Source organism: Sphingomonas taxi, assembly GCF_000764535.1.
GTDB lineage: Bacteria > Pseudomonadota > Alphaproteobacteria > Sphingomonadales > Sphingomonadaceae > Sphingomonas > Sphingomonas taxi.
Window position 1 is genome coordinate 3,323,960 of sequence record NZ_CP009571.1, and the last position, 55,993, is coordinate 3,379,952.

The 55,993-nt window shown below is 69.9% G+C and carries 56 protein-coding genes (1 of these 56 only partly in view); 23 read left to right on the plus strand and 33 right to left on the minus strand.

The features are described from left to right. The 4 genes from MC45_RS15180 to MC45_RS15195 all read right to left on the minus strand — a co-directional run. On the minus strand, positions 1–2,726 hold the 5' portion of the coding sequence (locus MC45_RS15180; protein WP_038664915.1) for a chromosome segregation SMC family protein. 661 nt of this gene lie to the left of the window's left edge; the window shows 2,726 of its 3,387 coding nt (coding positions 1–2,726); it begins with the start codon at positions 2,724–2,726; its stop codon lies off the left edge, out of view. Between the two features lie 296 nt (positions 2,727–3,022). Continuing rightward, positions 3,023–3,751 carry a thioredoxin domain-containing protein gene (locus MC45_RS15185; RefSeq protein ID WP_038664919.1) on the minus strand — a complete coding sequence of 243 codons (729 nt, stop codon included), beginning with the start codon at positions 3,749–3,751 and terminating at the stop codon, positions 3,023–3,025. A 27-nt stretch (positions 3,752–3,778) separates the two neighbouring features. Further along, positions 3,779–4,444, minus strand: a complete 666-nt coding sequence (locus MC45_RS15190) for a DsbA family protein (protein ID WP_038664922.1) — start codon at positions 4,442–4,444, stop codon at positions 3,779–3,781. A gap of 8 nt (positions 4,445–4,452) precedes the next feature. After that, positions 4,453–4,977, minus strand: coding sequence for a DUF721 domain-containing protein (locus tag MC45_RS15195; RefSeq protein WP_038664925.1), 525 nt, complete (start codon positions 4,975–4,977; stop codon positions 4,453–4,455). Positions 4,978–4,991: 14 nt separating this feature from the next. On the opposite strand from MC45_RS15195, the gene MC45_RS15200 reads away from it, so the two are divergent. The 3 genes from MC45_RS15200 to nudC are packed head-to-tail and all read left to right on the plus strand — an operon-like array spanning position 4,992 to position 8,235. After that, complete coding sequence (locus MC45_RS15200) at positions 4,992–6,044, plus strand: A/G-specific adenine glycosylase (RefSeq protein WP_052075702.1); 1,053 nt, start codon at positions 4,992–4,994, stop codon at positions 6,042–6,044. Then, positions 6,041–7,366, plus strand: coding sequence for a serine hydrolase domain-containing protein (locus tag MC45_RS15205; protein WP_038664928.1), 1,326 nt, complete (start codon positions 6,041–6,043; stop codon positions 7,364–7,366). Before MC45_RS15200 ends, MC45_RS15205 begins: the two co-directional genes overlap by 4 nt. Then, positions 7,363–8,235 (plus strand): NAD(+) diphosphatase, encoded by an 873-nt coding sequence (gene nudC / locus MC45_RS15210; RefSeq protein ID WP_038664931.1) that lies wholly within the window; start codon positions 7,363–7,365, stop codon positions 8,233–8,235. The genes MC45_RS15205 and nudC overlap by 4 nt, the downstream gene beginning before the upstream one ends. Positions 8,236–8,383: 148 nt before the next feature. Here nudC and MC45_RS15215 read toward each other — a convergent pair whose 3' ends face one another. Further along, positions 8,384–9,694 carry a glycoside hydrolase family 130 protein gene (locus tag MC45_RS15215; protein WP_038664934.1) on the minus strand — a complete coding sequence of 437 codons (1,311 nt, stop codon included), beginning with the start codon at positions 9,692–9,694 and terminating at the stop codon, positions 8,384–8,386. A 98-nt stretch (positions 9,695–9,792) separates the two neighbouring features. After that, positions 9,793–11,241 carry a mannitol dehydrogenase family protein gene (locus tag MC45_RS15220; RefSeq protein WP_038664937.1) on the minus strand — a complete coding sequence of 483 codons (1,449 nt, stop codon included), beginning with the start codon at positions 11,239–11,241 and terminating at the stop codon, positions 9,793–9,795. Positions 11,242–11,354: 113 nt separating this feature from the next. Between MC45_RS15220 and MC45_RS15225 the strand changes: the two genes are divergently transcribed. The 3 genes from MC45_RS15225 (at position 11,355) to MC45_RS15235 (ending at position 14,933) form a co-directional block, all read left to right on the plus strand. Beyond that, entirely contained in the window at positions 11,355–12,404 is a 1,050-nt protein-coding gene (locus tag MC45_RS15225) for a LacI family DNA-binding transcriptional regulator (protein ID WP_052075703.1), read from the plus strand. Positions 12,405–12,496: 92 nt separating this feature from the next. Beyond that, positions 12,497–13,915, plus strand: a complete 1,419-nt coding sequence (uxaC, locus tag MC45_RS15230; RefSeq protein WP_038664940.1) for a glucuronate isomerase — start codon at positions 12,497–12,499, stop codon at positions 13,913–13,915. A gap of 10 nt (positions 13,916–13,925) precedes the next feature. After that, on the plus strand, positions 13,926–14,933 hold the full coding sequence (locus MC45_RS15235; RefSeq protein ID WP_038664943.1) for a sugar kinase: 1,008 nt from the start codon (positions 13,926–13,928) through the stop codon (positions 14,931–14,933). Here the strand turns inward: MC45_RS15235 and rarD are convergent. Then, positions 14,930–15,817 (minus strand): EamA family transporter RarD, encoded by an 888-nt coding sequence (rarD, locus tag MC45_RS15240; RefSeq protein WP_038664946.1) that lies wholly within the window; start codon positions 15,815–15,817, stop codon positions 14,930–14,932. The two genes, MC45_RS15235 and rarD, sit on opposite strands and share 4 nt — an antisense overlap. A gap of 116 nt (positions 15,818–15,933) precedes the next feature. On the opposite strand from rarD, the gene MC45_RS15245 reads away from it, so the two are divergent. Next, positions 15,934–16,164, plus strand: a complete 231-nt coding sequence (locus MC45_RS15245) for a hypothetical protein (protein ID WP_038664949.1) — start codon at positions 15,934–15,936, stop codon at positions 16,162–16,164. Between the two features lie 223 nt (positions 16,165–16,387). Here the strand turns inward: MC45_RS15245 and MC45_RS15250 are convergent, their stop codons facing one another. Continuing rightward, complete coding sequence (locus tag MC45_RS15250; protein WP_245640743.1) at positions 16,388–16,855, minus strand: helix-turn-helix domain-containing protein; 468 nt, start codon at positions 16,853–16,855, stop codon at positions 16,388–16,390. A gap of 239 nt (positions 16,856–17,094) precedes the next feature. Between MC45_RS15250 and MC45_RS15255 the strand changes: the two genes are divergently transcribed. Next, a complete protein-coding gene (locus tag MC45_RS15255; protein WP_038664952.1) occupies positions 17,095–17,616 on the plus strand; it encodes a gamma carbonic anhydrase family protein in 522 nt (173 codons plus the stop codon). 395 nt (positions 17,617–18,011) lie between these two features. On the opposite strand, the gene MC45_RS15260 is transcribed toward MC45_RS15255, so the two are convergent. From MC45_RS15260 to hppD, 5 genes are read right to left on the minus strand one after another with little or no spacing between them, the layout of a single operon-like run. Continuing rightward, complete coding sequence (locus MC45_RS15260; protein ID WP_038664955.1) at positions 18,012–18,974, minus strand: alpha/beta fold hydrolase; 963 nt, start codon at positions 18,972–18,974, stop codon at positions 18,012–18,014. A 58-nt stretch (positions 18,975–19,032) separates the two neighbouring features. After that, complete coding sequence (locus MC45_RS15265; RefSeq protein ID WP_038664958.1) at positions 19,033–19,389, minus strand: Rieske (2Fe-2S) protein; 357 nt, start codon at positions 19,387–19,389, stop codon at positions 19,033–19,035. Then, a complete protein-coding gene (gene maiA / locus MC45_RS15270) occupies positions 19,386–20,015 on the minus strand; it encodes a maleylacetoacetate isomerase (protein WP_038664962.1) in 630 nt (209 codons plus the stop codon). The genes MC45_RS15265 and maiA overlap by 4 nt, the downstream gene beginning before the upstream one ends. After that, positions 20,012–21,328, minus strand: a complete 1,317-nt coding sequence (hmgA, locus tag MC45_RS15275; RefSeq protein WP_038664966.1) for a homogentisate 1,2-dioxygenase — start codon at positions 21,326–21,328, stop codon at positions 20,012–20,014. Before hmgA ends, maiA begins: the two co-directional genes overlap by 4 nt. 42 nt (positions 21,329–21,370) lie before the next feature. Further along, a complete protein-coding gene (gene hppD / locus MC45_RS15280; RefSeq protein ID WP_038664969.1) occupies positions 21,371–22,450 on the minus strand; it encodes a 4-hydroxyphenylpyruvate dioxygenase in 1,080 nt (359 codons plus the stop codon). A gap of 80 nt (positions 22,451–22,530) precedes the next feature. On the opposite strand from hppD, the gene MC45_RS15285 reads away from it, so the two are divergent. Both MC45_RS15285 and MC45_RS15290 read left to right on the plus strand, forming a co-directional pair. Then, the gene (locus tag MC45_RS15285) at positions 22,531–22,986 is read left to right on the plus strand and encodes a MarR family winged helix-turn-helix transcriptional regulator (RefSeq protein WP_038664971.1); all 456 of its coding nucleotides are present in this window, start codon (positions 22,531–22,533) and stop codon (positions 22,984–22,986) included. A gap of 81 nt (positions 22,987–23,067) precedes the next feature. Then, positions 23,068–25,704, plus strand: a complete 2,637-nt coding sequence (locus MC45_RS15290; protein ID WP_038664974.1) for a TonB-dependent receptor — start codon at positions 23,068–23,070, stop codon at positions 25,702–25,704. Positions 25,705–25,708: 4 nt separating this feature from the next. On the opposite strand, the gene MC45_RS15295 is transcribed toward MC45_RS15290, so the two are convergent. Together MC45_RS15295 and MC45_RS15300 are read right to left on the minus strand one after the other, a co-directional pair. Beyond that, the gene (locus tag MC45_RS15295) at positions 25,709–27,244 is read right to left on the minus strand and encodes an ABC transporter permease/substrate-binding protein (RefSeq protein WP_038664976.1); all 1,536 of its coding nucleotides are present in this window, start codon (positions 27,242–27,244) and stop codon (positions 25,709–25,711) included. Further along, positions 27,241–28,005, minus strand: a complete 765-nt coding sequence (locus tag MC45_RS15300) for an ATP-binding cassette domain-containing protein (RefSeq protein ID WP_038664979.1) — start codon at positions 28,003–28,005, stop codon at positions 27,241–27,243. Before MC45_RS15300 ends, MC45_RS15295 begins: the two co-directional genes overlap by 4 nt. Before the next feature lie 61 nt (positions 28,006–28,066). Between MC45_RS15300 and MC45_RS15305 the strand changes: the two genes are divergently transcribed. Then, positions 28,067–28,855: an SDR family oxidoreductase gene (locus tag MC45_RS15305; protein ID WP_038664981.1), complete on the plus strand. Its 789-nt coding sequence runs from the start codon at positions 28,067–28,069 to the stop codon at positions 28,853–28,855. Between the two features lie 98 nt (positions 28,856–28,953). Here MC45_RS15305 and MC45_RS15310 read toward each other — a convergent pair whose 3' ends face one another. Then, a complete protein-coding gene (locus tag MC45_RS15310; protein WP_038664984.1) occupies positions 28,954–29,247 on the minus strand; it encodes a 4a-hydroxytetrahydrobiopterin dehydratase in 294 nt (97 codons plus the stop codon). A gap of 49 nt (positions 29,248–29,296) precedes the next feature. Between MC45_RS15310 and MC45_RS15315 the strand changes: the two genes are divergently transcribed. From MC45_RS15315 to MC45_RS15325, 3 genes are read left to right on the plus strand one after another with little or no spacing between them, the layout of a single operon-like run. Continuing rightward, positions 29,297–29,707 carry a metallopeptidase family protein gene (locus tag MC45_RS15315; RefSeq protein WP_038664987.1) on the plus strand — a complete coding sequence of 137 codons (411 nt, stop codon included), beginning with the start codon at positions 29,297–29,299 and terminating at the stop codon, positions 29,705–29,707. Next, complete coding sequence (gene ccmA, locus MC45_RS15320) at positions 29,704–30,258, plus strand: heme ABC exporter ATP-binding protein CcmA (protein ID WP_038664989.1); 555 nt, start codon at positions 29,704–29,706, stop codon at positions 30,256–30,258. Before MC45_RS15315 ends, ccmA begins: the two co-directional genes overlap by 4 nt. After that, complete coding sequence (locus tag MC45_RS15325; RefSeq protein WP_038664992.1) at positions 30,258–30,905, plus strand: heme exporter protein CcmB; 648 nt, start codon at positions 30,258–30,260, stop codon at positions 30,903–30,905. Before ccmA ends, MC45_RS15325 begins: the two co-directional genes overlap by 1 nt. Positions 30,906–30,911: 6 nt before the next feature. Here MC45_RS15325 and MC45_RS19860 read toward each other — a convergent pair whose 3' ends face one another. The 9 genes from MC45_RS19860 to MC45_RS15365 form a co-directional block, all read right to left on the minus strand. Continuing rightward, positions 30,912–31,232, minus strand: a complete 321-nt coding sequence (locus MC45_RS19860; protein ID WP_245640744.1) for a hypothetical protein — start codon at positions 31,230–31,232, stop codon at positions 30,912–30,914. Continuing rightward, on the minus strand, positions 31,220–32,089 hold the full coding sequence (locus MC45_RS15335) for a class I SAM-dependent methyltransferase (RefSeq protein ID WP_038664994.1): 870 nt from the start codon (positions 32,087–32,089) through the stop codon (positions 31,220–31,222). Before MC45_RS15335 ends, MC45_RS19860 begins: the two co-directional genes overlap by 13 nt. Beyond that, positions 32,086–33,477 (minus strand): threonine synthase, encoded by a 1,392-nt coding sequence (thrC, locus tag MC45_RS15340; protein ID WP_038664997.1) that lies wholly within the window; start codon positions 33,475–33,477, stop codon positions 32,086–32,088. Before thrC ends, MC45_RS15335 begins: the two co-directional genes overlap by 4 nt. Positions 33,478–33,694: 217 nt before the next feature. Then, on the minus strand, positions 33,695–34,282 hold the full coding sequence (locus MC45_RS15345) for an SURF1 family cytochrome oxidase biogenesis protein (protein ID WP_038665000.1): 588 nt from the start codon (positions 34,280–34,282) through the stop codon (positions 33,695–33,697). Then, positions 34,279–34,674 (minus strand): DUF983 domain-containing protein, encoded by a 396-nt coding sequence (locus tag MC45_RS15350; protein WP_038665003.1) that lies wholly within the window; start codon positions 34,672–34,674, stop codon positions 34,279–34,281. The genes MC45_RS15345 and MC45_RS15350 overlap by 4 nt, the downstream gene beginning before the upstream one ends. Positions 34,675–34,694: 20 nt before the next feature. Further along, positions 34,695–35,627: a cytochrome c oxidase subunit 3 gene (locus tag MC45_RS15355; protein ID WP_038665006.1), complete on the minus strand. Its 933-nt coding sequence runs from the start codon at positions 35,625–35,627 to the stop codon at positions 34,695–34,697. Positions 35,628–35,665: 38 nt separating this feature from the next. Next, positions 35,666–36,232, minus strand: a complete 567-nt coding sequence (locus MC45_RS15360; RefSeq protein WP_038665009.1) for a cytochrome c oxidase assembly protein — start codon at positions 36,230–36,232, stop codon at positions 35,666–35,668. Next, complete coding sequence (locus MC45_RS19955) at positions 36,229–36,363, minus strand: hypothetical protein (protein ID WP_281177470.1); 135 nt, start codon at positions 36,361–36,363, stop codon at positions 36,229–36,231. Before MC45_RS19955 ends, MC45_RS15360 begins: the two co-directional genes overlap by 4 nt. Further along, a complete protein-coding gene (locus tag MC45_RS15365) occupies positions 36,360–37,262 on the minus strand; it encodes a heme o synthase (protein ID WP_137899795.1) in 903 nt (300 codons plus the stop codon). The genes MC45_RS19955 and MC45_RS15365 overlap by 4 nt, the downstream gene beginning before the upstream one ends. A 145-nt stretch (positions 37,263–37,407) precedes the next feature. On the opposite strand from MC45_RS15365, the gene MC45_RS15370 reads away from it, so the two are divergent. Then, on the plus strand, positions 37,408–38,301 hold the full coding sequence (locus tag MC45_RS15370; protein ID WP_038665014.1) for an iron-containing redox enzyme family protein: 894 nt from the start codon (positions 37,408–37,410) through the stop codon (positions 38,299–38,301). 166 nt (positions 38,302–38,467) lie between these two features. Here MC45_RS15370 and MC45_RS15375 read toward each other — a convergent pair whose 3' ends face one another. The 4 genes from MC45_RS15375 to coxB all read right to left on the minus strand — a co-directional run bounded on the left by MC45_RS15375 (position 38,468) and on the right by coxB (position 44,517). Then, complete coding sequence (locus MC45_RS15375) at positions 38,468–39,850, minus strand: DUF1501 domain-containing protein (RefSeq protein WP_038665016.1); 1,383 nt, start codon at positions 39,848–39,850, stop codon at positions 38,468–38,470. A gap of 5 nt (positions 39,851–39,855) precedes the next feature. Continuing rightward, complete coding sequence (locus MC45_RS15380) at positions 39,856–41,565, minus strand: DUF1800 domain-containing protein (RefSeq protein WP_245640745.1); 1,710 nt, start codon at positions 41,563–41,565, stop codon at positions 39,856–39,858. Positions 41,566–41,714: 149 nt separating this feature from the next. After that, complete coding sequence (ctaD, locus tag MC45_RS15385; protein WP_038665022.1) at positions 41,715–43,376, minus strand: cytochrome c oxidase subunit I; 1,662 nt, start codon at positions 43,374–43,376, stop codon at positions 41,715–41,717. Between the two features lies 1 nt (position 43,377). Then, on the minus strand, positions 43,378–44,517 hold the full coding sequence (gene coxB, locus MC45_RS15390; protein ID WP_038667615.1) for a cytochrome c oxidase subunit II: 1,140 nt from the start codon (positions 44,515–44,517) through the stop codon (positions 43,378–43,380). Between the two features lie 207 nt (positions 44,518–44,724). Here coxB and pyrE point away from each other — a divergent pair, with 207 nt between their 5' ends. From pyrE to MC45_RS15415, 5 genes are all read left to right on the plus strand, one after another. Next, positions 44,725–45,306 (plus strand): orotate phosphoribosyltransferase, encoded by a 582-nt coding sequence (gene pyrE, locus MC45_RS15395; protein ID WP_038667618.1) that lies wholly within the window; start codon positions 44,725–44,727, stop codon positions 45,304–45,306. Further along, positions 45,303–46,034, plus strand: coding sequence for a pyridoxine 5'-phosphate synthase (locus tag MC45_RS15400; protein WP_038665024.1), 732 nt, complete (start codon positions 45,303–45,305; stop codon positions 46,032–46,034). Before pyrE ends, MC45_RS15400 begins: the two co-directional genes overlap by 4 nt. A 165-nt stretch (positions 46,035–46,199) precedes the next feature. Then, on the plus strand, positions 46,200–46,610 hold the full coding sequence (acpS, locus tag MC45_RS15405) for a holo-ACP synthase (protein WP_038665027.1): 411 nt from the start codon (positions 46,200–46,202) through the stop codon (positions 46,608–46,610). Beyond that, positions 46,607–47,554 (plus strand): signal peptidase I, encoded by a 948-nt coding sequence (lepB, locus tag MC45_RS15410; RefSeq protein ID WP_038665030.1) that lies wholly within the window; start codon positions 46,607–46,609, stop codon positions 47,552–47,554. Before acpS ends, lepB begins: the two co-directional genes overlap by 4 nt. Position 47,555: 1 nt before the next feature. Continuing rightward, the gene (locus MC45_RS15415) at positions 47,556–48,632 is read left to right on the plus strand and encodes an AI-2E family transporter (protein WP_038665033.1); all 1,077 of its coding nucleotides are present in this window, start codon (positions 47,556–47,558) and stop codon (positions 48,630–48,632) included. Here MC45_RS15415 and MC45_RS15420 read toward each other — a convergent pair. Beyond that, positions 48,606–49,661: a glycosyltransferase gene (locus MC45_RS15420; RefSeq protein WP_038667621.1), complete on the minus strand. Its 1,056-nt coding sequence runs from the start codon at positions 49,659–49,661 to the stop codon at positions 48,606–48,608. The two genes, MC45_RS15415 and MC45_RS15420, sit on opposite strands and share 27 nt — an antisense overlap. A gap of 193 nt (positions 49,662–49,854) precedes the next feature. On the opposite strand from MC45_RS15420, the gene MC45_RS15425 reads away from it, so the two are divergent. The 3 genes from MC45_RS15425 to MC45_RS15435 are packed head-to-tail and all read left to right on the plus strand — an operon-like array spanning position 49,855 to position 52,438. Then, positions 49,855–50,718, plus strand: a complete 864-nt coding sequence (locus tag MC45_RS15425) for a hypothetical protein (RefSeq protein WP_245640746.1) — start codon at positions 49,855–49,857, stop codon at positions 50,716–50,718. After that, complete coding sequence (locus tag MC45_RS15430; protein WP_038665039.1) at positions 50,715–51,242, plus strand: DUF2141 domain-containing protein; 528 nt, start codon at positions 50,715–50,717, stop codon at positions 51,240–51,242. Before MC45_RS15425 ends, MC45_RS15430 begins: the two co-directional genes overlap by 4 nt. Next, entirely contained in the window at positions 51,242–52,438 is a 1,197-nt protein-coding gene (locus tag MC45_RS15435; protein ID WP_038665042.1) for a glycosyltransferase, read from the plus strand. Before MC45_RS15430 ends, MC45_RS15435 begins: the two co-directional genes overlap by 1 nt. A gap of 428 nt (positions 52,439–52,866) precedes the next feature. Here MC45_RS15435 and MC45_RS15440 read toward each other — a convergent pair whose 3' ends face one another. The 3 genes from MC45_RS15440 to ubiG form a co-directional block, all read right to left on the minus strand. Beyond that, complete coding sequence (locus tag MC45_RS15440; RefSeq protein WP_038665045.1) at positions 52,867–53,586, minus strand: polysaccharide deacetylase family protein; 720 nt, start codon at positions 53,584–53,586, stop codon at positions 52,867–52,869. Beyond that, positions 53,583–55,013, minus strand: a complete 1,431-nt coding sequence (locus tag MC45_RS15445; RefSeq protein ID WP_038665051.1) for a hypothetical protein — start codon at positions 55,011–55,013, stop codon at positions 53,583–53,585. Before MC45_RS15445 ends, MC45_RS15440 begins: the two co-directional genes overlap by 4 nt. Before the next feature lie 217 nt (positions 55,014–55,230). After that, entirely contained in the window at positions 55,231–55,956 is a 726-nt protein-coding gene (gene ubiG / locus MC45_RS15450; protein WP_038665054.1) for a bifunctional 2-polyprenyl-6-hydroxyphenol methylase/3-demethylubiquinol 3-O-methyltransferase UbiG, read from the minus strand. Positions 55,957–55,993: the final 37 nt, after the last annotated feature.

A 55,993-nucleotide genomic window follows, 5' to 3' on the forward strand; every position in this document is an offset into this window, starting at 1 on the left:
GCGGCTTCCTCGGCGGGGCCGCGGACCTCGGTGACCGCGAAGCCGAGCCGCTCGGGCAACACCGGCGCCGGACATTCGAACCGTTCGCCCGCCAGCCGGCCGAGCTCGACCCGCCGCTGCGCGTGATTCTCCAGCCGCACGGTGGTGCCGGCGCGCGCCTCGCGCGCCTGGCTGAGCGTCTCGATCGCGCGACGTTGCGCCTCTTCGGCACGGCGCAGCACCGTCTCGGCGTCGCGCTCCGCGGCGGCCGCGGTTTCGGCGGCGGCGCGCGCGGCGCCGTGATCCGCCTCCTGCGCATCGATCGCCGCGGCGAGCGCGGCGGGCCGGTCCGCCACCTCGGCCGCGGTGGCAGCGAGCGTGGCATCGCGCTTGTCCATCTCGGCGATCCGCTTGGCCGCCTCGCCGGCACGCGCGCGCCAGCTCCGCCCGTCCGCCTGCGCCGCGACGAGTCGCTCGCGGTTCGCCTGCACCGCGCGGTCGAGCGTCGCACGGCGTTCGCGCGCCTGCGCCACCGCGCCGCGCCGCTGGTCGGCGGTGCGGGCAAGCGCCGCGACCGCCGCGTCACTCTCCCGCCCATCCGGCAGCGCATCGCGCGTCGCCTGCGCGCGCGTGCGGTCGGCGACCGCCTCGGCCAGTTCGTCGGCGATCCGTGCGGCGCGGGCGTCAAGATCAGCACGCTGGCCGGCGAGCCGTTCGAGCGCACTCGCGGCACGGTCCTCGGCGCGCTCGGCGTCGCGGCCGGCGGTCTCCGCCTGCGTCAGCTCCGTCCGCGTCGCCTGTGCCGTCGCCCGCGCCGCGGCGATCGTGCGATCGACCGTCGCCCGCGCCGCCTCCGCCGTCTCCAGCGCGGCGACGGCGGCCGGCCGCGCGGCGGCCAGCGCCTTCAACCGGTTGAGCCGTTCGAGCCGTTCCGCCGCCGCCGCGCCGCTGCCGCTCGCGACGAACCCGTCCCAGCGCCGTAGCTGCCCGTCGCGCGTCACCAGCCGTTGCCCGACCGCGAGCGCCTGACCGGTATCCGCGCCGACGAAGGTCTGCGCGAGCCGCCGCGCGAGCGCTGCCGGTGCCTCGACCCGCATCGCCAGCGCTTCGGAACCGGCAGGCGCCGCCGGGTCCTCCGGCCGCACCGCCGCGCCCGTCCACGCGTCGAGCCCGACGTCGAGATCGTCGCCAAGCGCCGCCGCCAGCGCGCGCTCGAAGCCCGCTGCCGGGACGACATGGTCGAGCAGCCGGTCGCGCCCGTTGCGCTGCGTCGCCTTGGTCAGCGCCGCCGCCTCGCTGTCGAGCGCGGCGAGATCGGCGCGCGCGCCCGCGCGCGTCGTCTCCGCTCCGTCGCGTCCGGCGATCGCCGCGCGTTCCGCCGCCTCGGCCTCGGCAAGCCCAGTTCGCGCCCGGTCGGCAGCCTGTGCGGCATCCCGCCGTTTGCCGGCGGCCTCCTCACGCGCGGCGGCGAGGGGGGCGGCATCGCCGAGCGCGGCGATCGCCTGCGCGACCTGCGCCGCGTCGCGCTGCGCCCGATCCGCGCGCGACCGTGCCGCCGCGAGCGCGGCATCGGCCACGCGTGCCTCCGCCGCCTCGCTCGCCTGCCGCGCCATGCCCTGCGCCAGCGCGACCTCGGCATCGCGCGCATCGCGCTCCGCATCGGCCAGCGTCGCGGCCAGCATCGGCGCCTCTTCGGCGGCGGCGGCGATCGCCCGGTCGAGCGCCTTGCCCTCCTCCGCGAGCCGCGCCAGCGCCGCCGCGGCGTCGGCCGCGAGCGTTCCCTCGCGCGCGCGATCCTCGGCGATCCGCGCGCGCGCCTCGGCCAGCTCGGCGACCCGCCGCGCCGCCGCCTCCCGCTCGGTGCGCAAGGCGGCGAGCGCATGGCCCGCCTCGCTCGCCCGGTCGCGCGCGGCGAGCGCGGCGGCACGCGCGCCAGCGACCGCGGCGGCGGCGTCATGCTGTGCGGCGGCGGCGGTCCGTTCGGCGGCGGCGGCGGCGGTGACCGCCTCCTCGGCCGCTGCCGCCTCCGCCTTGGCCGCCTCCGCGGCCGCGACCGCCTCGCGCCAGCGCGCGAAGATCGTCCGCGCCTCGGCGATGCGGATCTGCTCGGACAAATTGCGATAGCGTTCCGCCGCGCGCGCCTGCCGGCGCAACGCCGCGGCGCGCGCGTCCTGATCGGCGATCAGTTCGTCGAGCCGCAGCAGATTGGCCTCGGTGGCGCGCAATTTCTGCTCGGCGTCGCGGCGGCGGACGTGCAGCCCGGCGATCCCCGCCGCTTCCTCCAGCATCGCGCGGCGTTCGGCGGGCTTGGCGGCGATCACCGCGCCGATCCGGTTCTGGCTGACCAGCGCCGGGCTGTGCGCACCGGTCGCGGCATCGGCAAACAGCAGACCGACGTCCTTGGCACGGACGTCGCGGCCGTCGATGCGATAGGCGCTGCCCGCGCCGCGCTCGATGCGGCGGACGACCTCGCGTTCCTCGCCGTCGGCGCCGTCGAGCAGGATCGAGACCTCGGCGAAATCGCGCGGCGGCCGCGTCGCGGTGCCGGCGAAGATCACGTCCTCCATCCCCGCGCCGCGCAGCGATTTGGCGCTGTTCTCGCCCATCGTCCAGCGCAGCGCCTCGAGCAAATTGGATTTGCCGCAGCCGTTCGGCCCGACGACTCCGGTCAGCCCGCGCTCGATGGCGAGGTCGGCCGGATCGACGAAGCTCTTGAACCCGGCGATGCGGAGCCGCTTGATCTGCACGCTGTCCGGGTGCCGTTTATGGCGCGCCGTTGCAAGAGGGGGGCGCGAAGGCGCGAGGGGAAGAAGATGGGTTCGCGCAGAGGCGCAGAGACGCAGAGGGGGCACGCCCGCCTCTCTCCCCTCGCAGCCCCCTCGCCGTTCGCCCTGAGCCTGTCGAAGGGCAGGTGAGACTCAAGCCCTTCGACAAGCTCAGGGCAAACGGGCGTGGCGGTCGCAAAGGCCGACCACCAAGCATCCCCTCTGCGTCTCTGCGCCTCTGCGCGAAAACTCTTCTTCTCCGCGCCGCCGCGCGAGATTTAAGCCCCCGCCGCCTTCAGCAACGGCTCGAGCTGCCCCCAGCTCAGCGCGTCGATCTTCTTGCCGTTGAGGATCAGCGTCGGCGTGCCGGTGACGGTGCCGTCGGCGCTCTTGTCCTGCGTCTGCTTGGTCCAGCGGTCGATCTGCTTCATGTCGGCGAGGCAGGTGCGTGCCTTCGCTTCAGGGATGCCGCGCTGCTTGGCGAAGTCGACCAGCCCCATCTGCTCGGCCATGATGCGGATTGCGTCGACCGGCTTGGCGGTCTGCAATTGCTGCTGCATCGGCTGCGGCATCGCCTGCAGCTTGGTGTTGAAGCCCTCCTGCGCCTGATACATCTGCTCGAGGATCGGGAAGAAGGTCGAAGGATCGGTGCAATTGCCGAGCAGCGCCGGCGGCAGATCGGGCGCGCCGTGGACCAGGAACTCGCGATATTCGAAGCTGACCTTGCCGGTCTTCACATATTTGTCGAGCAGCGGCGCGAAGCCTTCGCGCGCGAGCGCGCCGCAGGTCGGGCACAGGCGCGAGCCATATTCGACCAGCTTGATCGGCGCGTTGGGATTGCCGACGATCGTCCCCTCGGCGGTGCGCGCCGCGGTCTCGGTCCAGCTCTGCCCGGCGGGTGCGGCGACCGCCGCGGCGGGGCTGGCGGGTGCGGTCGGCGTTCCCGCCTCCTTTGAGCAGCCGGCCAGTGCCAGCGGGAGGACGAGAAGCGACGCAAGCATTTTCATCGGGTTACGCTCCATATATCTGGCCACTTATTTCGCGCCCTTGGCGCGCAGGACGGGTTCGAGCTTGTCCCAGCCGGCGGGCGGCTGGAGTTCGCCGTTGAGGTAGAAGGTCGGCGTGCTGCGCACCTCGACCGGCGCGTCGCCGGTCATCGCGGTGATCCGCGCCACTTCGGCCTTGTCGGCGAAACAGGCGTTGATCCTCGCCGGCGTCAGCCCGCGCGCGCGCATCGCCGCGGTCAGCCCGGCGGCCTCCATATAGGCGCGCGCCTGGTCGAGCAGCGGCTTGGCGTCGATGTCGGGATGCGCCTGCTGGTACGTGCCCGATTTGGGCAGCCACGTCGCCTGCGTCGCGAAGATCATCGCATGCGCCGCGCCGAAGCCGTGTGGCCCCGCACACCGCGCGAGGATCGCCGCGCCGAGATCGGCCGGATCGCGGATCAGATGGCGATATTCGAGGCTGACCTTGCCCGAGCGGATCATCTGCCCCTTGAGCACCGGTGCGCTCTCATTGGCGAAATCGGCGCAATGCGAACAGGTGTAGCTGCCATATTCGACCAGCTTGATCGGCGCGGCGGGGTTGCCGAAAACATAGGCGCCCTTGGCGGTCGGCCGGGCGACCTGGCTCCAGTCGGTCGCCGGCGCGGCGGCGAGCAGCAAGGCGACGGCGGGAACGAAGCGCAGGCGGTGGGGCATGACAGGGCTCATCCTATCTTGGGAATGCCGCGGGTGGCGTGGACCCCGGCGGCGAGCGATTCGAGCACCGCGCGCAATTCGGGATCGGCGATCGCCTTCAGCCCGTCGCCGATCTCGGCGGGGGCGGGCTTGAGCGCCGTCGGCGCGCTGCGCGGCATCGGCTTGGCGACCTCGCCCTGGCGGATCGTCAGCCGCGCCACCGCGGCATAGCCGAAGAAGCGGTTGACCCGCTCGACGATCTCGGGCGCGATATGCTGCATCATCGGCGCATGCGCACCGCGCACGACGATGGTCAGCACGCCCTCGGCCTTCTTGCCCGGCGGGAAGCGCAGCGATTCGGGTGCGGAGGCGGCGGCCCAGCGGGTGCCGACGATCTCCGGCCAGCGCGTCACCAGCGCGCTCTGCACGAAGCCGAATCGCTTGAAGGCGGCGCCATGGATCGCGGGCAGCAATTCGCTGACCGCGCGGGCGCGGTTCTGGCGGGGGGGCTCGACATCGGGGGCGCGGACGCGCTTGCTCATCGGCGGTCCCATGCCATAGCCAAGTCGTGGACGCTACTCGCTCTTATCCCGACCCCGCGGCGATTTCCCCGGCGCTGCTCGCCTGGTACGATCGCCATCGCCGTGTGCTGCCATGGCGCGCGCTGCCCGGCGAAACGCCCGATCCCTATCGCGTCTGGCTGTCGGAGGTGATGCTGCAACAGACGACGGTCGCCGCGGTGCGGCCGCGATTCGCGGCGTGGGTGGCGCGCTGGCGCGATTTCGCCAGCCTCGCCGCCGCCGACGATGCCGAGGTCATGGCCGCCTGGGCGGGGCTCGGTTATTACGCCCGCGCGCGCAATCTGGTCGCTGCGGCGAAGGCGGTGGTCGCCGATCACGGCGGCGTCTTCCCGCAGGACGAGGCGGTGCTGCGCACGCTGCCGGGACTCGGCGCCTATACTGCCGCGGCGGTGGCGGCGATCGCCTTCGGCAAGCGCGCGGTGGTGGTCGATGCCAATGTCGAGCGCGTCGTCGCGCGGCTGTTCGCAATCCGCACGCCTTTGCCCGGCGCCCGCGTCGCGATCCGCGCCGCCGCCGACCGGATCACCCCCGACACGCGTGCCGGCGATTTCGCGCAGGCGATGATGGACCTTGGCTCGGGCATCTGCACGCCGAAGGCACCATCCTGCCTGCTCTGCCCGCTCGAACCGGAATGTCTTGGCGTGCGCGAGGGCGCGCCCGAGGCGCTGCCGGTCAAGGCGAGGAAGAAGGCCAAGCCGCAACGCTACGGCACGATCTTCTGGGTCGAACGCGACGGCAGCGTGCTGCTCGTCACTCGGCCGGACAAGGGATTGCTCGGCGGGATGCGTGCGCTGCCGACCGGGCCTTGGGTCGAGGCGCCGCCGGGGCTCGCCGATGCGCCGCTCGCCGCCGACTGGGAGATGCGCAACGTCACGGTGGCGCATGGCTTCACCCATTTCGACCTGCAACTGGCGCTTGCCGTCGCCCGGACGGACGCGCATCAGGCGGGCGAATGGTGGCCGATCGCGGAACTGGACCGCGCCGGCCTGCCGACGGTGTTCGCCAAGGCCGCGGCGGCGGTGCTGAGGAGAGACGGATGAAGCGCAACATGATCGCCGGACTGGCCCTCGTCGCCCTCGCCGCCACCGCCGCGATCGGCGGGCAGGCGCTGCAACCGCCCGCCCCGACGACGCAGACCGCCGCGCTGCCGCAGACGCAGGCGCTGTTCGACGGTTATGTCCGCGACGGCAAGATGCCCGGCATCGTCGCGGCGTTCGGCGTCGGCGACCGGCCGACCTGGTTCGTCTCGGCGGGCCGCCTGTCGACCAAGGCGGAGGCCGCGCCGGCGACGCCGGACAGCCTGTGGCGCGTCTATTCGATGACCAAGCCGGTCACCGCGATGGCGGCGATGATCCTGATCGAGGAGGGCAAGATCGGCCTCGACGACCCCGTCGCGAAATATATCCCCGCCTTCGCGACGATGAGGGTCGCGACCAGCCCCGAGACGAGCCTCGCCAGCGTCCCCGCGGAGCGGCCGATCACGATCCGCATGCTGCTGACGCACACTTCGGGCCTCACCTACAACATCATCGCCAAAGGCGCGCTGCTCAAGGAATACGAACGGCTCGGCATCCTCCCCGCCGAGGTCAGCGCCAGCGTCGAACCGGCGATGCGCCGCACCCGCGCGCCGACGCTCGCCGCATTCGCCGACCGGGTCGCGCAGGCGCCGCTGATCGCGCAGCCGGGGACGGCGTGGAATTATTCGGTCGGCCTCGACGTCATGGGCCGGGTTATCGAGGTCGCCGGCGGCATGCCGTTCGACCGCTTCGTCGACACGCGCATCTTCGCGCCGCTCCGCATGACGTCGAGCTTCTGGACCGTGCCGCGGTCGCAGGCGCGCCGGCTCGCGACCAATTACGCCTTCACCGGCGACGCGCTGGTGCCGCTCGATCCCGCCGCGACCTCGGTCTATCTCCAGCCGCCGAGCTTCCCCTATGGCGGCGCCGGGCTGGTGATGTCGGCGCGCGATTACGACCGCTTCCTCCACATGCTCGCCGACGAAGGCACGCTCGACGGCGTGCGGATCATGAAGCCCGAAACGGTGCGGCTCGCCATGTCCAACCTGCTCCCCGCCGGCGTGACCTTCGGCGGGGTCGGCGGCGCCACCGGTGGCGCCACCGCGCGGGCGACGCCGATGGGCTATGGCGCGGGCGGCTCGGTCTATCTCGCCGACGGGCCGGGCGGCATGCCGTCGAAGGGCACCTATGGCTGGGGCGGTGCCGCGGGCACGGTCGCCTTCGTCGATCCCGTGAAGAAGGTACGTGGTACGATCATGGTCAATTACTTTCCCGCCGATCGCTGGCCGCTGCGCCAGGAGGCGGTCGCCGCCTTCGCCGCCGACATGGCGCGCTTCCGCCGATGACCCCCGGCTTCACCGGCGGCACGCTCGACCGTGCCGATGCGCTGCGCCACGATCCCGTCGCGCTCGCCGCCAAGCTCGACGGCAACGCCCGCGTGCTCGCGCTCGACGGGCTGATGCCGGAGGTCACCGCCGACGGCCTGCTCGCCTGGACCTCGCTCGCCGCGGTGCCCGAGGGGGCGGAGACGATCCTGCTCGGTCTCGACGGCGCCGGCCGCGCGCATGTCGTCGTCGTCCCGCCCGCGGGGACCGAGGGGACCGCGCCGGCGATGCGCTCGCCGGCGTTGATGGCGGTGCTCGCCGCGTTGCAGCCCGGCGAGGCGGCGACCTATGCCGCGGCGCGCAGCCTGCTCGACTGGCACGCCCGCCACCGCTTCTGCGCGCGCTGCGGATCGACCACGCATCCGTTCCGCGCCGGCTGGGGGCGGCAATGCGACGCCTGCGGCACCGAACATTTCCCGCGCGTCGACCCGGTCGTCATCATGATCGCCGAACATGACGGCCGCGCCCTGCTCGGCCGCGGCAAGGGCTGGCCGGAGGGCCGCTATTCGGCGCTCGCCGGTTTCCTCGAACCCGCCGAATCGATCGAGGAGGCGGTCGCCCGCGAGATCCACGAGGAAGCCGGCGTGCGCGTCGGCAACGTCCGCTACGTCGCCAGCCAGCCTTGGCCCTTCCCCTCGTCGCTGATGATCGCCTGTATCGGCGAGGCGGAGGACGATGCGATCACGCTCGACACCAACGAGCTGGAGGATGCGATGTGGGTCCCGCGCGACATGGTCCGCGCGGTGCTGGCCGGCGAGCCCGGCCCGTTCCTGCCGCCGCCGCCGTACGCGATCGCGCACACGCTGCTGACGGTGTGGGCCAACTCTTAAATCCTCCCCCGCCAGGGGGAGGTGGCAGCGCGAAGCGCTGACGGAGGGGGAGGAAAGGGTGGGAGCCAGGTGATCGAGCGTCTCCCCGTCCTCCCCCTCCGTCACGCCTTCGGCGCGCCACCTCCCCTTGGCGGGGGAGGATTTGGACTCACCGCATCGCCGCGACCAGCTCGTCGAGCGAGGCGATCGCGAAGCTCGTCATGTCGTCGGCGAGCGCATAGGGCAGCAGCAGCGTCCGACCGCGCACCAGCGCGCCGCACGAATAGACGACGTTGGGCACATAGCCGTCCCACGTCTCGCCGTCCGGCGCGATCAGCGGTTCGGGCAGCCGCCCCAGCACCTTGGTCGGATCGTCGCGGTCGAGCAGCGCGGCGCCGATGCAATAGCTGCGCACCATGCCCACGCCATGGGTCAGCACCAGCCAGCCCTCTTCGATCTCGATCGGCGAGCCGCAATTGCCGATCTGGATGAACTCCCACGGATATTCCGGCGTCATGATCCGCACCGGATCGGGCCAGGCGAGCGGCGTGTCGCTCTTGGCGAACCACAGATTCTCGTTGTCGTGGCGGAACAGCGCGGCGAACTGGCCGTCGATCTTGCGCGGGAACAACGCCATGCCCTTGCCGCTCGCCACCGCGCCGTCGACGGGGTGCATGTGGAACAGGCGGAAATCGTCGGTCTGCAACACCTCCTGCCGCGCGCCCTGGCCGCCGACCGCGGTATAGGTGCCGATATAGGTCTCGCGCCCGTCCTCGTCGCAGAAATGGGCGAGGCGCAGATCCTCGATGCCGCGGTTCTGGCTCTCGACGACCGGGAACAGCACCGTCTCCGACGGCTCGCGCGCATCGCGACAATTGAGCTGGACGAGCGCCTTGGCGCCGATCTCGCGAACCAGTTCGATCGACGGCTCCTCGATCACCGGCGGCACGCCCTGCCGGCTCGGCGTGTCGATGACGAGGTCGTCGTCCGCCGGACCCCAGGTGCCGGTGCGGAAGGTGACCGACGACAGATGCCCCTCGCCGATGCCGCGCAGCGACAGCACGAAGCGGATCGCGCCCTCGGCGCAGCCGCTCTGGTCGGGATGCGGCACGATGCTCGGGTTGAACAGCGCCGCCGCCTCGAACGAATATTCGGCGCTGAAATAGGCGCCGACCAGCATCCTGCGCGATTCCGACAGTCCGGCATCGAGCTTCAGCGGCTCGGCGACCTCGTCGAAGCGGCGCAGCAACAGTCCGGGGATCTCGCGATGCCGCGATCCCAGCCCCTCGACGACGACCGCGACCAGCTCCTCGATCTCCGCATCGGACATCGCCAGCATCCGTTCGACGATCCGGTCGCCGCGCGGCGCCCCCTCGATGCGGAACGGATCGGGGTCCTCGGGCAGGAACGGGCGGATGACGGTGCGCTTGGGATCGGGGAGCAGCGTCGGTTCGAGATGACGCACGAAGGAAGCGGCCAAGGGGGACCCTCCGGATGGAGTTGCGCCGGCGGCTGCCGGCTTCGCGCATCAGACGCGCGAAGCCGAAGCCCGGGTCCATTCATACTAAAGGCTTTGCGTTAGGAATCATTGCCGGTCAGCAGCGCGTCCCAGCGTCGGGCATGCGCTGCGGTCGCCGCCGCCGCGATCGCGGCGAGCAGCGGCGGATCGCCGGCGACCTGCGGCGGCAGGCCGAGCCCCGCCTCGGCGAGGCGGCGCAGCACCGTCGCCGGATCGGCATCGTGCGCCGCGGCGGCGAGCTGCGCGCCGGCGGGATCGGCGATGGCGACCCCCGCTTGCGCGCGCGCGATCAGGAAGGCGACCCAGCCGCCCAGCGCCGCGACGACATGCGCCGGCATCCGTCCGTCCGCGCGATGCGCGGCGAGCGTGTCGCCGAGGCGATAGGGCAGCTTCTGCGATCCGTCGGTGGCGATCTGGTCGAGCCGGTGGACGATCGCCGGATTGCGGAACCGCGCCAGCACCGCGCGGCGATAGGCGTCGAGGTCGAGCCCCGCCACCGCCGGCAGCATCGGCACGATGTCGCGCCGGATCATCGCATCGACGAAGCCGGCGAGCGCGGCATCGGCCATCGCCTCGGCGACGCTGGCATGACCGCGCAACAGCCCAAGATAGGCGAGCGTCGAATGCGCGCCGTTGAGGATGCGCAACTTGGCTTTCTCGTAACCGGCGACATCGCCGGTCAGCGTCGCGCCCGCGCCGGCGAGGTCGGGGCCGAGCGGCACGCCGACATCCTCGATCACCCATTGCGCGAACCGCTCGCGCTGGACGGCGGCGCGATCCTCCAGCCCGATCGTCGTCGCGACCGCCGCGTACAGCGCCTCGTCCGACGCGGGGGTGATCGAATCGACCATCGTCGACGGCACCCGCACCTCGCCCGCGATCCAGTCGGCAAGGGGCGCATCGCCGACCCGCGCGAAGGCGACCAGCGCCGCGTGCAGCTTGGCACCGTTGCTCGCGAGATTGTCGCACGGCATCGGCACGAACGGCCGCAGCCCCGCATCGCGGCGCGCGGCGAGCCCGGCGACGATCCAGCCGATCACGCTGCGCGGCACCGCGGCGCCGGCGAGATCGTGGACGATATCGGCATGGCCGAGGTCGAGCGTGCCGTCGCCGGCGAGGCAATAGCCCTTTTCGGTCACCGTCGTCGTCACCAGCGTCACCGCCGGATCGGCCAGCAGCGCATGCGTCTGCGTCGCCGCATCGGGGGCGAGGAAGCGGCGGTGCGCGCCGATCACCCGCATCGCCGGCTCGGCGTCGCGGATCGCCAGCGTGTATAGGCCGTCCTGCTGCTCCAGCGCCTCGACCGTGCCGCGGCTGCGCATCGACACCGCCGCGATCCCCCAGCGCGGATCGTGCTGCAGCACCGTGTCGATATAGGCCGCCTGATGCGCGCGGTGGAAGGCGCCGGGGCCGAAATGGACGATACCGACCCCGGGTAGCGGCCGGCCGATCGGACCGGAAACGGCGGCGGGCAGCCGGTCGAGCGTGCTGCGGGTCAATCGGGTCACAAGCGTCGTCCCTCGGTGGTGCGGATCGGTGTCTTGCCGCTGCGCGCGGTGGTTGTCTACCGGTGTCATCGGCGCGCTGGCGGAGCCGCGGGCGGGCGGCTATCGTCGCCGTCATGCGCATCTCAGGCCAGCCGACGATCAACGACGTGGCCCGGATCGCCGGCGTATCGAAGAAGACGGTGAGCCGCGTCATCAACCGCTCGCCGCTGCTCCACGCCGAAACCCGCGCGCGGGTCGAGCAAGTGATCGGCGACCTCGGCTATATCCCCAATCCGCAGGCACGCGCGCTGGCGCTGCGCCGCAACTTCCTGATCGGGCTCGTCCACGACAATCCCAATGCGCAGACGGTGATGAACGTCCAGCACGGCTTGCTCGCCGGGCTGCGCGGCACCGAATTCGAACTGGTCGTCCGTCCGGTCGATCGCGCCTCGCCGACGATGCTCGACGATCTGCGCCATTTCCTCGAACGCCAGCGCCTGTTCGGGGTGCTGCTGATGCCGCCGATCAGCGAGGACGACGGCGTCGCGCGGCTCTGCGCGGCGATCGGCTGCCGCTACGTGCGGATGGGCTCGGCGATGCTCGACGCGCCCGCGCAGATGGTCGCCTCCGACGATCGCGCCGCGGTGCACGAGGCCGCCGTCCATCTGGTCGCGCGCGGCCACCGCCGCATCGGTTTCGTCGGCGGCCCCGCGGGGTTCCGCTCGGCGCACGAACGCCGTGCCGGCTTCGACGCCGCGCTCGCCGCCGCGGGCCTCGCTCTGCCCGACGATCTCGTCGCCGCGGGCCATTATACCTTCGAATCGGGGCTGGCGGCGGCCGAACGCCTGCTCGACGCGGACCCGCGCCCGACCGCGATCTTCGCCGCCAACGACGAGATGGCCGCCGGCGTCCTCCACGCCGCGCGCCGCCGCGGCCTCGTCATCCCCGACGATCTGTCGATCATCGGCTTCGACGACACCCCGATCGCCGCCCACCTCTGGCCGCCGCTGACGACGGTCCGCTGGCCGAGCACCGCGATGGCACACGCCGCCGCCCGCAAGCTGATCGGCGGGGACGACGAGCAGCCGGCGCATTTCCCCTCGACACTCATCCACCGCGCCTCGGTCGCCGCGCCACCTTCCATTCCTCCCCCGCCAGGGGGAGGTGGCAGCGCACAGCGCTGACGGAGGGGGAGGACGGCCGAGCCCTCACCCGAACCACGGTTGCACCCCATCCTGACACCGGTTACCACCCGCGCAACGCGAGAGGACAGCGCATGACCCGCAGCCTGGAATTGCACCCCGACCGGCTCTTCCCCGCCGACCCGACGACGCGCGGCATCGCGCGCACGCTCTATGCGGAAATCGCCGATCTGCCGATCGTCAGCCCGCACGGCCATACCGACCCGATTTGGTTCGCCGACGACCGGCCATGGACCGACGCGACGACGCTGCTGCTCGCCCCCGACCATTATCTGTTCCGCATGCTCTACAGCCAGGGCATCGATCTCGACGCGCTGGCGATCCCGCGTGCGGACGGCACGGCGACCGCCGACCGCCGTGCCGCGTGGCGGCTGCTTGCCGATCATTATCATCTGTTCCGCGGCACGCCGTCGCGGATGTGGCTCGACCACGTCTTCGCCGACGTGTTCGGCATGACCGTCGCGTTCGAACCCGCCACCGCCGATCTCTATTACGATGCGATCGCCGAGAGACTGGCGACCGACGCCTTCCGCCCGCGCGCGCTGTTCGACCGGTTCCGCATCGACTTCCTCGCCACCACCGAGGGCGCGCACGACAGCCTCGACGCGCACCGCCGCATCCGCGCGAGCGGCTGGACCGGCCGCGTCGTCACCACCTACCGCCCCGATGGCGTCATCGACGTCGAGCACGAGCAATTCGCCGGTGCGCTGCGCCGCTTCGGCGAACTGACCGGCGAGGACGTCTACAGCTGGCAGGGCTATCTCGCCGCGCACCGCAAGCGCCGCGCCGACTTCCGCGCCGCCGGTGCCACCGCCACCGACCACGGCCACCCCACCGCCGCCACCGCCAACCTCTCCGGCGCGGAATGCGAGGCGCTGTTCGCGCGCATCACCGGCGGCGGCTGGACCCCCGCCGACGCCGAGCTGTTCCGCGCGCAGATGCTCACCGAAATGGCGGGGATGAGCGTCGAGGACGGCATGGTGATGCAGATCCATCCCGGCAGCGTCCGCAACCACAATGCCGGCCTGTTCGCCAGCCACGGCCGCGACAAGGGCGCCGACATCCCCGGCCGCACCGATTACGTCCATGCGCTCAAGCCGTTGCTCGACCGGTTCGGCACCTCGACCGACCTGTCGATCATCCTCTTCACGCTCGACGAGAGCGTCTATGCCCGCGAACTGGCGCCGCTCGCCGGACATTATCCCTGCCTCAAGCTTGGCCCCGCCTGGTGGTTCCACGACAGTCCCGAAGGCATGCGCCGCTTCCGCGAGATGACCACCGAGACCGCGGGCTTCTACAACACCGTCGGCTTCAACGACGACACCCGCGCCTTCCTGTCGATCCCGGCGCGGCACGACGTCGCGCGGCGGATCGACTGCGGCTTCCTCGCCCGCCTCGTCGCCGAGCATCGCCTCGCCGACTGGGAGGCGGCGGAGCTCGCGCAGGAGCTGACCAGCGGCCTCGTCCGTCGCGCCTATCGCATCGATCGCTGAGGAGGCGCGCATGACATTCCTGGCATTCGGCGAGATCATGCTGCGCCTGTCGCCCCCGGGCCGCGAATTGCTGTTGCAGACGCCCAAGTTCGACGTCTGGGTCGCCGGTGCCGAGGCGAACGTCGCCACCGCGCTCGCCCGGCTCGACCATGACGTCGCGCTCGCCAGCATCGTCCCCGACAACGACCTTGGCCGCTCGGCGATCGCGACGCTGCGCGGTCACGGCGTCGACACTCGCCGGATCGCCCGCGCCGGCGAGCGGATGGGCCTCTATTTCGTCACCTCGGGCGCCGGCCTGCGCGCCACCGAGGTGATCTACGACCGCGCCTATTCCAGCTTCGCGGCGGCACCGGTGTCGGCGTGGGACTGGGACGCGCTGCTCGACGGCGTCGACTGGTTCCACCTCTCCGGCATCACCCCGGCGCTCGGCCCGGTGCCGGCGGAGAGCGCGATCGCCGCCGTCCGCGCTGCCGCGGCGCGCGGCATCCCGATCTCGTTCGACGGCAATTACCGCGCCAAATTGTGGGAGCGCTGGGACGGCGATCCCCGCGCCATCCTGACGCAACTGGTCGAGCACGCCGACCTCCTCTTCGGCAACCACCGCGACATCGCGCTGCTGCTCGGCCGGGACTTCGCCGGCCATGACGGCGAGGATCGCCGCCGCGACGCCGCCGAGGCCGCCTTCGCCGCTTTCCCCAAATTGCGCACGATCGCCTCGACCGCGCGCCATGTCGAGAACGTCGACCTCCACCGCATCTCGGCGCGCGTCGACACCCGCGACGGCCACGCCCAGACCGGGGAGGTGACGCTCGCCGGCATCGTCGACCGGATCGGCGGCGGCGACGCCTTCGCCAGCGGCGTGCTGCACGCGCTGCGCCGCGGCGGCGACATCGGTGCCGCGGCGGCGACCGGCCTCGCGCTCACCGCGCTCAAACATTCGCTGCCCGGCGACGCCGCGCTGTTCCGCCAGGCCGATATCGACGCCTATCTCGCCGGCGGCCTCGACGTCCGCCGCTAGGCGGGCAGCGCCCGCGCCGCGCGGATGCTGCTCCACGCATAGAGGCCGCAGCCGAGCCAGATCAGCGCGAAGGTGGCGAGCTGCGTCGCGCGGACCGGCTCGCGATAGACCAGCACCGCCAGCAGGAACTGCAACGTCGGCGCGATGAACTGGAGCAGCCCGACCGTCGTGTAGCGCAGCCGCCGCGCGCCCGCGGCGAACAGCAGCAGCGGCGCCGCGGTCACCGGCCCGGCGAGCACCAGCAGCAGGTCGAGCGTCCGGTCGTGCCCGAACGCCGCCGTGCCGCCCTGGTTCGCCTGCACCAGCACGACGAGCGCGAACGGCGCGAGGATCAGCGTCTCCATCGTCAGCCCGCCGAGCGCGTCGATCGCCGCCACCTTGCGGATCAGCCCGTAGAAGCCGAAGCTCAGCGCCAGCACCAGCGACACCCACAAGGCCCCGCCGCCGCCCGCGGCGAAGATCGCGACGCCCAGCGCCGCCACGCCCACCGCCGCCACCTGCAACCGGTTGAGCCGCTCGCCGAGCAGCAGCATGCCGAGCGCGACGTTGAGCAGCGGGTTGATGAAATAGCCGAGGCTCGCCTCGACCAGATGCGCGTTGGTCACCGACCAGATATAGACGAACCAGTTGATCCCGATCAGCGCCGCGCTCGCCACGAGCATCGCCAGCACCCGCCCGCGCGCCGCCGCGACCAGCGGCCGCAGCCGCCGCGTCGCCGCGACGATCGCGAGCAGCAGCAGCAGCGACCACAGGATGCGGTTGGCCAGCACCTGCGCCGGCGGCACCGCGGTCAGCAGATGCAGATACAGGGGCAGCAGCCCCCACAGGGTATAGGCGCCGATGCCGTAGAACAGGCCCGCGCGCGCGTCGGAAGAATGCGCCATATGCCCTCCCTGCGACGCCCGTTGCGGCAACGCAACAAAGCCGTGCTTGGTGGTGGCGCTGCCGCACCTTGCCCCGGCGCTTTTCCTCGCCGGCGCAGCCGGCTAGGGCGGGCGGCATGACCAGCGCCATGCTCCACGACCTGTTCCTCTCGACGCTGGTGAAGCTGGCCGGCGGCAACCGTCGCCGCTGGCGCCTGGTGCTCGGCGAGATCCGCCTCTACGACCCGGCGACGCATCCGCATTGCAACTGGTCGGTGACGCCGACCGGCGCGGCCGGCGAGAACGACACGATCGAACGCATCGCCGACGACCTCCGCCTCCGCTACCCGATCGTCACCGCCGGATAAGGGCGCGATCCGGAGCGCCCACCCGGTATCCAGAGTGAGCGTCCCCCAAACTGGCGCCCTGCTCCTGCGAACGTTCCGCGACACTCCACCAGTGCTCCTGCGAACGCAGGAGCCCAGGAGTCGCGAACGTCGTCAGCCGTTATTCTGCTTGGCCCTCGGTTCCTGCTTTCGCAGGAACACTGTGCTGCTCCGATATCACCGCGGAGGCAGCTACACGCGCTGGTTACCGCTGTTCGATCCCGCGCAGCGGCAGCGCGGCGATCTCGCCGAGCCAGGTGCGGATCGTCGTGCGGCCCTGCGGGCTCAGCGCCAGCATCGTCACGCGGCGGTCGCTGACGTCGTCGCTGCCGTCGACCAGTCCGCGGTCCTGCAACAGCTTGATCCAGCGCAGCGCTGTGGTGCGCGGCACGCCGGCGGCGGCGCAGCAAGCGTTGGTCGTCACCGTCGCGCCGTTGATCCCCTCGGCGAACAGGAACAGCATGATGTCGAGCCCCGGATTGGCGAACAGCGAGGCTTCCAGATGCGTGCCGAGCTTGCGGCGCGCGGCGGCGATGCTCGACGCCAGCGACGCAAGCGCGGCGGCCTCGGGATCCTGTCCGTCGATCACCGGCGGCACCGGCAGGCCGGCGAACGTCTTGCTAGCGGCGTCCGAACCCGAAAAAGTGAAATCGTCGCGTAACCCGGCACCCATCGTGTTCGTCGCTCCCGTAGACGCAGCAGGGCATAACCCGCGCAATTCCGAAATCAAGCCGCTACGTCGCTGTCCGGCCCGGCGGCCGCCACCCTTGGCGATCCGTCCCGTACGACTCGTACTGCTAACGCTACCAGAGGCCGCTGTCACGGCCTTGCTGGACTGGACGCGGGCGATGATGTGCCATTATCGCATCGGGCACAAGCCGTGTCGCACCGACCGCGGCGGGGAGGCGATCGATGGCCTGTTACGCATTGGGTGACGTCGCACCGCAGCTGGGCGAGGCGGCCTATGTCGCGCCGGGGGCGCAGGTGATCGGCCGGGTCGTGCTCGGCGCCCGCGCCTCGGTGTGGTTCGGCGCGGTGCTGCGCGGCGACAACGACCCGATCACCGTCGGCGACGAGAGCAATATTCAGGACGGCGCGATGATCCATGCCGATCCCGGCGTACCGACGACGATCGGTCGCGAGGTTACCGTCGGCCACCACGCCATCGTCCACGGCGCCAGCGTCGGCGACCGCAGCCTGATCGGCATGGGCGCGACTTTGCTCAACCGCGCGGCGATCGGCGCGGATTCGATCGTCGGTGCCAACGCCCTGGTCACCGAGGGCAAGGTCTTCCCCGACGGATCGCTGATCGTCGGCGCCCCCGCCCGCCTCGTCCGCCCGCTGACCGCGGCGGAGATCGCCGGCCTGCGCCTGTCCGCCGCGACCTATGTCGCCAACGCCCGCCGCTATGCCGCGGAACTGACCCCGGTGTGATGCCGCGGCGGCGTCGGCGCTGTCCTACACGAAACGGCGCATGCTAGGCTTCGCCCGCTCTTTCTCACCGCCGAGTCGCGTCGCCTGCGTGCGTCCGGGGGGCTGCTTCCCATCCGGCTCCTGCAAACCCACGACCGTCCCAAGCCCCTCCAGTACTCCCGCGAAGGCGGGAGCCCAAGGCCCCGGGCGCCGTCAGACGTTGTTCGGCATGACCCTGGGTTCCTGCGTCCGCAGGAACACGGAAGGACTAGCATCCGAGCGAACCGGACAAAACGCCTCACCTTGGCGGGAGTACGGACGATGGCGTTCAGCCCGGCCCCGCACATCACCAAAACGGAAACGATGATCCACGATCGTTTCCGTTCAGGTGTCCATCTTGTCCACGTTGCCCCAATTCAGCCACAATTGGCGGAGGCCTCGCGCACGAACCGGGCCGTCGCCTCCGGCGCGGTGATCGGGATCATATGGCCACCCGGCACGATCGCGATCCGCGCGCCCGGAATGATCGCCGCGGTGCGCTCGCCATGGCGGACCGGGTCGAGGATCGCGTCGTCGCGGCCGAACAGGATCGCGGTCGGCACCGTCAGCGACGGATAGTGCGCCGCGATCCCCTCGATCTCCTGCGCCGCGGCGGCGAGGTCGGCGGCGGCGGCGGCGATATTGGCGGGCCGCTGCGACAAGGCGCCGCCGCCGCGGGTGACGAAGTCGGCCGGCGGCGCCTCCGGCGCGAACACCGCCGCCAGCGTCCGCTCGGCGGTCAGCCGGCTGAGCGGCGTCGCGATCGTCTGCGCGAACAGCCGGCGCACCCCCGGCGGGATCGCCGCCAGTCCCTTGAACGCCTCGGGCACGTCGTCCTGCGGCTGGGTGAGCGGGGCGATCAGCGCGAGGCCGCGGACCAGTTCGGGCCGCTGGATGGCGAGCGACAGCGCCAGCGCACCGCCCAGCGAATGGCCGACGACCAGCGGCCGCTCGATGCCGAGCAGGTCGATGAACCGGCCGAGGATCGCCGCCTGTGCGGCGATGCCGGGCTCGCCCCCGTCGTCGGCGACCGAATAGCCCGAACCCGGCCGGTCGACCAGGATGACGCGATGGTCGGCGGCGAGCGGCGCAAGCATGCCGTAGCTGAAGTTGCGCACTTGCCCGCCGAGGCCGTGGACCATGACGATCGCCGGCCCGCTGCCGCGGTCGACGTAATGGAGCCGGGCGCCCTCGACCTGGAGGTGGCGGCCGTCCTGCGGCACCAGCCGCTCCGCCGCGCGTGCCACCCGCTCCGAATAGAGCGACAGGCCGATCCCGCCCGCGCCGAGCGCGGACGCCCCGATCAAACCCGCCAGGCTCCAGCGTGTCCCGCCGATCATCTCCGTGCCTCCTCAACCCCCGCGCCAGCGGCGGAGTGTAGCAGCGGCGGGCGATTTGTCAGGCGGTCGTGACGACCCCGTCGACCACCGCGACCGGCCACGCGCCGAGCCGCTGGCCGAGGCACGGGCCGCCGACGCACAGCCCGTCGTCGAGCGTGAACAGTGCGCCGTGCCAGCTGCACGCGATCAGATCGCCGGCGGGGGTCAGATAATCGTCCAGCGTCTGCGCCAGCGGCACGCCGGCATGCGGGCAGCGGTCGACATAGCCGACGACGCCGTCGCCGCGGCGGACGACGAAGCCGTGGAAGCGCCCGGCGCGCATCTGGAGCACGAAATTGCGCGCCTTGCCGTCGGCGATCTCGGCGAGCGGCGCCAGCGCGACGCCGGCGGGGGTGGCGGACAGGCGTTCGCTCACGCGTCGGCGTCGGGCTGGCGGCTGGGGTGGGCGGCTTCGGCGCGCGCCGCGGTCCGCGAGGCCGTGGCGACGAGGCGGGGGTAGGGGCCGGTATCCACCCCGAACCGGACCGCCGAATAGAGCGCCGGCACGGTGACGCAATCGGCGAGCGTCGGTGCGTCGCCATAAGCGAAATCGCCGCCGTGGCGCGCGATCAGCGCCTCGATCGCCGCGAAGCCATCGGTCATCCAATGCGCCATCCACGCGTTGACCTGCGGTTCCGACGCGTCGAAATCCTGTCGCAGCGCCTTGAGCGTGCGCAGATTGTGGAGCGGGTGGACGTCGGTGGCGAGCGTCGCCACCATCGCGCGGACGATCGCCCGGCCGTCGGCATTGCCGGGCAGCAGCGGCGGCGACGGGAAACGCTCGTCGAGCCATTCGAGGATCGCGACGCTCTGCGTCAGGACCAGGCCGTCGACCTCCAGCGCCGGCACCAGCCGCTGCGGGTTGAGCGCGGCATAGGCCGGGTCGGCCTGTCCGCCGGTGCGCAGGTCGTAATTGACCTGCTCATAGGCCAGCCCCTTCAGCGCCAGCGCGATCCGCACCCGATAGGCGGCGCCCGAGCGCCAATAGCCGTGAAGGATCACGCCGCCGGGCTTTGCGGCAGCACCGCCTTGGGGAAGTCCGCCCATACCGCGTCGTAATCGAGCTGGGCATGGTGGAGCGCGTGGTGGGTCGGCCGGTAGGGCCAGCAGCTCTCCAGCATGAACGCCATCGTGCCGTCGATCTTGTGCGGCTTGAGCTCGGCGGCGGAGGCGCCCTGCCAGCTCGCCAGATCGGGGCCGTGCCCGGCCATCAGATTGTGGAGGCTGATCCCGCCCGGCGCGAAGCCGTGTGCCTTCGCGTCATAGGCGCCGGTGATCAGGCCCATCGCCTCGGACATGACGTTGCGGTGGAACCAGGGCGGCCGGAACGTGTCCTCGGCGACCATCCAGCGCGGCGGGAAGATGACGAAATCGGCATTGGCGCGGCCCGGCACGTCGCTCGGGCTGGTCAGCAGCGTGAAGATCGAGGGGTCGGGATGGTCGAAGCTCACCGTGTTGATCGTGTTGAACCGCGCGAGGTCGTAGCGCCACGGCGCGAGATTGCCGTGCCACGCCACCACGTCGAGCGGGCTGTGGTCGAGCGTCGTCGTCCACAGTGATCCCATGAACTTCTGGATCACTTCGGTCGGTTCGTCGCGATCCTCGAACCAGGCGACCGGCGTCTCGAAATCGCGCGGGTTGGCGAGGCCGTTGGCGCCGATCGGGCCGAGGTCGGGCAGCCGGAACAGGCTGCCGTGATTCTCGCAGACATAGCCCTTGGCGCTGCCATCGGGCAGCAGCGCGCGGAAGCGCACGCCGCGCGGGATCAGCGCGATCTGGCCGGGCGCGACCATCATCCGGCCAAGCTCGGTCAACAGTTCGAGCCGCCCCTCCTGCGGCACGAACAGCAACTCGCCGTCGGCATCGGTGAAGACGCGCGCGGTCATGTCGGCATTGGCGGCATAGACGTGGAGCGCCACGCCCTCGAGATCGGCGGGGTCGCGGTTGGCGAGCATCGTCGTCATGCCGTCGATCAGGTCGGTGTCCACCGGTGCATCGGGGCACGGGTCCCAGCGCAGCCGGTTGGGGGCGAGCGGCGCATCGCTAATGCCGGGGGCGAACCGCTGCGCGCCCTCATAGCGCACGTACGGCGGATGCTCGGCGGTCGGCCGCATCCGGTAAAGCCACGACCGGCGATTCTCGTGCCGCGGCGCGGTGAAGGCGGTGCCGCTGAGCTGCTCGGCATACAGGCCGAAGGCGGGCCGCTGCGGTGCGTTGCGGCCGATCGGCAGCGCGCCGACGACCGCCTCGGTGGAAACGTGATTGCCGAAGCCGGGGATATAATCGGCCTCGCTCCCGGGGTGGTGGACTGTCATTGTTTTAGCGTCCTCTCCTGCTCCACCACCCCGTCCGCAAACTCATGCGTCGACGGTGATCACCCCGCGACGGATCTGGTCCAGCTCGATCGACTCGTACAGCGCCTGGAAATTGCCGTTGCCGAAGCCCTCATTGCCCTTGCGCTGGATGATCTCGAAGAAGATCGGCCCGACCATCGTCTCGGTGAAGATCTGCAACAGCAATCCCTCCTCGCCGACGTTGCCGTCGATCAGAATGCGGTTGGCGCGCAGCCGTTCCAGATCCTCGCCATGATTCGGCACGCGCTTGTCGACCAGCTCGTAATAGGTCTCGATCGTGTCTTGCAGCTTGACGCCGCGGGCGCGCAGCTTCTCGACCGTCGCGTAGATATCGTCGGTGGTCAGCGCGAGATGCTGGATGCCCTCGCCGTTGTAATCGCGGATGAATTCCTCGATCTGGCTCTTGTCGTCCTGGCTCTCGTTGAGCGGGATGCGGATCGCACGATCGGGCGCGATCATCGCCTGGCTGAACAGACCCGTCGCCTTGCCCTTGATGTCGAAATACTTCTGCTCCTCGAAGCCGAAGATCTGGCCGTAGAAGGCCGACCACGTCCGCATCTGGCCGCGGCGGACGTTGTGGGTGAGGTGGTCGAGCACGTCGAGTCCGACGGAATTGGCCGCCTCCGCCTCGGCGGCGCCGGGCACCTGGTCCCAATCGTCGTAGACGCTGCCCGTCGCACCATGACGATCGACGAGATAGAGCAGCGAGCCGCCGATCCCCTCCAGCGCGGGCAATCCCTCCAGCGCCGCGCCCGCCGGCGCCGGCTTGGCACCACGCGCGATCGCCGCGTCGTAAGCGGCCTGCGCGTCCGCGACACGGAACGCCATCGCGCTCGCCGACGGCCCGTGCGCGGCACGGAAGTCGGCGGCGTGGCCGGTCGGTTCGCGGTTGAGCAGCAGGTTGATTCGCCCCTGCTTGTAGCGGGTCAGCGCCTTGGTAGGGTGTGTCGCGGCGACGACGAAGCCCAATGCCTCGAATTGCGCGGCGAGCGCATCCGGATCGGGCGAAGTGAATTCGCAGAATTCGAAGCCGTCGAGCCCCATCGGGTTGACGTCGATCTGATCGGCCGAAAGGTCGGACATGGCAGCAGCTCCGAAATGGTATCGTCTGTTACCAAATCTTTGCGGCATTGCCAAACTGGTGTCAACTGATACGAAACCGTATGGCCTCGTCCGTCCGCCGCCTCGTCCTCGACGACTTCATTCCCTATCGACTGTCGGTGACCTCCAATCTGGTCAGCGACTCGATCGCAAGGGCCTATGAATCGCTGTTCGGGCTGACCATCCCCGAATGGCGGCTGGTCGCGGTCATCGCCGAGACCGGCGGCATCACCCAGCAGGCGATCGGCGCCAAGACGCTGATGGACAAGGTGACGGTGAGCCGCGCCGCGATCGCATTGGTCGGCCGCGGCCTGCTCGCGCGGCGCGACAATCCGGAGGATCGGCGCTCGCACCTGCTCGAACTCACCGATGCCGGCCGCGACCTCTATGCCGTGGTGGCGCCCAAGGCGCTCGATCTCGAAAGCCGCATCTTCGACGCCTTCGACCCGCAAGAGGTCGCGCAATTCGTCGCGATGCTGCGGCGGATCGAGAGCGTGACGCTGGATATCGGCAGATAAGCCAGGGTCGATCCTCCGGCCGGCACAATTATGCGACAATTGCCGATTAGCAGCAGCCGGAGTGTTCAAAGGGTATTCGGTATGCGTGTCGCGGTGGTGATGATGATGGCGGTGAGCTGGCCGGCGCTGGCGACCGCGCAGCAGGCGCCTGTGCCGACCGCCGCCCCGACCCAGCCCCAGGCCGCGCCGACCGCGGCGGATGCCCCCGCGACGGCCACGCCGGCGGCGCAATCCACCACGCCGACCGCAACGGAGGCCACGCCCGTCGCGCAGACGACGCCGGCGGCGGAGACCGAAGAAGAGGATAGCGACATCGTCGTCACCGGCCGCCGCCCGCCCGGCTCGGTGGTCGGCGACATTCCCGCCGAACAGGTGCTCAGCCCGGCCGACGTGCGCAGCTATGGCGTCAGCAGCGTCTCCGACCTGCTCACCGAACTGGCACCGCAGACGCGCAGCGGCGCGGGTGGCGCGCCGGTGGTGCTGCTCGACGGCAAGCGCATCTCGGGCTTCCAGGAAATCCGCGACATCCCGACCGAGGCGATCCTCCGCGTCGACATCCTGCCCGAGGAGGTGGCGCTCAAATACGGCTATACCGCCGACCAGAAGGTGGTGAATTTCGTGCTGCGCCGCCGCTTCCGGTCGACCACGGTCGAACTGGCCGACAAGGCCCCGACCGAGGGCGGCACGAACAGTCCGCAGGGAGATCTCGACCTGCTGACGATCCGCAACGGCTCGCGGCTCAACATCCACAGCAAATACACGCAGAGTTCGGCGCTGACCGAAGCGGAACGCGATATCAGCGTCGCGACGACCGAAGGCGCGACGCCCGGCTACGATCAGCGGCCGTATCGTACGCTCCAGCCGTTCAGCCGCAGCTTCGGCACCAACGCCACCTATGCGCGGCCGATCGGCGACGTCAGCGCCACCTTGAACGGCGAGCTGACCGCGACGCAGACCGTCGGCCAATTCGGGCGGCAGCTCGATGCGTCGGGCCAGCCGATCAGCGACGCGCTGACCCAGCGCAGCAACGGTATCACCGCGCATCTCGGCACCAGCCTCAACGGCCGGCTGAGCCCGCGCTGGCTCTGGACGGTGACCGGCGCCTACGACCGCGCGGAAAACCGCACCGACACGCAGACCGGCGTCACCACGCCCGACAATCGTGCGCGTTCGACGTCGAACACCGGCGACCTCGAAGCGCTCGCCAACGGTCCGCTGTTCACGCTGCCCGCGGGCGACGTCTCCACCGCGATCCGGATCGGCGCGCAGACCAGCGATTTCACCAGCGCCTCCTTCGGCGAGCGGATCAGCAGCGGCAGCGTGTCGCGGGACGCGGTCAACGGTCGCGTCAACATCGACGTGCCGATCGCCAGCCGCTCGCGCGCCGTGCTCGGCTGGCTCGGCAACCTGTCGGTCAACGGCAATGCCGCGATCAACCAGCTTTCCGATTTCGGCACGCTGACCGCTTATGGTTATGGCGTGAACTGGGGGCCGATCGACAGCCTGCGGGTGATCGGATCGATCAACCAGCAGGATGTCGCACCGACCGCGACGCAGCTCGGCAACCCGACGGTGGAGACGCCCAACGCGCGCGTCTTCGATTATGTCAGCGGCCAGACGGTGACGGTGACGACGATCAGCGGCGGCAATCCCGACCTGCGGTCGAGCAGCCGCCGCGTCACCCGGCTCGGCGTGACGCTCAAGCCTTGGAGCGACAAGGACCTGACGCTGATCGGCACGTACACCAAGCAGGACACGCGCAACCCGATCCAGTCCTTCCCGTCGCCGACCGCGGCGATCGAGGCGGCATTTCCCGATCGCTTCACCCGCGACGCGGCGGGCGATCTCACCCGGCTCGACGCCCGCCCGATCAATTTCGCGCGTGCGGTGAGCGAGCAGTTCCGCTGGGGGATCAACTTCTCCAGGCCGATCAAGTCGAAGGTGCAGAAGGAGCTCGAGGCGTTCCGTGCGGGTACCGGGCCCAACCCCTTTGCCGGCATGCGCTTTCCCGGCGGGGGCGGGCGGTTCGGCGGCGCGCGGGCCAGCGCCGACGGCGCTCCGCCGTCACCGGGTGCGGAGGGTGCGCCGCCGCCACCATCGCCGGGTGCCGATGGCGCGCCCCCGCCGCCGCCCGGTGCCGATGGTCCACCGCCCGGCGGCGGCGGCGGGCGCGGCTTCGGTGGCGGTGGTGGTCGCGGCTTCGGCGGCGGCGGTCGTGGCGGTCAGGGCGGTGGGCGTATCCAGTTCGCGCTATACCATACGTGGCATCTCACCGAGCGCGTCACCGTCGCGAACGGCGGGCCGCTGCTCGACCTGCTCAACGGCGATGCGACCGGATCGAGCGGTGGCCAGCCGCGGCACGAGTTCGAGGCGCAGGCCGGCTATTCGAACAACGGCATCGGCGTGCGCCTGTCCGCCGATTACGCGACCGGCACCCGCGTCAACGGCGGGACGTCCGCCAATCCACAGACGCTGCGCTTCTCCGGCCTTGCCACCGCCAATCTGCGGCTGTTCGCGGACCTCGGCCAGCAACTGAAGCTGGTCAAGGCGCATCCCTGGGTGCGCGGCGCGCGCGTGACGCTGTCGGTCGACAACATCCTCAACACCCGCCAGACCGTTCGCGATGCGGCGGGCGTGACGCCGATCAGCTACCAGCCCGATTACCTCGACCCGCTTGGCCGGACGGTGCGGCTGAGCCTCCGCAAACTGTTCTTCTGAGGACCTAAAGCCCCAGTCGCCGCGCCAGCCACGCCGCCGCTTGCTCAGGGGTGCGCTTGCCGGCGTCGCGATCGACCTGATAATTCGCCTCGCGCATCGCGGCGACCGGGATACGCCCGACCAGCGGCGCCAGCGCGGCGGTGAAGGCGGCGTCCCCCGCGCGTGCCGGTGCGACGAGCAGCAAGGCATCGTAACTCGGGATCGCGTGTTTCGGGTCGGTCAGCACCGTCAGCCGGTCGGCCGCGATCCGCCCGTCCGACGAGAAAGCGGAGATCACGTCCGCCTCGCCGCTCGCCAGCGCGCGATACATGAAGGTCGGCGCATAGGGCGTCGCCGCCGCGAAGCGCAGCGGATAGGCGTGGCGTACCGCCGCCCATTCGGGACGTTCGAGGAACTCGAGATCGCTGCCGAAGCGCAAGGCGGGCGCCGCACCGACGAGGTCGGACAGGCTGGCGATGCCGCGGCGCCGTGCGTCGTCGCCGCGCATCGCGAAGGCATAGGCGTTCTCGAAGCCGAGCGATCCGACCAGCCGCACACCGCTGCTCGCCTGCGTCCAGCGGCCGATCGCGGTGGCCATCGCCTTGGGGTCGGGGACGTCGCTGCGCCGCATCGCACCGGTCCACAGCGTGCCGGCATAATCGACATAGACGTCGATATCGCCGCTGGTCAGCGCGCCGTAGATCACCGCCGAGCCGAGGCCGTCGCGATAGCGGACGGTATAACCGGCGCGGGTCAGCCGGTCGCCGATCAGCCGGGCAAGGATATATTGTTCGGAAAAATTCTTCGCGCCGACCGTCACCACCTTGTCGCCGCCGCGCTGCCAGAGCGGCGCGGTCGCGGCGAGCAGGCCGGCGACCAGCGCGAGCGTCGCGCCGAGCCACACGGCGCGACGTCGATGGGCGATGCCGCGCTCGATCAGGCCGATCAGCGCGTCGACGGCAAGCGCCAGCCCCGCCGCGGCGAAACAGCCGGCAAGCACCAGCGCCCAATTCTGCGTCTGCAGACCGGCGAAGATCATGTCGCCGAGGCTCGGCTGGCCGACGGTGGTCGACAGCGTCGCCGCGCCGATCGTCCACACCGCGGCGGTGCGGATGCCGGCGATCAGCACCGGCGCGACCAAAGGCGCCTCGACCAGCCGCAGCGTCTGCGCGGGCGTCATGCCGACCGCTTTGGCCGCCTGTCGCACGGCCGGATCGATTCCGGTCAGCCCAGCGACGCCGTTGCGGATGATCGGTAGCAGCGCATAGAGCGTCAGCGCGATCAGCGACGGCAGGAAGCCCAATGCCGGGATGCCGCCGCCGACCAGCGCCGACAGCCAGAGCAGCAGCGGGTAGAAGAGCGCGAGCAGCGCGAGGCTGGGGACGGTCTGGACGAGGCTGGCGAAGCCGAGGATGACGCGGCCGGTGCGCGGCCGGCGCGCGGCGACGATGGCGAGCGGCAGGCTGATCGCGATGCCGAGCAGCAGCGCCGCCGCCGACAGCAGCACATGTTGCGCGAGCAGCGGCGGCACCCGGCCGAGCGCATCGAGGAAGGCGCTCACGCCGCTTGCTCCCGCGCGATCCCGCGCAGCCGTTCGGCCTGATCGCGCGGCACCGCGACCAGCGCCTGCGCCGCTTCGCCGCCATCGCCATGGAGCAGGTCGGCGGGCGTCGCATCGGCGACGATCCGCCCCGCCTGCATCACCAGCACGCGGTCGGCGAGCAGCAGCGCCTCGGCCATGTCGTGCGTGACGAGGATCGTGGTGAGACCTAGCCGGTCGTGCAGCGCGCGAATCTCGCTGCCGAGCGCGTCGCGCGTCACCGGATCGAGCGCGCCGAACGCCTCGTCGAGCAGCAGCAGCTTGGCACCGGGCGCGAGCGCGCGGGCGATGGCGACGCGCTGGCGCTGGCCGCCCGACAGCGCCTCGGGCAGCCGGTCTGCGATGGCGCGGGGCAGCGCGACGAGATCGAGCAGCGCGTCGACGTCGGTGGCGGGGAGGCCGGCGATGCGCGGGCCGATGCCGATATTTTCGGCGACGGTCATATGCGGGAACAGGCCGATGCCCTGAAAGACATAGCCGATCCGCCGGCGCAGCGCCGGGGCGGGACCGGCGGCGACATCCTCGCCGTCGAGCAGCACGCGGCCCTCGCTCGGCTCGATCAGCCGGTTGATCGTCTGGAGCAGCGTCGACTTGCCCGATCCCGATGCGCCGACCAGCGCGACGAAGCTGCCCGCGGCGATCGTCAGCGACACCCCGTCGACCGCCCGCGTCTCGCCATAACGTTTGCTGACGGCGTCGAAACGGAGCGATTCTGCTGGCATCGTCCGGAACGATGCGGGATGCCCGTGACAAAGTCCAATGAATGGACGGCAGGAGAGGCTTATGAGCGAGGTACGCGCGATCTTCATCACCGGCGGCGGATCGGGCATCGGCCGCGCCGTCGCGCGGTTGTTCGCGAGCCGCGGCTGGCGGGTCGGCATCGCCGACGTCAACACCGCCGGGCTCGACGAGACCGCGGCGTTGATCGCCGGCGGCATGGTCGAACGCTATGTCATGGACGTCCGCGACCGCGACGCCTGGACCGCGAGCCTCGACGCCTTCACCCGGGCGAGCGGCGGGCGGCTCGACGTTCTGTTCAACAATGCCGGGATCGGCACCGGCGGGCCGCTCGCCGAGGCGCGGTTCGAGGAGATCGACCGGACGATCGCGATCAACTTCACCGGCGTGGTGAACGGCGCGCGGATCGGCCATGCCTATCTGGCAAAGACGCCGGGATCGGTGCTGCTCAACACTTCCTCGGCGTCGGGCATCTATGGTTCGTCGGGACTCGCCACCTATTCGGCGACCAAGTTCGCGGTCCGGGGGCTGAGCGAGGCGCTGGACGGCGAATGGCATCGCGAGGGGATCAAGGTGCGCTGCCTGCTGCCGAGCTTCATCGAGACGCCGCTGCTCGATGGCGTCGCCGGCGGCACCAACCGGACGATCCGCGAATCGGTGACCGGCGCGGGGCTCGAACTGACCCCGGTCGACGCGGTGGCGGAAGCGGCGTGGAAGGCGGTGCATGGCGACGCGGTGCACACCTATGTCGGCAAGACCGCCGAACGGCTGCGCTTCGCCGCGCGCTGGTTCCCCGGCGCGCTGCGCAAGCGGATGCGGCGGTCGCTGCGCTGATCAAAGCGAAATATCCCTCCGTTCGCCCTGAGCCTGTCGAAGGGCCTGAGTCTCAAGCTGCTTCGACAGGCTCAGCACCAACGGGCGGGCGTGTCGGCCTATTCGTCGACGATCGCGTCGATCGCCTCGGCCATTTCGATGTCGCGGCCCGACAGGCCGGCGGCATCGTGCGTGGTCAGCAGGATTTCGACGCGATTGTAGACGTTGCGCCATTCGGGATGATGGTTGGCCTTTTCCGCCATCAGCGCGACCTGCGTCATGAAGCCGAACGCCTCGACGAAATCGGCGAAGACGAGGCTGCGGGTGATCGCGTCGCGCGCCTCGTCATAATCCCATTCCGGCAGGCCATCGAGTGCATCGGCACGTTCGGCTTCGCTAAGGGCCTCGATCATCGGCGGTCTTCCTTGCTGGACGGGAAAGGGACGCGGTATGGCGACAGGCATGAACGGGCAAGATGCTAATGGACCGGCCCCCGGTGCCGATGCGATCGAGCGGATCGCCCGCGACACGATCGCGCGGCTGCCCGCGGCATTCGCCACGCACCTCGGCGACGTCGTGCTGCTGGTCGAGGAGGAGGCGGACGCCGAGACGCTCGCCGCTTTGGGAATCGAGCATCCGCTCGACCTGACCGGCCTCTATCACGGCCGGCCGCTGGGCGAGAAATCGTCGATGGAATCGGGCGCGCTGCCCGACCGTATCCATCTGTACCGGCAGGCGATCCTCGTCGAATGGGTGGAGACGGGGGTGCGGCTCGACGATCTCGTCCGCCACGTCACCATCCATGAGATCGGCCATCATTTCGGCCTGTCCGACGACGATATGCATGCGCTGGAAGACGCGGTGGTCGATTGACCGGGCTAGCACTGGCGGATGTCGCCTGCATGCGTGGCGGCCGGATGCTGTTTGCGGGGGTGAGCGTCGCGCTCGGCGCGGGCGACGCGGCGCTGGTCAGCGGACCCAATGGCGTCGGCAAATCGAGCCTGATCCGCATCGCCGCCGGACTGCTGTGCCCCGCCGCAGGCGCGGTGACGCGCGACGGCGCGGTGGCGCTGCTCGGCGAATCGCATGCGCTCGATCCCGAATTACCACTGGCGCGGGCGTTGGCCTTCTGGATCGGCGGGCGAACCGAGGCGGCGATGGCGGCGGTCGGGCTGGCGCATCTCGCCGCGGTGCCGGTGCGCGTGCTGTCGACCGGGCAGCGCCGCCGCGCCGGACTGGCGCGCGTCGTAGGTGCGGACGCGCCGATCTGGCTGCTCGACGAGCCGGCCAACGGCCTCGACGCCGACGGGGTGACGCAGATCGAGACGCTGATCGCCGCGCATCGCGCCGCCGGCGGGATCGCGATCGTCGCAACGCATCAGCCGGTTGCCTTGCCCGGCGCGGTTCGCGTGACGCTGCACTGATGCGGATCGGCGGCATCGTCTGGCGCGATCTGCGCCGCGCCTGGGCGGGTGGGGGCGCCTTGTGGCCGGTCGCCTTCTTCCTCCTCACCGCGATCCTCTTTCCGTTCGCCGTCGGCCCCGACACGGCGTTGCTGGCGCGGATCGGTGGCGGGGTGATATGGGCCGCCGCGCTGCTCGCCGCGCTGCTGCCGGTCGAGCGGCTGGTGGCACCCGACGTCGAGGCGGGGGTCATCGATCAATATGCGGTGCGCGAGGTCCCGCTGGCGCTGGTCGCCTTCGCCAAGATCGTCGCGCACTGGCTCGGCTTCGCGCCGCCGCTGATGCTGGCGGCGGTGGTCGCGGCGGGGCTGTTCGATCTGTCGGCGACGACGCTGGTGCGTATCGAGCTGGGGCTGCTGATCGGCACGCCGGGGCTGGCCGCGCTCGGCGTCGCCACCGCGGCGCTGGTTGCGGGCCTGCGCGGCAGTGGCGCAGTGGCGGGGCTGGTGATGCTGCCGCTGGCGATCCCGCTGCTCATCTTCGGCGCGGGATCGCTCGATGGAGCGGCAGGGGCGGGGGCGGTGAAGCTGCTCGCCGCGGTTAGCCTGCTGCTGACCGCCGGCGCGCCGTGGATCGCCGCAGCGGCGATCCGGAGCGGCATGGATTAATAACGGTTACGACTTCGATCCGTGATCCGAAGCATAGACCATCGCCGCGGCGGTGCCGGTCGCCGGTTTCAAATGAAACCATTCGGGACGATCGATCGCGGTAAGAAACGCGAGCACGGTCAGGCCGAACATCAGCAGCGCCAGCCGGCCCCACAGCGGATTCGGCTCGGCATCGTCATGCGTCGTTTTGGCGAGATCGTCATTGGGTCGCATCATCATGCCTCCATGTGCTGATCTACCGATATAGGCAGAAAAGCCTTCTGATCGACGAGCGTTCCGTAACGTTTGTTTGCTGCGCTGCACCAACCGCCGCGTCAACGGCTCCATCGGGCCCAGATCGCGGTCGGCAGCGTCAGGCCGCGTGTCTCCTCGCGCACGCCGAGTTCGCCCGCCTCGACCTTGCCGGGCAGGTCGCCGAAGAGTTGGCGGACCAGCTCACCGATTGCCAGCGCCGACATGCGCACCGCATAGACGGTGAGGAACAGGAAGCGGCTGTCGGCGTCGATCAGCTTGCGGCAGTCGGCGATCAGCCCCGGCAGATCCTCCTCCAGCCGCCACAATTCGCCCTCCGGCCCGCGGCCGTATTTGGGCGGGTCGAGCAGGATGCCGTCGTAGCGCCGCTTGCGACGCACCTCGCGCGCGACGAACTTGACCGCATCGTCGACGATCCAGCGGATCGGCGCCTCGGTCATGCCGGACAGGACGGCATTGCCGCGCGCCGCCTCGACCGATTTCTTCGAGGCGTCGACATGGACCATCTTGGCGCCCGCGGTCGCCATCGCCAACGTGCCGACACCGGTATAACCGAACAGGTTGAGGCATTCGGGCTGGTCGAGATCGGCGACCTGTTCGCGCATCCAGCTCCACACTGGCGCCATGTCGGAGAAGAAGCCGAGGTGGCGGAACGGCGTCGGCTGCGCGGTGAAGCGCACCTCGTTCCATTTCAGCGGCCAGCCCTCGCGCGGCACCGACTCGGCGAAGACCCAGCGGCCGCCGCCATCCTCGTCGCTCGCCGGCACGAACTCACCTTGCGCGCGCCAGTTCTCGGTCGCGGGCGCCCACATCGCCTGCGGCTCGGGGCGGATGAAGCGGTAGCGACCGTAGCGTTCGAGCTTGCGGCCGTTGCCCGAATCGACGAGGCCGTAATCCGCCCAGGGCTCGCCGATCAGCGTGTCGAGCTTCATGGCTTCGGCACCGCGCGTTCGGCAATATAGGCGGTGACCGCGTCGAACGTGCCGGGGAGGGTGGCGAACCGTTCCTCACGCTCGAACAGGTCGCCGATCCGGCCGGGCAGGGTCGGGCGCTGGCCGGTGGCGCGCTCGACCGCGTCGCGAAACTTGGCGGGATGCGCGGTGGCGAGCGTCACCACCGGCACGTCGCTGGGGTGGCGGCGCGCCGCCGCGAGCGCGATCGCGGTATGCGGGTCGATCACCTGCCCGGCATGTTCGTGCGCCCAGCGCATCGCCAGCGTCATGTCGTCGAGGTCGACGCGGTCGCTGGCGAACAGCGCCGCGCCAGTATGCTGTGCGTTAGTGAGGCGCATCGCGCCCGACGACTCGAAGCCCTGCATCTGGGCGCTGAGCGCGGCGCCGTCGCGGGCGCCGAGATCGAACAGCAGCCGCTCGAAATTCGAGCTGACCTGGATGTCCATCGACGGCGTCGGCGTCTGCTGGACGATTCCCTTGCTGTAATCGCCCGCCGAGATGGCGCGATGGAGGATGTCGTTGACGTTGGTCGCGACGATCAGCTTGGCGACCGGCAGACCCATCTGCGCGGCGACATAGCCGGCGAAGACGTCGCCGAAATTGCCGGTCGGCACCGAAAAGGCGACGCTGCGCTCGGGCGCGCCGAGGCGGACCGCGGCGTAGAAATAATAGACCACCTGCGCCATCAGCCGCGCCCAGTTGATCGAATTGACCGCGGACAGCGCGAACGTCCCCGAGAAGCCGGGATCGTTGAACATCTGCTTCACCAGCGCCTGCGCGGTGTCGAAGTCGCCGTCGATCGCGATATTGTGAACGTTGGGGGCGAGCACCGTCGTCATCTGGCGGCGCTGCACGTCCGACACCCGGCCGGCGGGATGGAGCATGAACACGTCGACCCCGGCGCGGCCGGCGAGCGCGTCGATCGCCGCCGAACCGGTATCGCCGCTGGTCGCGCCGACGACGGTGAGATGCCGGTCGCTGCCATTCAGGAACCGCTCGAACAGCAGGCCGAGGAGTTGCAGCGCGACGTCCTTGAACGCCAGCGTCGGGCCGTGGAACAGCTCGAGCAGCCATTGATCGTGGTCGAGCTGCACGAGCGGTGTCACCGCGGCATGGCTGAACCGGCCATAGGCGCGGGTGCAGAGGTCCTTCAGCTCGTCGGGCGTGAGCGCGTCGCCGACGAAGGGCGTCATCACCGCGACTGCGGTATCGACATAGGAGAGGTTGGCGAAACCGGCGATCTGCTCGCGGGTGAGGCTGGGCCAGCGCTCGGGCAGATAGAGGCCACCGTCGGAGGCCAGCCCGGCGAGGGTGACGTCGCGGAAATCGAGCGCGGGCGCGGCGCCGCGGGTGCTGACATAACGCATCGCGGCTGGGTAGCGGGCCGATGCGCGAGGGGCAACGCCGGGTTTGCTTGGGGGCGATGGCATTGGGCTATGGGGGCTTGAGTCCTCCCCCGGCAGGGGGAGGTGGCAGGCAAGGCCTGACGGAGGGGAGGATACGGCGCACTCCGCGGTTGTGGAAACACCCCCTCCACCACGGCCTTCGGCCGCGGTCCCCCTCCCCCGCTGCGCGAGGGAGGAATTAAGCAGCGACCCGCCGCCGCAACGCCAGCACGTAGATCACCGCAGCGATCGCGGCGAAGAAGAACCATTGCACCGCATAGGACAGATGGTTGTTCGGGACGGAGGAGAGATCCGGCTTGCCGTTCGCCGCGAGGCCGAGCGGCGGCGCGTCGGCGACGAGCAGCAGCCGCTGCGGGCTATGGTCGAACAGCGACCCGATCAGCGAGCGGCCGTCGGGGGCGTGGCTGATATAGCCGCTCACCGCGCCGCCGGACCAGCGCGACTTGAACATCGGGTCGGGGGTCGTACCGAGCTGGACGACCAGTCCGTTGCCGCAATCGGCGATCAGGCGGAAGCCCGCCGCCCCGGCACCGGCGAGCCGTTGCCCGAGCGGGCGGGCGCATGTCGCGGTCGTGCGACGGAAGAGAAGCCGGTCGTCGGGCGTCGCCGGAAAGGCGATCGGCGGCTTCGCCGGATTGGCGGCAAGCTGCGCGAGATACGCCTCTTTCTTCGGCGCACGATCGAGCAATTGCCACAGGCCCAGCGCGATCATCGCCGCCACCGCAGTCACGACGACGAGGGTCGGGATCAGCGGCACGCGCCTCATGGTCGCGGGTCGATGCGCCCTTCGCGCGCGGCGTTGCGGAATTCGGCGGACATCAGCGCGCCCTTGGCGAGGCGCAGCGACCAAATCACGCCGGCGAGCGTCACCGGGATCCAGATCAGCATGTGCAGCCACAGCGGCGGGTGCAGCGTCAGTTCGAGCATGATCGCGCCGATCACCACGATCGTGCCGAGGATCAGCGTCAGGAAGGCGGCCGGCCCGTCGCCGACGTTGAACTGGGTGAAGTCGAGCCCGCAGGCCGAACAGCGATCGGCGAATTTGATCGCCTTGGCGAACAAAGTGGGCTTGCCGCAGCGCGGGCAGAGGCCGCGCAGGCCGGCCTGGACGACCGAGGGCATGGCCTCGGTCGCCGGCAGGGGCGTCGGATCAGTCATAGGCGACGCCCCTCATGCGATCAGCCACCGTGGACCGGCGCGCCCCAGCCACCCCAGACGTAGATGGTGACGAACAGGAACAGCCACACCACGTCGACGAAATGCCAATACCAGGCCGCCGCCTCGAAACCGAAATGCTGGCGCGGCGTGAAGTCGCCCTTGTAGGCGCGGATGAGGCAGACGGCGAGGAAGATCGTGCCGATCAGCACGTGGAAGCCATGGAAACCGGTCGCCATGAAGAAGGCGGCGCCATAGTTCAGCCCCTTGAAGGGGAAGGGCGCGTGCATGTATTCATACGCCTGGATCGAGCTGAACAGCACGCCGAGCGCGACCGTCAGCCACAGGCCCTTGAGCACGCCGTCGCGGTCGCCGACGCCGAGCATGCCCCACAGGCCGGTCTTCTCGCCACCTCGCTGGTTGTGGATCAGCGCGTGATGCGCCCAGGTGACGGTGGTGCCGCTGGTGAGCAGGATCAGCGTGTTGAGCAACGGCAGTTCGAAGGCGTTGATGACCTCCAGCCCCTTGGGCGGCCATTGCGCGGCGATCGCCGCGGCGCCCTCGGCGGCGCGTTCGACCTGGCCGTCGACGAAGCTCATCGCGGTCGGGAACAGCGCGAAGTCGAAGAAGGCCCAGAACCAGCCGACGAAGAACATCACTTCGGAGGCGATGAACAGGATCATGCCATAACGGAAATGGAGCTGGACGACGGGGGTGTGATCGCCGTGATGCGCCTCGCGCACCACCTCGGCCCACCAGCTGTACATGGTGAACAGCACGCCCGCGAGACCGGCGAGGAAGATCCAGCCACCGCCATTGGCCTTGTCGGCGGCGAGGTGGCCGCCGTGCATCCACATGATCGCGCCCGACGCCATCACCAGCGCCGACAGCGATCCGAACAGGGGCCAGATGCTGGGGGGCAGGATATGGTAATCGTGGTTCTTGGCGCCGGCCATGGTCGTTTCCCTGTTCTCTAATCCTCTTGGGTGAACGCTTAGCCCGCGGATTTCGCGGAATCCACCGGGTAAAACGTATAGGAGAGCGTGATCGTCTCGACGTCGCGCGCATCGGGGTCGTCCATGATCTTCGGGTCGACGAAGAAGATCACCGGCATGCGCTGCGTCTCGCCGGGCTGCAGCGTCTGCTGGGTGAAGCAGAAACACTGGATCTTAGTGAAATATTTGCCCGCCTGGCTGGGGGTGACGTTGAACGTCGCGGTGCCGGTGATCGGCTTGCTGTCGGTGTTGGTCGCGGTGAAGAACGCCATGTCGCGCGCGCCGATCTTGACCGTTTCCGACCCCGCCTCGGGACGGAAGCGCCATTTCATTCCCGGCGCGACGTTGCTGTCGAAATCGATGCGGATCAGCTTGTTGACCGCGCCAGGCGCTTCCAGCCCGCGTTGCGTCGTGCCATTGAGGCCGGTGACCTGACAGAACAGGCGGTAGAGCGGGATGCTCGCCCAGGCGACGCCGGTCATGAAGCAGATGCCGAGCACCGCGAACAGCGCGGTGCGCAACTGACGCTTCGTCGCGGCGCTATCGGCCTGCGCCGGCGCGCTCATATCATCCCCTGGCGGATCTTGGTGATGGCGATCGCGAAGATCAGGATGACGAAGGCGCCGAGCAGCAGCGCCATCACCCGCGCGCGGGACCGCTGGCGCTGGCGGATCAGATCCTGTTCGTCGGGGGTCATGCGAACACCCAGCGGTCGACGACGAGCGCGCCGAACACGACGAAGAGGTAGAGGATCGAATAGCTGAACAAGCGCTTCTCCGGCTTCATCATATCGTCGGGGCGGGTGGTGCGGGTCGCGACGACGAGCGCGAGCGCGGCGAAGATCGCGGTGGTGACGGTGGCGACGCCGCCATAGAGCGGCCCCGTCAGGCCAAGCGGCCAGGGCAGGACCGCGACCAGCGCCATCGGGATGGTGTAGAGGCCGATCTGGCGGCGCGTCACCCGCTCGCCAGCGACGACGGGCAGCATCGGCACGCCGGCATTGGCGTAATCGGTCTTCACGAACAGCGCGAGCGCCCAGAAATGCGGCGGCGTCCACAGGAAGACGAGGCCGAACAGCAGCAGCGGCAGCAGCGCCACCTCGCCCGTCGCCGCCGCCCAGCCGATCAGCGGCGGAAAGGCGCCGGCGGCGCCGCCGATGACGATATTCTGCGGCGTGCGGCGCTTGAGCCAGACAGTGTAGATGAGGACGTAGAACAGGATCGAGACGGTCAGGATCGCCGCCGCGGCGAAATTCACCGCGAAATACATCAGGATGACGGAGAAGGCGGCAAGCCCGACGCCGAAGTGCAGCGCCGATTCGCGGTCCATCCGGCCATCGGGCAGCGGGCGTTTCTGCGTCCGCCGCATCTTGGCGTCGATATCCGCCTCATACCATTGGTTGAGCGCGCCCGCGGCGCCCGCACCGAGCGCGATGCACAGGATCGCGGTGAAGCCGAGCACCGGGTGGATGCCGACCGGCGCCGCGAGCATTCCGCACAGGCCGGTGAAGACGACGAGCGTCATCACCCGCGGCTTGGTCAGCGCAAGGAAGTCGCGCCAGTCGGCGGGGGGCAGCAGGGGCGTCGCGACCGTCATCATCGATCGGCTATACGCGCGGCGGGGGGCTTGGGGAAGCGGCGCGGGGGCCGGATCACGATCGTCCTGATCCATGTCAAGCGACTCGAAGGCGCAAGGAACGAACGATCGATCAAGCGGTTGGCCAGCCCACTAGGAGATTCGAATGGCTACCCGCATCGTTGACGCCGACCTACGCGCGTCACAATTCCTCACCGACAGCTTCCAGCGCGGGCTGGCCCATTGGAACCGGGAGCGGCTGGAACCGACGTTCCCCACCGCCGACTGGCAGCGCGTGCTCGACCGCGACGTCCGCATGCAGCGGCTCGAAGGGGGCTTCATCGAGGAGTTGCGCGAGGAGGTGGCCGCGGAAGCCGCCGCCGCGCCGACCGATGTCGAGGGCTTCATCGCCTGGTTCGAGGAACTGAAGCAGAGCGGCCCCGGCCAGCATGATCCGCTGTTCCCGTGGCTTGCCGAAGCGGCTGACCTCGACCAGCTGCGTTGGTTCTTCGAGCAGGAGGCTGCGGGCGAGGCGGGGTTCGACGATCTCGTCGCGATGACGCAGGTCAAGCTGCCGACCTATCCCAAGCTGGAACTCGCACGCAATTATTGGGACGAGATGGGCCGTGGCAATGCCAAGGGCATGCACGGGCCGATGCTCGACGCCTTGGTCGAGACGCTGGCGGTCAACCCGGTGATCGAAAATACGCTGTGGCAGAGCCTCTGCCTCGCCAATGCGATGACCGCGATGGCGACGAGCCGCCGCTATGCGTGGCATTCGGTTGGCGCACTCGGCGTGATCGAACTGACCGCGCCGGATCGCTCGGCGGCGACGGCCAAGGGGCTGCGCCGGCATGGCTTCTCCGACAAGGAGCGGCGCTATTTCGACCTGCATGCGGTGCTCGACATCAAGCACAGCGAGGATTGGAACCGCGAGGCGATCCGCCCGGCGGTAGAAGAGGATCCGCGCCGCGCGACCGCGATGGCGGAAGGCGCGCTGATTCGGCTGCGCTGTGGCGAACGCTGTTTCGAGGCGTATCGTGGCGTGCTGATGGGGTGACCCCAAGTCCTCCCCCGCAAGGGGGAGGTGGCGCGCCGAAGGCGTGACGGAGGGGGAGGGCAGGGCGGGCGTTCGGTAACCGGGCTCCCGCCTTGTCCTCCCCCTCCACCATTCGGCTGACGCCGAACGGTCCCCCTCCCCCTGGCGGGGGAGGAATTCGGTGGGTTTAGACGAAGCCCAGATTCCAGTTCGACGCATTGTAATTACCCATATTGGGCAACACCGTCGTCAGATCGCCGTTGCCGACTCCGAACCAGCTCGCCAGCGTCGCGGCATATTGGTCGACCGCGATCGTCGGCAGCAGCCGGCCCTGACCGACGTCATCGGGGGTGCCGTTGCCGACCTGCGGCGCAATGCCGTAGAAGCGTCTGCCCCGCACCGCGCCACCCATCACCAGATGATGGCTGCCCCAGCCGTGATCCGAGCCGTCGTCGTTCGACTGGAGCGTCCGGCCGAAATCGGAGGCGGTGAAGCTCGTCACCTTGTCGGCGACGCCGAGCGCGACGGTGGTGTCGTAGAAGGCGCGCATCGCATCGGCGACCTTGCCGATCAGCCCCGGCTGCACCGCGACGAGATTGTCGTGCAGGTCGAAGCCGCCGATCGACACGAAAAACACCTGTCGCTTGGCACCCAGTTGCGACGAGACCGAGATCAGCCGCGCGACCATCTTGAGCTGGTCGGCAAGCTGGTTGCCGGTCGGGAACAGCGTGAAGCCGCTCGCCGGGGCGGAGGCGAGCGCGCCGCTGACCTGCGCATAGGTATCGAGCGCGCGCTTGCTGACACGGGCATGCTCGTTGCCGAGCAGATGCGCGCTGCCGCCGGTCATCAGGCTGCGCAACGTCGCCGCCGCGGTACTCGACCCGTAGAGCGTCGTGCCGCCGCTGAGCGCGATCGGGCCGCCGGTGCCGATCGCATATTGCACCGCCGATTTGCCGGTGAGGTAGACCGCATTGCCGCTCGCATTGATGCAGGTCAGCGTCGACGCGCCATTGCCCGACTGGAACAGGTCGCCGATCCGCCCGCCCCAGCCCGAGGTCGCGCCCTCCGGGTTGGACGCCTGGAAATAGCTCTGCTGGTCGTTGTGGCTGAACAATTTGGGCGGCAGCTTGACAGCGTTCTGCTGGAATTGCGCCTTGGTGGTCGGCTGGACGAGCGTACCGACGTTGAGCGTCACCGCGAGCTTGCCCTGATCGAACAGCGGCAGCAGCGACCCCATCGTCGGCGCGAGTGCATATTGGCGGCCACCGGGCAGGCCGGCGGTCGGGTTGAGCACGGTGGCGGCGAGCGATTCGCGGGTCAGCGCGATGTTCGACCGCGCGGCGAGATAGGCGGCGTAGCTCGCCTGATCGTATGCCGCGACGGTGTTGGCGTAATCGTTGCCACCGTAGAGGAAGATGCAGACCATCGCCTTGTAGTCGGTCGCGGTCGCCGCCGCGGCCTCGCCGATCGCGGCGAGGCTGGTGACGAAGGGCGTCGCCACCCCCGCCACGCCCAGCGCGGCGGAGCGTTTGAGAAAGGCGCGGCGCGAGGAATCCCGGGTAAAGTCCATGATGGTCACCGCAGCGTCAGGAAGTCGGGAGAGGCGAGCGTCAGCAGCAATGCGATGCCGACGCGGTTGATCGCGGCGTTGGTCGCGGTCGTCGCGACACTGTCGACCGCGGCGCGGATCGCCGTGACGGTCGCGCTGCCGAGCTGGCCGGCGGCGAGCACGACGTTGATCTCGTCGACCAGCGCCGCGCTGTCGCCCGCCTTGGCGACGAGATCGGTATAATCGGGCTTGGCGTCGCCGGCGCCGTTGGCGACGAGAGACTGCATGTAATTGACGTAGGCGACGACGCTTTGTTCGTTGGTGATCTGGAATTCAGGCGCGACGAGCCCGGCATTGCCGATCGCGCTCGCCGGCGGCGTGTAGGCGGGGCGGAAGAAGTTGAAGACGGTCTGGCTGCGTCCCATCGACTGGCCGAGCCGGTTGGACTGGCTCGACGTGTCGCCGAACGCCCAGGCGTTGGATGGCGAGTCGACCTTGGCGAGCCGCGCCCAGCCGGTCAGCCGCATCACCGGCTCGCGCAGCTTGCCGGCGGTGGTGCTCGCCAGCGCATCGTCGCTGCGTGCCTCGGTATCGAGCAGGATCGCCTTGATCACCGACTTCATGTCGCCGCGCACCCCCGATCCGTTGTTGGCGAAGGTCGCGGCGACGCGGCCGACATAGCCGGCGCTCGGGTTGCTGGTGACGAGCCGCTGGATGAGCTGTTTCGAGACGAAGGGCGGCAGGTTCGGGTGGGCGAAGATCGTGTCGAGCGCGACCTTGACCGCCGCCATGCCGCCGCCGCTGGTCGAGGCGCCGAGGAAGCTCGCCGCGCCGGTCTCGTTGAGCGACGCGTTCATCACCAGCGGCTGGCGATAGCGATCGGGGGTGGTGTTGTCGGTGGTCGCGAGGCTCAATCCGGTGAAGACGCGGGCGAGGCCCGAGACGTCGGCCGGGCCGTAGGTTTCGAGCGGCACGCCGCCGCTCGTCCTGACGCTGCCGTCCATGTTGAGCTGGTAGAGGCCGAGCGTGAAGAGTTGCATCAGCTCGCGCGCGTAATTCTCGTCGGGCTGCGCGCCGGTCTTGGCATTCGCCTTGCGGTTGCCGAGGAAGGTGAGGAACGACCCCATCGCCGCATTGGTGGTGATCGCGTCGAGGAGCGTGCGGTAATTGCCGAAGGCGTTGTCGAGCAGCACGTCGACATAGGCGGCGGTGGCGAATTGCTTCCAGTTGAGATTGACGCCGCCGATGCCGACGACGAGCAAGTCGAGCAGCGCCATCCCGATCCGCTGGCGCAGCTGATCGGGCTCGACGATCATCTGCCGCCACAGCGTGGCGTCGAAACCCGTCTCGCTGTTGATGTTGGCGGCGACGTTATAGCCCCGGGCGACCAGCCAGTCCCAGTGCGAGGTGGCGCGCGGCAGCGCGAACTGGTCGTCGATCCAGCCTTCGTAGCGGCGGGCGACGATGCTCTCGATCATCGTGCGGGTGCCGCCCATGCTCGCCTGCGCGAGGAAGCGGCTCGCCTGCGTCGCGGTGATCGCGGCGGGGACGACGACGACCGGTGCGCTCGACGTCGGCGGTGCGCTGGCGGTGCCGCCGCCGCTGCTGCCGCCACCGCAGGCGGCGAGCAACAGCGCGGGTGCGATGACACCCCCGGCCTTGAGCGGCGGGGCGATGCCGCCCGCCTCGTCCAGATCGACGCACGCCCCCGCGTCCGCCCGGTCCTCGTCCAGCACTGATGTGATCCCCGACCCCGATACGCCGGAGCGCTTCCCGCAAGCGCCGCGTATGCGACGGAAACCTAGCCGTTACGGTCTTAACGAAGCGTTTTTGTGGCGCACCTGCAAACAAAGACCCCGGGGTTTCCCCCGGGGTCCTTGGTGCCTCAGTCGATCTTCGGCAGCGTCTCGAACTGGTGATAAGGCGGCGGCGAGGACAAGGTCCACTCCAGCGTCGTCGCGCCCTCGCCCCAGGGATTGTCGGGCGCCTTCGGCCCGGCGATCAGCGAATAGATCACGTTGACGAAGAAGATCACCATGCCCGCGGCCATGATCTCGTAACCGTGGCTCGCCAGCGCGTTCCACGTCGCATAGGCGTCCGGATAATCCGGATAGCGGCGCGGCATGCCCTGCAGACCGAGGAAGTGCATCGGGAAGAACAGCAGGTTCACGCCGACGAAGAACACCCAGAAATGCGCCTGGCCGAGGAATTCGTTGTACATCTTCCCGAACATCTTCGGGAACCAGTAATAGAAGCCGGCGAACAGGCCGAACACCGCGCCGAGCGACAGCACGTAATGGAAGTGCGCGACGACGTAATAGGTGTCCTGCATGTAATCGTCGATGCCGCCGTTGGCGAGCACGACGCCGGTGACGCCGCCGACCGTGAACATGAAGATGAAGCCGATCGCCCAGACCATCGGCGTCTTGAAGGTCAGCGAGCCGCCCCACATCGTCGCGATCCACGAGAAGATTTTGATGCCGGTCGGCACCGCGATGACCATCGTCGCGGCGGTGAAATACATCTTCACGTTCACTGACAGGCCGGTGACGAACATATGGTGCGCCCAGACGACGAAGCCGACGACGCCGATCGCGACCATGGCATAGGCCATGCCGAGATAGCCGAAGACGGGCTTGCGGCTGAACGTCGCGATGATCTGGCTGACGATGCCGAAGCCCGGCAGGATCATGATGTAGACTTCGGGGTGACCGAAGAACCAGAACAGATGCTGGTACAGGATCGGATCGCCGCCGCCGGCCGGATCGAAGAAGGTGGTGCCGAAATTGCGGTCGGTGAGCAGCATCGTGATCGCCGCGGCGAGCACCGGCAGCGCGAGCAGCAGCAGGAAGGCGGTGACCAGCACCGACCAGACGAACAGCGGCATCTTGTGCAGCGTCATGCCCGGCGCGCGCATGTTGAAGATGGTGGTGATGAAGTTGATCGCGCCGAGGATCGACGAGGCGCCGGCGAGGTGGAGCGACAGGATCGCCATGTCCACCGACGGTCCGGGTTCGCCATAGGTCGACAGCGGCGCATAGACCGTCCAGCCGGTGCCGGCACCGCCGAAGAAGGGCGAGGCGAGCAGCAGCGTGAACGCCGGGATGAGCAGCCAGAAGCTGACGTTGTTCATCCGCGGGAAGGCCATGTCGGGCGCGCCGATCATGATCGGCACGAACCAGTTGCCGAAGCCGCCGATCATCGCCGGCATCACCATGAAGAAGACCATGATGAGGCCGTGCGCGGTGATCAGCACGTTCCACAGGTGGAGCGCATGATCGAGCCCGCCATCGCCACCGGGCAGGAAGTTCGCCCAGCCGACGAGATACTGGATGCCCGGCTGCGCCAGCTCGGCGCGCATCAGCCCCGAGATCGCGCCGCCGATGATCCCCGCGATGATCGCGAAGATCAGGTAGAGCGTCCCGATGTCCTTGTGGTTGGTCGACATGAACCAGCGGGCGAAGAAGCCGGGCTTGTGGTCCGCATCGCTGTGCGCGTGATCGTCGTGCGCGACGAATGCGGAGGGGTGGAGGGCGGTGTCGGTCATCTTACTGTCCCGCGTTGCCGGTGGCCGGATTGCCGGTCGCACCCTGGCTGGAGGTGGGGGCGGTCGTCGTCACGTTCTCGACCGGGCCGGTGGCGGCATCGGCGGCATTGCCTTCCGCCTGCTTGGCGGCCGAGCCCTCGGCGCCGGGCTGCGGGATGACCTTGTCGCTGGCCTTGCCCGGGGTCGGCATCGTGCCGCCCTTGGCGCGGACCCAGGCGGCGAATTGTGCCAGCGGCACCGCTTCGACCGCGATCGGCATGAAGGCGTGGCGCGCGCCGCACAGTTCCGAACACTGGCCGAAATAGAGGCCGGGCTGCTTGATCGTGAAGCTCGTCTCGTTGAGGCGACCGGGGACCGCGTCGAGCTTGATCCAGAAGGCGGGAACCGCCCAGCTGTGGATCACGTCCTGAGAGGTGGTGATCAGGCGGATCGGCACGCCGACCGGCAGCACGATGCGATTGTCGGCGGCAAGCAGGCGGGGGCCGTCGGCATCGGTGCGGAACCGCTCGCCCTTGGCAACCTGATCCTTTTCCTTGAGCATGTTGGCGGTGACTTCGAAGCCGCCGTTATCGGGATATTGATAGCTCCAATACCATTGGTTGCCGATCGCCTTCAGCGTCACCGCGCCGGCCGGCGCGGGCTTGAACTGCGCCTGCAGCAGGCCGATCGACGGCACCGCGATCAGCACCAGGATGACGACCGGCGCCAGCGTCCAGACGATCTCGATCGCGGTATTGTGGCTGGTCTTCGACGGGATCGGGTTCGCCGCCTTGCGGAAGCGGAAGACGACCCAGAGCAGCAGCAGCAGCACGAACACGCAGATCGCGACGATCAGCGGCACCAGAATCGAATCGTGGAACCAGTGCGCGAACTGGCCATTGGTCGTCACCTGCGGCTGGATGCCGATGCGACCGGCGACGGGATGGCCGATACCGGGCTCGATCGTCGTCGCGGGTGCGCCGTCCTGCGCCAGCAGCGGCGAGGCGGGGGCCGCCGGCGCGGTGGCGTTGGCGGTGGTCGGCGCGATGTTGGAGACGCCGGCAGGCGCGGCGGCACCCTGCGGCGCGGCCTGCGATGCCGCGCTCAGACCGGCGAGGGCGACCCCGGCGGCGAGTGCTAACCCCTTGAACCTCTTGCGCATGCGTTTCGTCACCCCGTCCAGATTCCCTCGCCTGCCCGGCGAACGGGCCGTTATGGCGTATGACTACGCCCCTTTTGCCATGGCCTATACGCGGGCGCCGTCCCGGCCTCAAGCACCTGACCCATGTTTATCGCTTGCGCCCGCTTGGCGGCGGCGCGGCGACTTCCTATGAGCGACCGCATCCGACCGACTTATCCGGGACCGCCGATGACCGACGACGACGTGCTGGCCGAATTCCGCGCCGCCGATGCCCTGCTCGAGGGGCATTTCATCCTCTCGTCCGGCTTGCGCAGCCCGCGCTACCTGCAATGCGCGCGCGTGCTGATGGACCCGCGCCGCGGCGCGCGCCTCGCCGAGGCGCTGGCGGCGCGCATCCCCGCCGAGATCCGCGGGCGGATCGCCGCGGTCGTCGCGCCGGCGATGGGCGGCGTCATCGCCGGCCACGAAATGGCGCGCGCGCTCGGCGTCGAGGCGATGTTCGTCGAGCGGCCGACCGGCACGTTCGAGCTGCGCCGCGGCTTCCGGCTCGAATCCGGGCAGGAGGTGCTGATGATGGAGGACGTCGTCACCACCGGATTAAGCTCGCGCGAGGCGATCAAGGCGATCGAGGCGGCGGGCGGCACGGTGATCGCCGGCGCCGCGCTGGTCGACCGCTCGGGCGGCACCGTCGATCTCGGCGTGCCGTTCTTTCCGCTGATCCGCCTCGACGTGCCGACCTATGCGGCCGACGCGCTGCCGCCCGAACTGGCGGCGATCCCCGCGATCAAGCCGGGGAGTCGCGCGGCGTGACCCGGACGCTGCGGCTGGGGGTCAATATCGATCACGTCGCGACGGTGCGCAACGCGCGCGGCGCGGGCTATCCCGATCCGGTGCGCGCCGGGCTGCTCGCCGCCGAAGCGGGGGCGGATGGGATCACCGCACATCTGCGCGAGGACCGGCGGCACATCACCGACGACGATATCGCGCGGCTGTCGGCGGAACTGACCATCCCGCTCAACCTCGAAATGGCGGCGACCGACGAGATGCTCGCGATCGCGCTGCGCCATCAGCCGCATGCCGCATGCATCGTGCCGGAAAAGCGCGAGGAGCTCACCACAGAGGGCGGGCTGGACGCGGCGGGGCAGCACAACCGGCTCGCGCCGCTGGTCGGCGCGCTGGCCGCGGCACGGATCCGCGTGTCGCTGTTCATCGAACCCGATCCGCGCCAGATCGAGGCGGCGATCCGACTCGGCGCGCCGGTGGTCGAGCTGCACACCGGCCGTTATGCCGAGCTGGACGGCGAGGCGCGCACCGCCGAGCTGCGCCGGCTGTCGGACGCCGCGGCGCTGGCGGCGAAGAACGGCATCGAGGTGCATGCCGGCCATGGCCTGACCTTCGACAATGTCGGGCCGATCGCCGCGATCCCGCAGGTGCGCGAGCTCAACATCGGCCATTTCCTCGTCGGCGAGGCGCTCTTCGTCGGGCTGGGCGACGCGGTGCGCCGGATGCGCGAGGAGATGGATGCCGCCCGTGGGTGAGCCTTATTCCTCCCCGGCACGGGGAGGGGGACCGCCGGCCGCAGGCCGGTGGTGGAGGGGGGGCTCCATGGGCGCGCCCCTATCTTTGGCGGAAGCGTATGCGGAAGCCCCCCTCCACCACCGCTGCGCGGCGGTCCCCCTCCCCGTGCCGGGGAGGAATGGGGTATGATCGTCGGGCTCGGCTCAGACCTGTGCAATATCGAGCGGATCGCCGCCTCGCTCGACCGGTTCGGCGCGCGGTTCGAGGCGCGCGTGTTCACCGACGCCGAGCGCGCACGCGCCGCGCGGCGGCCGTTCACCAAGGCGGGCACGCTCGCCAAGCGCTTCGCCGCCAAGGAGGCGTTTTCGAAGGCGGTCGGGACCGGGTTCAAGGCGGGCGTGTTCATGAAGGACATCGGCGTCGTCAACGCGCCCTCGGGCGCGCCGACGCTGGCGCTGACCGGCGGCGCGAAGGAACGGCTTGACGGCATGATCCCCGAGGGCCACGTCGCTCGCATACATTTGACTTTGACCGACGATCATCCCTGGGCCCAGGCCTTCGTGATCATCGAGGCGATCCCGGACCCCAAGGCATGAAGGAAGCGGTGTTGGACGGCAGCAACCCCAGCGAGGCAGCGGTCCCCGCGCCCGCGCCACCGGCCGCCGCACGCAAGAAGACCGACTGGTGGGGCGAGATCAAGGGCATCTTCTGGCTGATCCTGATCGTGCTCGGCTTCCACAGCTTCATCGCCAAGCCATTCTATATCCCGTCCGAATCGATGCTGCCCGGCCTGCGCATCGGCGACCGGCTGGTGGTGTCCAAATTCGCCTACGGCTGGTCGTTCGTCTCGCCGACGATCCCCAATCCGGTCGCGATCTTCAAGGGCGTGGTGATGCGCCAGCCCGAGGAGAGCTGGAGCGTTGGCCTGCCGTTCATCCACGGCCGGCTGTTCGGCAGCCTGCCGCAGCGCGGCGACGTCGTCATCGTCACCCCGCCGGGCACCCGCAACGACTATATCAAGCGCGTCATCGGCCTGCCCGGCGACACGCTGGCGGTGCGCGGCGGCGTCGTGATCCTCAACGGCAAGCCGATCCCGCGCGGGCCGCTGCATTACGTCGACCTGCCGGTCGACACCAACAGCCCGTGCAGCGACCGCGACTATTTCGGCGCGCGCCGGCCGGCCGCGGGTGGCGGCTATGTCTGCCATCTGCCGCTCGTCACCGAGACGCTGCCCGGTGGCCGCCATTACGACACCGTCGACCTCGAACCCGACAGCCCCGGTGACAATTATCCGCAGGTCACCATCCCGGCCAATCACGTCTTCCTGATGGGCGACAATCGCGACCGCTCGGCGGACAGCCGTTTCCCGCTCGCGCAGCTCGGCCTCGGCGGGCCGGTGCCGTATGAGAATCTCGGCGGACGTGCCGAATTCCTGACCTTCAGCCTCGACGGCGACGCGACGCTCAACCCGCTGAGCTGGTGGGGGTCGCTGCGGTCGGGTCGCGCCGGACTGTCCCTCCACCCAGCCACGGGACAATGACGTGAGCGAGACGCCGGCGACCCAGGACCCCAGCCCCAACGAGCTGCGCGATCCCTTCGTCCGGCGCGAGCTGAAGCGCGCGGCGGTCTGGCTCGGCCTCGCCGCGGCGATGGCGCTGGCGGTGATCCTCGTCCAGCCGCTGCTGATCATCTTCGCGGGCCTCGTCTTCGCGGCGCTGCTCGACGGCGGCGTGCGGCTGCTCGGCAAGGTGCTGCCGATCGGGCGCGGCTGGCGGCTGCTGATCGTCGTGCTGCTGACGATCGCCTTCCTCGCCGGCACCTTCTACCTCACCGGCGTGCAGGTCGCCGACCAGTTCTCGCAATTGCGCGCGACGCTGGAGACGCAGGCCAACCGGCTGGCGCGCTGGCTGAGCGGGCAGGGGCTGATGCCCGGTGCCTCCGACGTCAGCGGCATCGCGCGCCAGGCGCTGAGTTCGGTCGGGCGGATCACCTCCTGGGTCGGCACCGCGTTCGGGGCGCTGACGACGATGTTCATGATCATCGTCATCGGCCTGTTCGTCGCGATGGACCCCGGCACCTACCAGCGCGGGCTGGAATGGATGGTGCCGCGGCGCAATCGCGCCGAATTCGCGACGGTGCTCGACCGGATGGGCAAGATCCTGCGCCGGCTGCTCGCGGGGCGCCTGCTCGGCATGCTCGCGGAGGGGATATTGACCGGCATCGCGCTGTCGATCGGCGGCGTGCCGATGGCGATGATCCTCGGCATCCTCACCGGGCTGCTCGCCTTCATCCCCAATATCGGCGCGTTCATCAGCGGTGCGCTGATGATCGCGGTCGGCTTCTCGGCGGGCACGCACATCGGCTTCTGGGCGGTCGGCACCTATGTCATCGTCCAGGGGTTCGACGGGTACGTGCTGCTGCCGATCGTCGCCAAGAAGACGGTCGACCTGCCGCCGGCGCTGACGCTGGGCGCGCAGATCATGGCGAGCGCGCTGTTCGGCATCCTCGGCCTCGCGCTCGCCGATCCGATGACCGCGATGATCAAGACCGCGCTGGAGCGCAGCTCGGAACGTGAGGCCGAGCGCGACGGCTCAGACGAGGGTGTCGAACAGGCGTAGGTAGCGCGCCGCCGAATCGCCGCCGGGCTGCGGCACCGGGGCGGGGCGGGGCGCGACGAGCCAATGGTTGAGCGCGGCGGCGAGGCCGGCGGCATCCTCCGGCGCGACGACGCTGCCGAGGCGCGGATCACCCACGATCTCGCGCACCGCCGGGCTCGATGCGGTGGCGACCACCGGCGTTCCCACCGACAGCGCCTCGCGCAGCACCCCCGGCACGCCCTCGTAATCGGAGGGCAGCGCCAGCACCGCCGCCGCCGCCATCGCCGGCAGCGGGTCGCCGACATGGCCGGGCAGGTGGACGCGCCCGGCAAACCCCGCCGCGGCGACCTGCCGCTCCAAGGCGGGGCGCAGCTCGCCCTCGCCGAGGATGACGACGCCGACGTCGTCGGGCAGCGCCGGGATCGCGGCGATCAGCCGGTCCCAGCGCTTCTGCGGCACCAGCCGGCCGACGCCGAGCACGATGCGGCCGGGCGGCAGCGCCGCGCCGCCCGTGCCGACATCCGTCGCGCGCGGTGCCGGCGGATTGGGGATGACGCTGGTCCGCCGCTCCATCCGCATCGCCCGCGCCGCCAGCGCCGCGGTCGCCGGCGTCATCGCGACGAGATGATCGAGGAAGCGGCCGTGCTGGGCCAGCCACAGCCGGTGCCCGGCGCCCATGATCCGGCCATGATCGGCGCGATCGATCGCGTTGGACAATTTGGCGACGATCGGCGGGCAGGCATCGCCGAGCCGCCAGCGCAGCCACGCGGCCACCAGGGTATAATGATTGCCGGGGCAGAAGATGAGATCGGGGCGCAGCCGCAGCGTGATCGCCGCCAGCCTTCGCTGCGCGACGTAGCGGCGATGGCCGAGCGGCTCGAGTCCCAGCCCCGCGGGCAGATCGGCGGCGAGCGGGCCGCCGGCGTCGCCGATCGCCAGCGTTACCCGCCGCCCCGCGCCCAGCCATTGCGCCGCCAGCCGCAATTGCGCGCGCTCGACGCCGCCACCCGATAAATCTTGTGCAAAGGTAAGGATATGGTCGGCAGACATGGTCGTGGACCGCTGTGCCACAGAGCTTCGTGACGCGACAGTGAAACGAAATTCATGTGCAACACAGGGGCGATAGGGCTAAGCGACCCCCCATCGTCATCGTTCGGATCAACGGGTGCAGATCGATCACAGTGCCGGCCGTCCCCTCGTCGAGATCGTGCCGCCCTCCCCCGACATCGCGGGACTCCAACCCTTGAAGACCATCAAGAGCCGCTGGCCTGCGATCATCGGCGCCTTGGTGACGTTGGCGATGCTGGCCGGCCTCGCGCACGAGCTGCTGAGCTCGGGGCTTGCCGGACTGGACCGGGCGACGCCGCGCGACCCGTTGTTCTACATCGCCTTCGCCGCGCTCTATTTCGTGCCGCCGTTGGCCGATTACTGGATCTTCCGGCGGCTGTGGCACATCCCCCTCGGCGGGCTGGTCGCGCTCATCAAGAAGCGGATCGCGAACGACGTCGTCATGGGCTATTCCGGCGAGGCCTATTTCTACGCCTGGGCGCGCGCCCGCGCGCAGCTCGTCGCGGCGCCGTTCGGCGCGGTCAAGGACGTGTCGATCCTGTCGGCGATCGCCGGCAATGCGGTGACGCTGGCGATGATCGCGGTGGCGCTGCCGGTCGGCCGCAACCTGATCCCGCCCGAGATGATGCGCTACGTCTACGGCTCGCTGGCGGTGATCTTCGGCACTTCGCTGCCGTTCCTGATCTTCTCGCGCAAGGTGTTCTCGCTGCCGCGGGGCGAGCTGTGGGCGATCTTCGGCATCCATTGCCTGCGCCTGATCCTCGGCGGCTTCTTCCTCGCGCTCGCCTGGGCGCTGGCGATGCCGAGCGTCGCGATCGGCACCTGGCTGTTCCTGTCGGCGGGGCGCATGCTGTTCTCGCGCCTGCCGCTGCTGCCCAACAAGGACCTGCTGTTCGCCAATTTCGCGATCCTGATGATCGGCGAGGACCAGGCGCTGTCCGAGCTGATCGCCTTCACCGCGGGGGCGGTGCTGCTGATCCATGCGCTGCTGATCGTCGCCTTCGGCATCCATCACCTGCTGACGAGGAAGCCGTCATGACCCCGTCGGCGATCCTTGCCGTTCTGCTGCCCGCGGCGCTGCTGCTCGCCGCGCCCGCCGCGGCGCAGGTGCTCGGCAGCGACGCGGCGGCGTGCAATCCCGGCGGCGGCCCGGCGATCCTCGCGCAGATCGCCGGGCTCAAGGATCGCAAGGGCCGGATCAAGCTCGAACTGTATCCCGCCAACGAGACCGACTTCCTCGCCGACGATTCGGTGCTGCTCGCCGCGGGCAAGACCTTCCGCCGGGTGTGGACGGCGATCCCGGTGAGCGGCCAGGTGCAGGTGTGCATCCGCGTGCCGCGCCCCGGCCGCTATGCGCTGTTCGTCACGCACGACCGCGACGGCAAGAACAAGTTCAACTTCTTCGCCGACGGCGCCGGCTTCCCCGGCCCCGGCAAGATCGGCATGTCGCGGCCCAAGGTCGAGCGCGCGCTGGTCGACGTCGGCACCGCCACCGCCGAACGCACCGTCCAGATGCAATATCTGCACGGCCTCGGCGGCTTCTCGCCGACCAGGGACGAGTGATGCGGATCGTCGACGTCAACGAGATCTATTCGCCGACCGGCGGCGGCGTGCGCACCTATATCGATCGCAAGATCGAGGTGCTGGCCAGCATGGGTCACGAGCTGATCGTGCTCGCCCCGGGCCGCGAGGACCGGATCGAGGAGCGGCCCGGCGGCGGCGCGGTCCATTACATCAAGGCGCCGGGCATGCCGTTCGACGCCAATTACGGCCTGTTCTGGGATGCCGAGCCGATCCACCGCCGGCTCGACGCGCTCGACCCCGACGTGGTCGAGAATTGCTCGCCGTGGAAATCGGCGTGGATCGTCGCGCAATGGCAGGGTGGCGGGAAGGGGCGCGCGCTGCGCTCCTATTTCATGCACAACGACAATCTGGAGGCCTATCCCAAGCGCTGGTTCAAGCCGGTCGCCTCGGCCCCGCGGATCGAGCGCGCCTTCGCCTGGTATGACCGCTATCTCAGCCACTGCCTCGCGCAATATGACACGGTGGTCACCAACGGCCCGTCGCTGACCAAGCAACTGGCGGCGCGCGGCATCCGCGTCGATGCGACGATGCCGCTCGGCATCGAGCGCGCGCATTTCTCCCCCGATCTGCGCGACGAGACGCTGCGCGCCGCGCTGCTGCGCCAATGCGGCCTGCCGCCGGAGGCGCAATTGCTGCTCGGCGTCGGCCGCCATCATCCCGAGAAGCGCTGGCCGACGGTGATCGACGCGGTGCAGCGGATCGGGACGCAGGCGCCGGTCGGGCTGGTCATCCTCGGCCAGGGGATGGATACCAAGACGCTCGAACGGCATATCGGCGCCAATCCGCACATCCGGCTGTTCCGCCCGGTCTACGACCGGCGGCGGCTGGCGACGATCATGGCGAGCGCCGACGTCTATATCCACGGCTGCGGCACCGAGACGTTCGGGCTGGTCCCCGCCGAGGCGCTGGCGAGCGGCACGCCGCTGATCGTGCCCGACGGCGGCGGCACGGCGGAGATCGCCGATCCCTTGTTCGCCGAAGTCTATGCGCAGCGCGACGCGCACAGCTGCGCCGATGCGATCCAGCGGATGCTCGCGCGCGACCGTGCGATCGTGCGCCGCGCCGCGCGGGTGGCGTCGGCGACGGTCCGCAACGACGAGGAACATGCCGCCGATCTGGTGGCGCATTACGCCGCGGCGATCGCGGCGCGCGACGGGGTACGGAAGCGGGCGTGACGGCCCCTTAAGGGCCTCTATCGAAGGTTCATGCCGAGCGTGTCGGACGAAGTGAGCCTCGGGCCCGCCGAAAAGCCAAAAGCGAACCATCGCTTATGCCGCTGTCCTCCAACCGTTCGCCCTGAGCCTGTCAAAGGGCGTGGCCACAGCGGGACCGCCGTGTGTGGCGCCGCGTGCTTCGACAGGCTCAGCACGAACGGTGTCGGGCTGATCCGCCAGCTATCCCGCCAGCTCCGCATAGACCGCCGGGCGATGCCGCCGGAACCCCGGGAAGGTCGTCGTGATGCGCTCCAGCCGTCGCTTATGCCGCTGTCCTCCAACCGTTCGCCCTGAGCCTGTCGAAGGGCGTGGCCACCAGCGAGACCGCCGTATGTGGCACCCCGTGCCTCGACAGGCTCAGCACGAACGGTGTCGGGCTGATCCGCCGGCTACCCCGCCAGCTCCGCATAAGCCGCCGGCCGATGCCGCCGGAACGCCGCGAAGGTCGTCGTGATGCTCTCCAGCAGCGCCGGCACGGTCGTGTCGCCCGGATGCACCGCGATCCGCACGTTGCGCGTCGGCTGCAAGACGTGGCGCAGCGCGCCCGCCGCGGCGAGCGAGCTCAGCTGTCGCATCCGCGTCCGGCTCGCCCAGGTGATCACCGGCCCGCGCGCGACCACGGCGCCGCCCGGCCGCCATACCCGCGCATGATCCTCGGCGAGCGCGAACCCCGCATCCGCCAGCGCCGCGCGCGCGCCTTCCGAATAGAGCCACGCCGGCGCGATGAAGCCCGTCGCCGCGCGCCCGGTGATCTCCTCGACCAATGCCTTGCCGCGCCGCATCCGCGCCAGCGCCTCGGCGTGGCTGAGGCCGAGGAATTCGCCCTCGCCGGCGGTCATGTGCCTCGCCTTCAGCGCCGCGGCGCGACCGGCATGGGCGCTGTCGTCGCGATGCGTCCAGCCGTGGACGAACATTTCGACCCCCTCGTCCGCCCAGCCGCGCAGCCGGGCGGCGAAGGCGGGGGTGATCGGGGCGCTCGACCAGTGATCGGGGACGACGAGCATCGCCAGCCGCCGCCCGACGTGCGGGGCGAGATGGTCGAGCAGGCGGTCGACCTCGCCCTCGAAGCGGGGCGAGACGTCGTGGATGGAGGCGAACAGGCGTTTCATCGCGCGCGATGATAGACGCGGAGATGCTCGTTGCCCATCGGCAGCGTGGCGGTAAGCCGGTAATCGCGCGCCATCGCCGCGGTCACGATCGCATGCGCGGCGGGGCGCTCGCCGCGATAGGGCGGGCGGATCACGACGACCGCAGGCCGGGCGGCGAGGATGCGGCGGATCTCGGCGTCCTGATCGACCCCGGTCGCCCCCGCCTCGCGGAAGCGGATCAGGTGCGAGGGCACCAGATAGCGCGACAGCGCGCAGCGCCCGGTCGCACTGTAGAGCATGTCGGTCCCCGAATAGACGTACAGGCACCCCGGACCGCGCCCGACCGCCTGCGCCAGCGCGGTGAGCTCGCCCGCGTCGCCGCGACCGGCACGCTGCAGGATCAGCACGATCTGGCCGGCGAGCGCGGCGGCGAGCAGCAGCACCGGGGTGCGCCAGCGTTGCCAGTCGGACCGGCCGAGCATGCCGGCCGCGGCAGCGCAGGCGGGGAGCAGGACGGGCAAAGCGTAATGATCGAACCACGGCCGGAAGATCGCGACGCTGCCGATCGACACCGCCAGCCACAGCGCGACGAACCGCCGCTCGCGCCCGTGCGCGCGACCGCCGCGGCTGCGCCGGAGCGCGAGGACCGCCAGCGTCACGATCGGCGAGACGATCAGGATCATCTCGCCGATATTGCCGGCCAGCTCCGACAAGGGATCGGGATTGCGGTGGAAGATCGACAGGAAATTGGCGAAGACGAAGGCGTCCCACTGGCCGATCGCCGCATAATATCCGGCGGCCAGCGCGGTCGGCAGCAAAGCGACGACGATCAGCGCCACGCCATAGCCGATCACCCGCAGCGGCCGGCGCGTCGCGTCCCAGCGATCGGCGAGGAGCCACAGGCCGAAGAAGATGCCTTCGAACACCACCGAATATTTGATCTGCACGGCGACGCCGACCAGCGCCATGATCAGCAGGCCGTGCGAGGCGCGATGCGGCGGCGGACGCAGCGCGAGCGATGCGGCGGCGAGCATCAGCAGATTGTAGAAGACCGGCGATTGGCCGCTCTGCCCGCCCAGCAGGTCGAGCCAGAGGATATAGGCGAGCGCGCCGGCGGTCGCCCCTGCGCCGAAGCCGAGCCGCTCGGCGAGCCGGGCGATCCCCCAGGCGGTGGCGACGGTGCTGGCGAGGGCGAGCGCCTGATAGCCCCAGATGCCGGCGGGGAAGCCGAGCGCGGCGGGGACGGCGTAGAGCAGGAACAGCCCGACCGGCTTGCGGTCCCAGATGTCGACGAAGGGCAACGCCCCCTGCCACATCCGGTGCGCGGTGACGAAATAGAATTCCTCGTCGACGTGGACGAGCGGATTGCCGAAGGTCAGCGCCCGCGCGGCGATCGCGACGAGCAGGAGGATCGGCAGCCGCAGCCGCGGGTTGGCAAGGAGAGGCATCGCGCCGGGCGGTAGCGGCGGCCGGCTGGATTGGGAAGGCGGCTCCGGTTCCTCTCCCCGGCGAGGAGGGGCCACCGCTTATGATCGATTTGGGAGCCGGACGTGTTTCCAAACCCGCTCCGTCACCCCGGCCTTGCGCCGGGGTCCCGCTTCTTCGGATCGCGCGACGAAGCGGGATGCCGGATCAAGTCCGGCATGACGAGGATTTTACGCGCCGTCAGACGCGTTTCGCCGTCACGAAATAGTCGAGCTGCGTCGAGCCGCTCAGCACGAACCCGGTCGCCGGCGAGAAGCCGAGTCCCTGCACGTCGGTCACCGTCAGTCCGGCGCGCTCCAGCAGGTCGGTGAGATCCTCGGGGGTGAGGAACTTGTCCCAGTCGTGCGTGCCGCGCGGGATGCGGCCGGTGCCTTCCGCCAGCGTGATCAGCGCGAGGCGCGACAGCGGCGTGCGGTTGGGGGTCGAGAGCACCAGCAGGCCGCCGTCGGCGAGCGATTCCGCGAGCCCGCGGACGAAGCCGGCAGGATCGGCGACATGCTCGATCACCTCGAGGCTGGTGACGAGGTCGAAGCGGCCGGTCATCGCCTCGACGCCGACCGCGCGATAATCGATCGCGAGCCCCGCCTGCGCGGCATGCGCCTGCGCCACCGCGATATTCTCCGCCGCCGCGTCGATCCCCGTCACCGCCGCGCCGAGCCGCGCCAGCGGCTCGCACAGCAGCCCCGCGCCGCAGCCGACGTCGAGCGCGGTCTTGCCGGCGAGCGGCGTGAAGCTGGTGTCGTCGCCGTCCCAGTGCAGATCGACCGCGGCGCGTATATAGCCGAGCCGTACGGGGTTGAGCTTGTGCAGCATCGCCGAAGAGCCCTTCGGGTCCCACCAGTCCTTCGCCATCGCGCCGAAATGTTGCGCCTCGCGCGGATCGATCGTGCTGCTTGCCATCATCATGGCCGCTACCTATCAGGGCGGCCCCTTTACCCCAAGG

Coding starts and splice junctions, on each gene's coding strand:
- MC45_RS15355 (WP_038665006.1), bottom strand. CDS start 35,627: ATGGCCGGCGCCAAGAACCACGATTACCATATCCTGCCCCCCAGCATC.
- MC45_RS19955 (WP_281177470.1), bottom strand. CDS start 36,363: ATGACCCCCGACGAACAGGATCTGATCCGCCAGCGCCAGCGGTCCCGC.
- MC45_RS15440 (WP_038665045.1), bottom strand. CDS start 53,586: ATGAAACGCCTGTTCGCCTCCATCCACGACGTCTCGCCCCGCTTCGAG.
- MC45_RS15310 (WP_038664984.1), bottom strand. CDS start 29,247: ATGATCGAGGCCCTTAGCGAAGCCGAACGTGCCGATGCACTCGATGGC.
- MC45_RS15225 (WP_052075703.1), top strand. CDS start 11,355: ATGCGCATCTCAGGCCAGCCGACGATCAACGACGTGGCCCGGATCGCC.
- MC45_RS15205 (WP_038664928.1), top strand. CDS start 6,041: ATGAAGCGCAACATGATCGCCGGACTGGCCCTCGTCGCCCTCGCCGCC.
- MC45_RS15305 (WP_038664981.1), top strand. CDS start 28,067: ATGAGCGAGGTACGCGCGATCTTCATCACCGGCGGCGGATCGGGCATC.
- thrC (WP_038664997.1), bottom strand. CDS start 33,477: ATGCGTTATGTCAGCACCCGCGGCGCCGCGCCCGCGCTCGATTTCCGC.
- MC45_RS15445 (WP_038665051.1), bottom strand. CDS start 55,013: ATGCCTCTCCTTGCCAACCCGCGGCTGCGGCTGCCGATCCTCCTGCTC.
- MC45_RS15285 (WP_038664971.1), top strand. CDS start 22,531: ATGGCCTCGTCCGTCCGCCGCCTCGTCCTCGACGACTTCATTCCCTAT.
- MC45_RS15235 (WP_038664943.1), top strand. CDS start 13,926: ATGACATTCCTGGCATTCGGCGAGATCATGCTGCGCCTGTCGCCCCCG.
- MC45_RS15245 (WP_038664949.1), top strand. CDS start 15,934: ATGACCAGCGCCATGCTCCACGACCTGTTCCTCTCGACGCTGGTGAAG.
- MC45_RS15325 (WP_038664992.1), top strand. CDS start 30,258: ATGCGGATCGGCGGCATCGTCTGGCGCGATCTGCGCCGCGCCTGGGCG.
- MC45_RS15360 (WP_038665009.1), bottom strand. CDS start 36,232: ATGAGCGCGCCGGCGCAGGCCGATAGCGCCGCGACGAAGCGTCAGTTG.
- nudC (WP_038664931.1), top strand. CDS start 7,363: ATGACCCCCGGCTTCACCGGCGGCACGCTCGACCGTGCCGATGCGCTG.
- uxaC (WP_038664940.1), top strand. CDS start 12,497: ATGACCCGCAGCCTGGAATTGCACCCCGACCGGCTCTTCCCCGCCGAC.
- MC45_RS15345 (WP_038665000.1), bottom strand. CDS start 34,282: ATGAGGCGCGTGCCGCTGATCCCGACCCTCGTCGTCGTGACTGCGGTG.
- MC45_RS15290 (WP_038664974.1), top strand. CDS start 23,068: ATGCGTGTCGCGGTGGTGATGATGATGGCGGTGAGCTGGCCGGCGCTG.
- ubiG (WP_038665054.1), bottom strand. CDS start 55,956: ATGATGATGGCAAGCAGCACGATCGATCCGCGCGAGGCGCAACATTTC.
- coxB (WP_038667615.1), bottom strand. CDS start 44,517: ATGCGCAAGAGGTTCAAGGGGTTAGCACTCGCCGCCGGGGTCGCCCTC.
- MC45_RS15195 (WP_038664925.1), bottom strand. CDS start 4,977: ATGGGACCGCCGATGAGCAAGCGCGTCCGCGCCCCCGATGTCGAGCCC.
- MC45_RS15250 (WP_245640743.1), bottom strand. CDS start 16,855: ATGGGTGCCGGGTTACGCGACGATTTCACTTTTTCGGGTTCGGACGCC.
- MC45_RS15315 (WP_038664987.1), top strand. CDS start 29,297: ATGAACGGGCAAGATGCTAATGGACCGGCCCCCGGTGCCGATGCGATC.
- MC45_RS15420 (WP_038667621.1), bottom strand. CDS start 49,661: ATGTCTGCCGACCATATCCTTACCTTTGCACAAGATTTATCGGGTGGC.
- MC45_RS15190 (WP_038664922.1), bottom strand. CDS start 4,444: ATGCCCCACCGCCTGCGCTTCGTTCCCGCCGTCGCCTTGCTGCTCGCC.
- MC45_RS15365 (WP_137899795.1), bottom strand. CDS start 37,262: ATGACGGTCGCGACGCCCCTGCTGCCCCCCGCCGACTGGCGCGACTTC.
- rarD (WP_038664946.1), bottom strand. CDS start 15,817: ATGGCGCATTCTTCCGACGCGCGCGCGGGCCTGTTCTACGGCATCGGC.
- MC45_RS19860 (WP_245640744.1), bottom strand. CDS start 31,232: ATGGAGCCGTTGACGCGGCGGTTGGTGCAGCGCAGCAAACAAACGTTA.
- MC45_RS15350 (WP_038665003.1), bottom strand. CDS start 34,674: ATGACTGATCCGACGCCCCTGCCGGCGACCGAGGCCATGCCCTCGGTC.
- lepB (WP_038665030.1), top strand. CDS start 46,607: ATGAAGGAAGCGGTGTTGGACGGCAGCAACCCCAGCGAGGCAGCGGTC.
- hmgA (WP_038664966.1), bottom strand. CDS start 21,328: ATGACAGTCCACCACCCCGGGAGCGAGGCCGATTATATCCCCGGCTTC.
- acpS (WP_038665027.1), top strand. CDS start 46,200: ATGATCGTCGGGCTCGGCTCAGACCTGTGCAATATCGAGCGGATCGCC.
- MC45_RS15300 (WP_038664979.1), bottom strand. CDS start 28,005: ATGCCAGCAGAATCGCTCCGTTTCGACGCCGTCAGCAAACGTTATGGC.
- pyrE (WP_038667618.1), top strand. CDS start 44,725: ATGACCGACGACGACGTGCTGGCCGAATTCCGCGCCGCCGATGCCCTG.
- MC45_RS15335 (WP_038664994.1), bottom strand. CDS start 32,089: ATGAAGCTCGACACGCTGATCGGCGAGCCCTGGGCGGATTACGGCCTC.
- MC45_RS15430 (WP_038665039.1), top strand. CDS start 50,715: ATGACCCCGTCGGCGATCCTTGCCGTTCTGCTGCCCGCGGCGCTGCTG.
- MC45_RS15370 (WP_038665014.1), top strand. CDS start 37,408: ATGGCTACCCGCATCGTTGACGCCGACCTACGCGCGTCACAATTCCTC.
- MC45_RS15255 (WP_038664952.1), top strand. CDS start 17,095: ATGGCCTGTTACGCATTGGGTGACGTCGCACCGCAGCTGGGCGAGGCG.
- hppD (WP_038664969.1), bottom strand. CDS start 22,450: ATGTCCGACCTTTCGGCCGATCAGATCGACGTCAACCCGATGGGGCTC.
- MC45_RS15435 (WP_038665042.1), top strand. CDS start 51,242: ATGCGGATCGTCGACGTCAACGAGATCTATTCGCCGACCGGCGGCGGC.
- ctaD (WP_038665022.1), bottom strand. CDS start 43,376: ATGACCGACACCGCCCTCCACCCCTCCGCATTCGTCGCGCACGACGAT.
- MC45_RS15375 (WP_038665016.1), bottom strand. CDS start 39,850: ATGGACTTTACCCGGGATTCCTCGCGCCGCGCCTTTCTCAAACGCTCC.
- MC45_RS15185 (WP_038664919.1), bottom strand. CDS start 3,751: ATGAAAATGCTTGCGTCGCTTCTCGTCCTCCCGCTGGCACTGGCCGGC.
- MC45_RS15260 (WP_038664955.1), bottom strand. CDS start 18,974: ATGATCGGCGGGACACGCTGGAGCCTGGCGGGTTTGATCGGGGCGTCC.